Origin of the sequence: Pseudomonas sp. R4-35-07 (assembly GCF_003852235.1) — a bacterium.
Lineage (GTDB): Bacteria > Pseudomonadota > Gammaproteobacteria > Pseudomonadales > Pseudomonadaceae > Aquipseudomonas.
In genome coordinates, this window is the sequence record NZ_CP027732.1 from 4,687,627 (window position 1) to 4,745,297 (window position 57,671).

Below are 57,671 nucleotides of genomic sequence, written 5' to 3' on the forward strand. Positions count from 1 at the left end.
GCAACAGCTGGCGTCGCGTTCATATTGCTCAGGCTGCGGCCTTAGCCGAGTCCTTCAACAACTTTGCAACGCGCTCGGATGGCTGTGCACCCACGCTCAGCCAGTAGGCTACGCGCTCTTGGTTCACGGACAGACGAACTTCTTGACCACGAGCAACAGGGTTGAAGAAACCAACCTGTTCCTTGTGCGAACCGTCGCGCGGGTTGCGGCTGTCGGTTACGGTCAAGTGGTAAAACGGGCGCTTTTTGGAGCCGCCAAGGGCAAGACGGATTGTTAGCATGTGAACATCGTTCCTGTAGTCGGTGCTGCAAATCTAAATGCACAGCGGGCATAGGTGCCCGAAAGGCCGCATATTCTAAGGAATATCCGGACTTTTGCAAATGTCTTTTTCTGGCGCCTATCAGCGTGCCATTCAGATCTGCTATAGAGCCGTCGGTTAAAACGGCAAGTCAGCGCCCGCCAACGGCGGGTTTGCTGGAGATCCCACATCCCTGTGGGTCGGAGCGCAAGCGAAGGCTTGCGCTCGAATACTTTACATTTTCGGCATACCGCCGCCGGGCAACATACCGCCCATGCCGCGCATCATCTTGGCCATACCGCCCTTGGCGGAAAACTTCTTCATCATCTTCTGCATCTGCTTGTGCTGCTTGATCAAGCGACCGATGTCCTGCACCTGGGTGCCGGAACCCATGGCGATCCGACGCTTGCGCGAACCGCTGATCAGCTCAGGGTCGCGGCGCTCGGCCGGGGTCATGGAGTTGATGATGGCTTCCATCTGCTTGAACTGCTTCTCTGCCGCGCCCTGGGCGTTGCCCATTTGCGCCAGGTTCACGCCGCCGATGTTCGGCAGCTTGTCCATCAGGCCGCCGAGGCCGCCCATGTTCTTCATTTGCTGCAGCTGGTCGCGGAAGTCTTCGAGATCGAAGCCCTTGCCCTTCTTCAGCTTTTTGGCCAGTTTGTCGGCCTTGTCTTTATCGAGCGTGGCTTCGGCCTGCTCGATCAGGCTGAGCACGTCGCCCATGCCGAGGATACGCGAGGCGATACGCTCCGGGTGGAACGGTTCGAGCGCTTCGCTCTTCTCGCCCATACCGATGAACTTGATCGGCTTGCCGGTAATGGCGCGTACCGACAGCGCGGCACCGCCACGGGCGTCGCCGTCGACCTTGGTCAGGATCACGCCGGTCAGCGGCAGTGCGTCACCGAAGGCCTTGGCGGTGTTGGCGGCATCCTGGCCGGTCATGGCGTCGACCACGAACAGCGTCTCGACCGGGTTGATCGCGGCATGCAGCGCCTTGATCTCGCCCATCATCTCTTCATCGATGTGCAGGCGACCGGCGGTATCGACGATGACCACGTCGATGAATTTCAGCTTGGCTTCTTTAATAGCCGCAGTGGCGATATCAACCGGCTTCTGGCTCAGGTCCGACGGGAAGAAGGTCACGCCCACTTCGCCCGCGAGCATTTCCAGCTGCTTGATCGCGGCCGGACGGTAGACGTCGGCCGATACCACCATCACCGACTTCTTCTTGCGCTCTTTAAGGAAGCGCGCCAGCTTGCCGGCGGTGGTGGTCTTACCCGCGCCTTGCAGGCCGGCCATCAGCACGACGGCCGGTGGCACGGCGCTGAGGTTCAAATCTTCGTTGGCCGCGCCCATCAGGCTTTCGAGTTCGGCCTGGACGATCTTCACGAACGCCTGGCCCGGGGTCAGGCTGCGCGACACTTCAGTGCCGACCGCACGCTCCTTGACCGAGTTGACGAAGTCCTTCACCACCGGCAAGGCCACGTCGGCCTCCAGCAACGCCATGCGCACTTCACGCAGGGTGTCTTTAATATTGTCCTCGGTCAGCTTGGCCTTGCCGGTTACGTGGCGCAGCGTCTGCGAGAGACGGTCAGTCAAGTTTTCAAACATGCGCGATCCTTTCAGGCCCTATTCATCGAAATGCATTGGTAGACCGAGGTAATGGCGGCCCAGGCTGTGGTAAATCGCTATTAAAAACAGCGCTCGGCGAGCCTGCGGCGTGGGCAGGTCGCGGATTATAGCGAAGACTGCGTCCATGCACACCCGCTGTCTGGCCCGGGAGTCTTTCGTGCAGCGCAGGTGTGTGCCAAACTCAGCGCCTTTCGGGCTTGCCTATCAGGATTTATGCTCCCCTTGTCACCCAGTTTGCTACCCAGCCTCGCCGCCGCCATCGTGTATGCCGCTGCGACTCTCTATCAGGGCTCTCGTCTGGCCCAAGGCACCAAAGCGGACAAACGTCTGCTGGTCGGCCTTGGCGTGCTGGCCCTGCTGGCCCATGCGGCCAGTCTGTTTACCCACCTGCTGACCCCGGTCGGCCTGGGCCTGGATTTTTTCAGCGCCGCCAGCCTGATCGCCGCCGCCGTGATCGCACTGACGCTGCTGGCGTGCTACCGGATTCCGGTCGAAAACCTGCTCGTTCTTTTATTCCCGCTGGGCATGCTCACGGTGCTGCTGGCGCAGTTCGCGCCCACCGGCACCGTCCAGGTGATCGATGAAGAGCCGGGCATCCTCGCGCATATCCTGTTGTCGATCCTGGCCTACGGCATGTTCACCATCGCGGTGTTCCAGTCGCTGCTGGTGCTGTTGCAGGACCACCAGCTCAAGCACAAGCACCCGTCCGGGCTGATCAAGAACTTCCCGCCGCTGCAAACCATGGAAAGCCTGCTGTTCGGGTTTCTGTGGGCCGGCTGGACCTTGTTGTCGCTGTCGCTGATTTCCGGCTGGCTGTTCGTCGAAAACCTGTTCGCCCAGCATCTGGTGCACAAAACCTTGCTGGCCTGCCTGGCCTGGGTGGTGTTCAGCGTATTGCTGTGGGGCCGCAACCGCCTCGGCTGGCGCGGACACAAGGCCATCCGCTGGACCCTGGCCGGTTTCTGCCTGCTGATGCTGGCCTATTTCGGCAGCAAGCTGGTTCGCGAATACATCCTGCATATCTGACGGGCGGCGATCATGGACAACTTGCCCCTTGGGCCGATGCTCGCCGTAATTGCCCTGCTGATTTTATGGGCGGCACTGTTTACCGCCATCGAAGCCGCGCAACAACACCTGCTGGCCCTGCGCCCCGGCACACGCCAGGGCGACAAGGCCGCCGCGCGCCTGAGCTTCCCGCGCCACAGCCTGATCCTGTGCAACAGCCTGTGTCGTGCAGCCGTCGTGATTCTCTGCACGCTGCTGGCGATCTATGCCTGGGCCCAGAACGGGCCGTGGCTCGGCTGGTTGATCTCGTGCGCGTTGCTGCTGATCCTCGCCGACTACCTGCCCCGCGCCCTGGCTACCCGTTATCCACAGGCCATACTGGGCTTCGGTAACGCCCTGCTGGGCGTGCCGCTGAAAATCCTCTATCCCGCTGCCTGGCTGCTCAATGGCATCAGCCTGCTGTTGCTGCGCCCGTTCGCGCGCAAGCCGGGCATAGTGAAAAAGAGCGACGAACCTTCGTCCGACCACGACGACGAGCCGCAGCACGACGCCGACCAAGAGCGCATGCCCAGCATGCCGGGCATCCATGCCCTGGACAACATCACCGTTAACGACATCCTGGTGCCACGCAGCGAAGTGGACGGAATCAACCTGGATGACCCGATCGAAGACATCATCGAGCAACTGCGCACCTCCCAGCGCACGCGGCTGCCGGTGTTCCACAGCGATATCAACCAGGTCGAAGCGGTGCTCAACACCCGGCAGGTCCAGCATCTGCTGCCCGATGCCAGCCTGACCAAGGCAGCGCTGCTCGCCGCCTGTCACGAACCCTACTTCGTGCCGGAGAGCACGCCTCTGCAGCTGCAACTGCTGAATTTCCATAAGCAGCAGCGGCGCCTGGGCATGGTGGTGGACGAGTACGGCGAAGTGCTGGGCATCGTGACCCTGGAAGATATCCTCGAAGAAATCGTCGGCGAATTCGAAAGCGACCAGGCTGTGGATAACCCCCATGTCGAAGCCCAACCCGATGGCCGCTACATCATCGACGGCGCTGCCTCGATCCGCGAACTGAACAAAAGCCTGGGTTGGCACCTGCCCAGCGACGGCCCCAAGACCCTTAACGGCCTGGTGACCGAAGCGCTGGAGACCATTCCGGACTGCGCGGTGTGCCTGAAAATAGGCCGCTACCGCCTGGAAATCCTCGAAACCGAGGATAACCGGGTGAGCAAGGTGCTGATCTGGCATACCAGCCACGTGCCCGTCGCCGCATAACCTCCTGACACACAAGAACTCAATGTGGGAGGGGGCTTGCCCCCGATGGCGGTGTATCAGTCTGCTCATCTATAACTGATCTACCGCAATCGGGGGCAAGCCCCCTCCCACATTTTGATTTGCGGCGCTCCAGCTACTTGTTGTATTTCCAAACCCCTTCCTATAATCCCTGCGGCTTACCCAAGCCCCCGCCCGACCGCGTGCTACCCGCACTCAGCGCGTCCGGGCAGCGCTTTACCCTGTCCGAGCGGTGTTTGCTCCCATCCCGAGCCACCCCGCGTACAACCCTGATCCATGGGTGTTCGACCAATAATAATCCGCGTCCAAACGCGCAATGACCAATCCGGGATACTGCCATGAGCACCACGTATAACGAGGCCGCAACCGCCGCCCCGACCAACTCGACGGCCCGCGTGGCCACCGCGAGCATCGTCGGCACCGCCATTGAGTTCTACGACTTCTATATCTACGCCACGGCTGCGGCACTGGTCATCGGCCCGGTGTTCTTCCCGCAGACGTCCGGCACCGCGCAGATGCTCGCGTCGTTCCTGACATTCGGTATCGCGTTCATAGCGCGCCCACTGGGTTCGGCGCTGTTCGGTCACTTTGGCGACCGTATCGGCCGCAAGTCGACGTTGGTGGCCTCCCTGCTGCTGATGGGCGTGTGCACCACCCTGATCGGCTTGCTGCCGGGCTACGACAGCATTGGCGCCTGGGCACCGATTCTGTTGTGTGTATTGCGCTTCGGCCAAGGCCTGGGGCTGGGTGGCGAATGGGGCGGTGCGGCATTGCTGGCCACCGAGAACGCCCCCAAGGGCAAGCGCGCCTGGTTCGGCATGTTCCCGCAACTGGGCCCGTCGATCGGGTTTCTGGCGGCCAACGGCTTGTTCCTGATCCTGGCCATGAGCCTCAACGACGAGCAGTTCCGCAGCTGGGGCTGGCGCATTCCGTTCATCCTCAGCGCAGCGCTGGTGATGGTGGGCCTGTACGCGCGGCTCAAGCTGCACGAGACGCCGGTGTTCGCCAATGCCGTGGCCAAGGAAAAACCGGTGAAAGTGCCGCTGGTGGAACTGTTCAGCCAGCATTGGCTGCCGGTGCTGCTGGGCGCTGCGTCGATGGTGGTGTGCTATGCGCTGTTCTATATCACCACGGCGTTTTCCCTGAGCTACGGGGTGTCGACCCTCGGCTACAGCCGTGAAACCTTCCTCGGCCTGTTGTGCTTCGCAGTGCTGTTCATGGGCCTGGCGACGCCGCTGGCAGCGCTGGCCAGCGACCGCTATGGGCGCAAGCCGGTGCTGATTGTCGGCGCGGTCCTGGCAATCCTGTCGGGCTTTACCATGGAGCCGCTGCTGACCCACGGCTCAACCTGGGCCGTGGCGCTGTTCCTGGCGCTGGAGCTGTTCCTGATGGGCGTGACTTTCGCGCCGATGGGCGCGCTGCTGCCGGAACTGTTCCCGACCCGGGTGCGTTATACCGGCGCGTCGGCGGCGTATAACCTGGGTGGGATCGTGGGGGCGTCGGCCGCACCGTTCTTCGCGACCAAGCTGGTGGCGATGGGCGGGCTGAGTTATGTCGGTGGGTATGTGTCGGCGGCAGCGTTGCTCAGTCTGATTGCGGTGCTGTGCCTGAAAGAGACGCGGGATAATGATTTGAATCGCGTCGCCTGATGATCGTTCCCACGCTCTGCGTGGGAATGCAGCCCAGGACGCTCTGCGTCCCAAAGCATGACGCAGAGCGTCACAAGAGGCATTCCCACGCGGAGCGTGGGAATGATCAAGCTGAGGTTACAGCTCTACAACTACAGCCTTGGAAGCCCGGGTCGCCTTGGCTCGAGCCGCTTCAATCGACTCATCCCGCGCCAACGCCACGCCCATGCGGCGCTGACCATTGACCTCAGGCTTGCCGAACAGACGCAACGCCGTATCCGGCTCGCTCAAGGCCGCGCCCAGGTTGGCGAACGCCGTCTGCGTCGACTGCCCTTCCACCAGGATCACCGCCGACGCCGAAGGCCCGAACTGACGGATCAACGGGATCGGCAGGCCCAGGATGGCGCGAGCGTGCAGCGCAAATTGCGACAGGTCCTGAGAAATCAGGGTCACAAGGCCGGTGTCATGTGGGCGCGGCGACACTTCGCTGAACCACACCTGATCACCCTTGATGAACAGCTCAACGCCAAACAAACCACGGCCACCCAGGGCTTCGGTCACCGCTTTGGCAACCCGCTCGGATTCAGCCAGGGCAATCGGGCTCATGGCTTGGGGCTGCCAGGATTCCTGGTAGTCGCCCTTCTCTTGCCGGTGGCCGACGGGCGCACAGAAAGTGGTGCCACCGATGTGGCGCACGGTCAGCAGGGTGATTTCGTAGTCGAAGTCGATAAAGCCTTCGATGATCACTCGGCCCTTGCCGGCCCGCCCGCCTTCCTGGGCGTAATCCCAGGCTTTCTGTACATCGTCCGCGCTGCGCAGCAGGCTCTGGCCCTTGCCCGAGGAACTCATCACCGGCTTGACCACGCAGGGAAAGCCCAGGTCTTGCACGGCCTTGCTGTAGTCCTCGAAGGTGTCGGCGAAGTGGTATGGCGAGGTCGGCAGGTCCAGCTCTTCGGCGGCCAGGCGACGGATGCCTTCGCGGTTCATGGTCAGCGATGTGGCACGCGCGGTCGGGATCACGGTGAAGCCTTCAGCTTCCAGCTCGACCAGGGTAGCGGTGGCGATGGCTTCGATTTCCGGCACGATAAAGTGCGGCTTCTCCGCCTCGATCACGGCGCGCAATGCGGCGCCATCGAGCATGTTGATCACATGGCTACGGTGCGCAACCTGCATGGCCGGCGCATTGGCGTAGCGATCCACGGCAATCACTTCAACGCCTAGGCGTTGCAGTTCGATTACCACTTCCTTGCCCAGCTCACCGCAGCCACACAGCAAAACGCGGGTCGCGGTTGGCGACAATGGAGTTCCGATTCGGGTCATCTCAGGTCCTCAGGGGAGCGGATCAGGGGGAGAAAGGCCGGCATTTTACATGAACTGCACACATTGGCCTCAGTTAGCGACGGCGCGCCGGCGGATGCGCCAGGCCATGATCAGCCACACCACGGTGACACCGGCGAATTTCGACACCAGCGCCGTGCCCGCCACGGCCGGCGTCAGCGCACCGATCAAGCCGAAGAAGATAAACGTATCGAGGGGAATGCTCAGCGCCGAACTTATCCACAGGCGGTCGTGCAGCGGGCGCCGGGTGATGCTGAACACCAGCCAGTCGATGCACTCGGACACCGCAAAAGCCGTGGCGCTGGCCAGGGCGATGGATGGGGCGGAGGTGATATACGACAGCACCAGCGCCGCCAGCATGGCGATGATCGCGCCGTGGCCGAAGCGGGTTTGCACCATGTCACGCAGGATAAACACCAGGCCGCCCCAGGCGGACCAGATGACGTCCAGGTGCGGCGCGGTGGAAAAGGCGAAGTTGATCAGCACGACGCTGCTGATGTAGGCGACCAGGAAGAGCATGGGGGATGGACCTGTGGATAAGATTTGGAAATGTGTTGTTTGGGAGGGCCTCATCGGGGGCAAGCCCCCTCCCACATTTTGATCTGTGAATACATTCAAGTGTGGGAGGGGACTTGCCCCCGATAGCAATCGATCAGCCGCCCGAGCGCTTGGGCGTCATCCACACCACACCACTCGCCACCGCCCGCTCATGGCACAACCCCAGCACCGCCCGGCGTTCGGCATTGTCCATGCGGCTCCACCGCGTAATCTCATCCACGTTGCGCTGGCAACCGATGCAAATATCGTCATCGTCCAGCGCACAAATGCTCACACAGGGCGAGGCAACAGGCCTTTCAACTGCACTCATTATTCCTGCTCGACCAGGTCACGCGCATACCGCTGCGCGTTATGCACATAGTGCGCGGCACTGGCTTCAAGCATGCGCTTCTGCGCCTCGGTCAGCTCACGCACCACCTTGCCCGGCGAGCCCATCACCAGCGAGCCATCGGGAATTTCCTTGCCTTCGCCGATCAATGAATTGGCGCCGATGATGCAGTGTTTGCCGATCTTCGCGCCGTTGAGGATCACCGCGTTGATGCCGATCAGGCTGTAGTCGCCTACCGTGCAGCCGTGCAGCATGGCGTTATGGCCGATGGTCACGCCGGTGCCGAGGGTCAGTGGGTAGCCCATGTCGGTGTGCATCACGCTGCCGTCCTGCACGTTGCTGTTCTTGCCGATCAGGATCAGTTCGTTGTCGCCACGCAATACCGCGTTGAACCACACGCTGGCGCCCTCCTCCAGCTTGACCTTGCCCACCAGCGTGGCATTGGGCGCCACCCAGCTCTGTGGATGGGGCTCGACGCAGGCATCGCCCAGGCGGTATTTCATGGTTTTCCCTCACGGCTTTGCCATTCAAACGACGGCTTAGATATTGATGAAGCTCTTGGGTGGCTGGTGCAGGCTGATCTTGGCATCGTCATAGAGCAGGTTGATCAGCTCGACGATCATGATTGCCGTCAGGCCCCAGATTTTGTATTCGCCGAACCGATAGCTCGGCACATACCAACTGCGGCCTTGGTAATCGATGCGGTGGGTGTGCTCGCGCGGGTCCTGGCGGAAAAAATCCAGGGGCACGCTGAAGACCGCTGCGATCTCGGCGTCGTTGGCCAGGTATTCGACGTAGTCGGGGATGACGCCCACGTACGGCGTTACGCGGATGCCGTGCAGGGAGATCAACGGGCTCAACGGTCCGATGACTTCGACCAGCCCCGGCGGCAGGCCGATTTCTTCTTCGGCTTCGCGCAGGGCGGTAAAAATCAGGTCCGGGTCTTCGGGATCGCGGCGCCCGCCGGGAAAGGCCACTTCGCCACCGTGGGTCGACAGGCCGCTGGCGCGCAGGGTCAGGATCAGCTCGGGTTCGTCACTGCGGGTAATCGGTACCAGCACCGCGGCCTCGGGGAAACGCCCGTCAGTCTCCAGGGTGTGGGGAGTGTGATTGCTTACCCGGCGAAGTAGCTCGTCCAGCATGAGTCATCTCGGTCTGTTGGCTACCTTGCATCATGCACCAAAGCGGGCGGGCGCCCAACCCCAAAACCAGCGGCATGTCGCTAAACGACAACTTGCAGCGCTCTGCCTGCCAAGCCAAGATAGGCCCACTCTCCAGGAACCCCAGCATGAACTTCTGCAGCCAGTGCGGTAAACCGGTTATCCAACGCATCCCTGAAGGCGACGCACGCCTGCGCTATGTCTGCGATCACTGCGCGACCATTCATTACCAGAACCCCAATATCGTTGCCGGTACCCTGCCGGTATGGGGCGACAAAGTGCTGCTGTGCCGCCGCGCCATCGAGCCGCGCCTGGGTTACTGGACCCTGCCCGCAGGCTTTATGGAAAACGGCGAAACCGTGGCCCAGGCGGCCATGCGCGAGACGCTGGAAGAAGCCTGCGCCCGCGTGCGCAACCTGAGCCTCTATACGCTGATCGACGTGCCGCACATCAGCCAGGTGCATATTTTCTATCGCGCCGAGCTGGTCGACCTGGACTTCGCCGCAGGCCAGGAAAGCCTGGAAGTGAAGCTGTTCGCTGAAGCCGATATCCCTTGGTCCGAGCTGGCTTTCCGCACGGTCGGGCGTACCTTAGAATGCTTCTTCGCTGACCGTCGGCAACAGCTGTTCCCGGTGCGCAGCGAGTCGGTGCCACCCCTGTCCAAGCCCGCCCAATAACAAGCCGGCCACTCATCGCCAAAGGGAAACCGTTTCAATGCGTTGGTTGCTTGCTCTTCTCTGCCTGTCGTTCGCTACCCTGTCCTCGGCCTCCACGGTGGAAACACCCGGCGGCAAACCCGTCGAAAAAGTCCTGGTGCTCAAATCCGCTCACCAGTTGCAGCTGATCAACGACGGCAAGCCCCTCAAGACCTATCGCATTTCCCTGGGTAAAAACCCCAAGGGCCACAAGCTGTTCGAGGGCGATCGCCGCACGCCCGAAGGCCTCTACTGGATCGACTGGCGCAAGACCAGCGAGCGCTTCAACCTGGCCATGCACATCTCCTACCCCAACATCAGCGACGCCGCCCGCGCCCGCCGCGAAGGGGTCAAACCGGGCAGCATGATCATGATCCACGGCACCCCGGACACCGAGGATTACCCGGAACAGTGGTTCCACACCCTGGACTGGACCGACGGCTGCATCGGCATGCGCAATGTGGATATGCGTGAGGTCTGGAGCCTGGTCAAGGACGGCACCCTGATCGAGATTCGGCCCTGATCTGCGACCACTCGTAAAATAATTCGAAAATATTTCCTGCCCCGAGCAGCACCTGCCGGTGAATACCAATTCACCGTGCGGGCTGCGCCGTTGCGCGCGGCATAAAGACCTTTCTAATACCACTTGATACCAGGCACCGTTGCGGTGCCTTAATCCATTGAATGCACCGTTATGGCTGCATTGACATGGTATTTAAGTGGTATTAATTTCCGACCCATACCGGGCGACAACACTCCAATAACCGCATCGGAAACCTGACAGATGAATCCCATTCTGGCCTTGCGCCCTGACGACAAACAATCCACGCCGCTGTACCTGCAATTGGCGCGCAAGCTCGAAGCGGCGATCCATGCCGGCCAGTGGACCTCCGAGCAAGCCCTGCCGTCGGAACGCGCGCTCAGCGAGCAGTTGAGCATTTCTCGGGTCACCGCCCGCAAAGCGCTGGAAGTGCTGTTTGAGCAGGGCCTGATCCGCCGCAGCCAGGGCTCCGGCACCTTTATCACGCCACGCCTGGAACAGCCGCTGTCGCGCCTGTCGGGGTTCAGCGAGATGCTGCGCCTCAAGGGCTTTGTGCCCGGCTCCCAATGGCTTGAACGCGACATCACCCCGCCGACCCATGAAGAACTGATCCGCCTGTGCCTGTCGACCAATGACAAAGTGGCGCGCCTCAAGCGCCTGCGCAAAGCCGACGACACAGTCATGGCCATTGAAATGACCGCTGTCCCCGCTTCGGTGCTGCCACAGCCGCAGGCCTTGGGCAGCTCGCTGTACGAATACTTCGACAGTATCGGCAAGCCCATCGTCCGTGCCCTGCAGCATGTACAGGCGATCAACGCATCGGATGAATTCGCCAAGCTGGTGGGCATCGCCCCCGGCACCGCCATGCTGCTGATGACCCGGGTCGGCTACACGCTGGATAACACCCCCATAGAAATCACCGACACCTATTGCCGCAACGACTACTACGACTTTGTCGCAGAGCTGCGTAGGTAAGACTTGCCGCCGCGTCGCGGCTTTAGAGAACTGCCCATGTCCGAAGACAACATCCTTACGCCCAGCGGCTGGATCCGCGGCCGCCTGGTGCACGAGCACGGCAAGGTCGTCGCCATCGAAGGCACGCCTTGCAATCCGGCCGACAACGACCTGCCCTATCTGCTGCCCGGCTTTATCGACCTGCATGTGCACGGCGGCGGCGGCAAAGACATCATGGAAGGCGTCGAGGCCTTCGAGACCATCACCCGCACCCATGTGCGATTTGGTACCACCTCGCTGCTGGCCACGACCATGACCGCGCCGGTCGACGAAATCTCCCGCGTGCTCGGCCAGCTCGGCACCTTCTGCGCGCAGCGTCCTACCGGCAGCGCTCGCGTGCTCGGGGTACACCTGGAAGGCCCCTACATCAATCCGGGAAAACTTGGCGCCCAACCCAACTTCGCCCACACCGCCTTGATGGCCGAAGTCGAAGCCTACCTGCGCCTGGCGCCGATCCGGGTGATCACCATTGCGCCGGAAATCGCCGGCCACGACAGCCTGATCCGCGCCCTCAGCCAACGCGGCGTGCGCATGCAGATCGGCCACACCCTGGGCAGTTATGAAGAAGGCGTCGCCGCCCTCGCCGCCGGCGCCACCAGCTTTACCCATTTGTACAACGCCATGAGCCCGCTGCATCACCGCGAGCCGGGCATCGTCGGCGCCGCACTGGCCCACGCCACCTACGCCGAGTTGATTCCCGACCTGCTGCACGTACACCCCGGCGCCATGCGCGTGGCGCTGCGCTCGATCCCCTGCCTGTATTGCGTCACCGACTCCACCGCCGCCGCCGGCATGCCCGATGGCGAATACAAGCTGGGCAGCCACACCGTGACCAAGTGCCTGGGCGGCGTGCGCCTGGCGGACGGCACCCTGGCCGGCTCCACCCTGACCATGGACCAGGCGCTGCGCAACCTGGTGAAGATCGGCCTGCCAATCAGCGAAGCCTCACAACGCCTGTCGCAATTTCCTGCGGACTACCTGGGCCTGGAAGAACGCGGTCGCCTGCAACCGGGCAGCTTTGCCGACTGCGTGCGCCTGGACCGCTCCCTGACACTCACCGACGTAATGGTCGAAGGAGAAGCCATTGACTTCAAAAATGCTTGAAGAGGCGCTGGCCTCCTGTGACGCCGTCGCGGCGCAACTGCAACGCCTGGAGCCGATACTCGAAGACGTCGCCGGTCGCCTGCGCCGCCAGCCGCCGCAAGTGGCGATGACCGTTGCGCGGGGCAGCTCGGACCATGCCGCCAGTTACTTCGCCTACTTGGCCATGCAGCACGTGGGGATTCCGGTGGCGTCGCTGCCGATGTCGGTGGTGACCTTGCTGCAGGCGCCATTGAAGGTCAGCGGCCAGGTGGCGTTTGGTTTCTCGCAATCGGGGCAAAGCCCGGACCTGGTCAACAGCCTGCGCCTGCTGCGCAAACGTGGGGCCTTGAGCATCTCGATGGTCAACGCCGAAGACTCGCCGCTGCAAGCCGCCTGTGAGTTCCATGTGCCGCTGTGTGCCGGGCCGGAACTCAGCGTGGCCGCCACCAAGAGCTTTATCGCCACGCTCAGCGCCAGCGCGATGCTGGTCGGCCACTGGAACCAGGAAGCCGACCTGCTGCAAGCCTGCAAGGCGCTGCCCGACGGCCTGCGTGACGCGGCCAAACAGGATTGGCGCGCGGCCATCGAGGCGCTCAAAGGCAGCCAGCGCTTGATGGTGATCGGCCGTGGCGCCGGTTTTGCCGTCGCCCAGGAAGCCGCGCTCAAGCTCAAGGAAACCTCGGCGATCCAGGCCGAAGCCTTCAGCAGCGCCGAAGTGCGCCACGGGCCTATGGCCTTGATCGACGCAGACTACCCCTTGCTGGTGTTCGCCCCACGCGGCGCCGAGCAGGCCGGCCTGCTGACCCTGGCCGCCGATATGCGCCAGCGCGGCGCCCGTGTGTTGCTGGCGGCGCCGGACGATGTCGCCGAACGCGACCTGACCCTGAGCCGCGCCGAACACCCGAGCCTGGACCCGATCCTGGCCATCCAGAGTTTCTACGTGATGGCGGCAGGCCTGGCCCAGGCCCGGGGCATGAACCCCGACCAGCCCCGTCACCTGAGCAAAGTCACTCGCACTCACTAAGTCGATTGCCGTGTTTTCCTGATGAGTACCGTGCCCATGTCCAACAACAATAACCGACTGACCCTTAGCGCCCCCTTGAGTGGGCCGGTGCTAGCCCTGGGCAGCGTCCCCGACGAAGTGTTCGCCAGCGGCGCCATGGGCGACGGTATTGCCATCGACCCATTGAACGATTGCCTGCACGCGCCGTGTGATGGGGTGATTATCCACGTCGCCCGCACCGGACATGCGCTGACCCTGCGCGCCGACAACGGTGCCGAAGTGCTGATGCATGTCGGCATCGACACCGTGGAACTCAATGGCGAAGGTTTTGCCTTGCTGGTGAAGGAAGGCGCGCGGGTGAGCCAGGGCCAGGCGCTGGTGCAATTTGATCTGGACCGCATTGCGCGCCAGTGCAAGAGCCTGGTGAGCTTGATCATCCTGACCAACAGCGACCGCTTCGAACTGACGCCCTGCCCGCTCAGCACGGTCAAGGTCGGGGAGCCGTTGATGCAGGTGACGCTGCGCTCGGGCGCCCCCGTTCAAGCGGCTGTGGATAACTCCAGCGCCGAAGCCAGCGCCAGCGTACGCATCACCCATCGCGGCGGTTTGCATGCGCGCCCCGCGGCGCTGATCCGCAAGACCGCCCAGGGTTTCAGCAGCCAGGCGCACCTGCACTTCGCTGACAAGTCGGCGTCGTGCGACAGCCTGATTGGCTTGATGGGATTGGGCATTGGCGAAGGTGACGAAGTACGCGTGACCTGCCGTGGCAACGATGCCGATGCGGCGCTGCAAGGGTTGATCGCGGCGTTGTCCGTGGCGATCCGCGAAGATCACCACGCTCCTGCAGTGGCGGCCGTACCACGTCGCGCCAGTGTGGAAGCCGATGTGTTGCAAGGCGTGTGCGCAGCCCCCGGCCTGGTGTGCGGCCCGCTGTTTCGTCTGACCGGCATCGAGCTGCCGGAAGACACCGGTAACCATGCGGCCGACGAACAAAAGCAGCGTCTCGATACGGCACTGGAGCAGGTGCGCGGCGAAATCCGCAGCACCCTGGACCACGCCCGCCAACGCAAGAACATCGACGAAGAAGAGATCTTCGCCGCGCACCTCGCGCTGCTGGAAGACCCGGCATTGCTGCAAGCCGCTGCCGACGCCATTGCCCAGGGCAGCGCCGCCACCCATGCCTGGCGCGATGCGATCCAGGCCCAGTGCGCGGTATTGCTGGCACTGGGCAAGCCCTTGTTTGCCGAACGCGCCAACGACCTGCGCGACCTGCAACAACGCGTATTGCGTGCGCTGCTGGGTGAAGCCTGGCACTTCGAATTGCCCGCCGGAGCGATTGTCAGCGCCCATGAACTCACCCCCTCGGACCTGCTGCAACTGAGCGAACAGCACGCCGTGGGGATCTGCATGGCCGAGGGCGGCGCCACGTCCCACGTCGCGATTCTGGCGCGGGGCAAAGGCTTGCCTTGCGTGGTGGCGCTGGGTGCTGAGCTGCTTGAGGTGCCTCAGGGCCAGCGCGTGGTGCTGGACGCCGCCAATGGCCGCCTGGAACTGGCGCCCAGCGATGCTCGCCATGCTGAAGTCCACCAGATTCGTGACGCGCAGAAAGTCCGCCGCCAGCAGCAACAGGCTCAGGCCCGATTGCCGGCGCGCACCCTCGATGGCGTGAGCATTGAAATCGCCGCCAACGTCGCCTCCAGCGCCGAAGCCCAACTGGCGTTTGCAAACGGCGCCGATGGCGTCGGCCTGCTGCGCACCGAATTCCTCTTCGTCGACCGCCGCACCGCGCCGGATGAACAGGAGCAGCGCCAGGCCTATCAAGCCGTGCTGGATGCCATGGGCGACAAGTCGGTGATCATCCGCACCATCGACGTGGGCGGCGACAAGCAACTCGATTACCTGCCGCTGCCTGTCGAAGCCAACCCGGTGCTGGGCCTGCGCGGCATTCGCCTGGCCCAGGTACGCCCGGAACTGCTCGACCTGCAACTGCGCGCGCTGCTGCAAGTCAGCCCGCTGCAGCGCTGCCGCATCCTGCTGCCGATGGTCAGCGAAGTGGATGAGCTGCTGCAGATCCGCCAGCGCCTGGATCAATTGTGCGAAGAGCTGGCACTGACCCAGCGTCCCGAACTGGGCGTGATGATCGAAGTGCCCGCCGCCGCACTGATGGCTGAGCAATTGGCCGAGCATGCGGACTTCTTGTCCATCGGCACCAATGACCTGTCCCAGTACACCCTGGCCATGGACCGCGACCACGCGGGCCTCGCCGCCCGCGTTGATGCGCTGCACCCGGCCTTGCTGCGGCTGATCGCCCAGACCTGCGCCGGTGCGGCGAAACATGGGCGCTGGGTCGGCGTATGCGGCGCCCTCGCCTCTGACCCATTGGCCACGCCGGTGCTGATCGGCCTGGGCGTCAGCGAGCTGTCGGTGAGCCCACCGCAGATCGGCGAAATCAAGGACCGCGTCCGCCACCTGGACGCGGCGCAATGCCGGCAATTGAGCCAAGGATTGCTCGACCTGAGCAGCGCCAAAGCCGTTCGCCACGCCTGTCAACACCACTGGCCGCTGAGCTGAAAACAACAAGAATAGGGAGACACGCCATGTATCAACATTTCATCGAAGGCCTGCAACGCCTGGGCCGCGCACTGATGCTGCCGATTGCGATCCTGCCGATCGCCGGTCTCTTGCTGCGGCTGGGCGACACCGACTTGCTCAATATCGCGGTGATGCACGACGCCGGGCAGGCCATCTTCGCCAACCTGGCATTGATCTTCGCCATCGGCATCGCCGTCGGCTTTGCCCGCGACAATAACGGCACGGCCGGCCTGGCAGGGGCGATTGGCTATCTGGTGATGATCTCCACGCTCAAGGTGATGGACACCTCCATCAACATGGGCATGCTCGCCGGTATCGCCAGTGGCCTGATGGCCGGTGGGCTGTATAACCGCTTCAAGGACATCAAGCTGCCGGAGTACCTGGCGTTCTTCGGCGGGCGGCGATTCGTGCCGATTGTCACAGGCTTTTCGGCGGTGGGACTGGGCGTGATTTTTGGCCTGATCTGGCCGCCGATCCAGCACGGCATCAACAGCTTCGGCGTGTTGCTGATGGAAAGCGGCAGCCTCGGCGCGTTCGTGTTTGGCGTGTTCAACCGCCTGTTGATCGTCACCGGCCTGCACCACATCCTCAACAACATGGCGTGGTTCGTGTTCGGCAGCTTTACCGACCCGGTGACGGGCGCGGTGGTGACGGGCGATCTGACTCGATATTTTGCCGGCGATCCGAAGGGCGGCCAGTTCATGACCGGCATGTTCCCGGTGATGCTGTTCGGCTTGCCCGCCGCGTGCCTGGCGATGTACCGCAACGCCCTGCCGGAGCGCCGCAAGGTGATGGGCGGGATCTTCCTGTCGATGGCGCTGACCTCGTTTTTGACCGGGGTGACCGAGCCGATTGAATTTGCCTTTATGTTCCTGGCGCCGTTCCTGTATCTGATCCACGCCGTGCTCACTGGCCTGTCGATGGCCATCACCAATATGCTGAACATCCACCTGGGCTTCACCTTCTCCGGTGGGTTTATCGACATGGTGCTCGGCTGGGGTAAATCCACCAACGGCTGGCTGGTGGTGCCGGTGGGGCTGGCGTATGCGGCGATCTACTACACGGTGTTCAGTTACTGCATCCGCCGCTTCAACCTGAAGACACCGGGCCGGGAAGATATCCAGGTGGCACCGGCTGAAACGATGAGCGATAACCAACGCGCCACGGCTTACATCCGCGCATTGGGAGGTGCGGACAACCTGCTCAGCGTCGGCGCCTGCACCACGCGGCTGCGCCTGGACATGCTCGACCGCAACAAGGCGATGGATGCCGAACTCAAAGCGCTGGGCGCCATGGCCGTGGTGCGGCCGGGCAATGGTGGGAGTTTGCAGGTAGTGGTCGGCCCGATGGCGGATAGCATTGCCGATGAGATTCGGTTGGCGATGCCGTCTTTTGTTGCCAGTGCGTCGGTGACGGTTGCGCCTGTGGATAAGCCGGTGTCGGTGGATGTGCAGGAAGCCGAAAAGTGGCTGAGCGCCTTGGGTGGCCGAGAGAATGTGCGGCAGTTGGAAACCGTGGCAATGACGCGATTGCGGGTGGAGTTGGGGGATGATTCGGTGTTGTCAGAGGCTGATCTCACTGCACTGGGTTGCCAGGGCGTCAGTCGGCTGGACAGCGGCGTTTGGCACCTGTTGATTGGTGACAAGGCGCCGGGATTGGGTGATGCGTTGGAGCGGTTGGTCGGTGCTCGGCAGATCGGCGCGGGCGCTTAACGCTTCATCGCCTGATCCCGCTACTTATTTACGGCCTGCTCCCAACCACGGTTCTCCATGCTGAGGGTTCTTACCCTCGGCATGGAGCCCGTACCCGTGAGCACTTCCACTCCCCCCCCGTCCTTTGATGAAATCAAAGGCTCGCTCAACCTGATCGGCCATCACCTGCTCAAGGTCGATACACCGTTGCTGCCGGACCAGAAAGCATCCACCGAGTTGGCTTATCTGGAGCGCTTGAATGTTCAGTTGAAACAGCACCGCGAACAGTACCTGCGCAAAGGCCGTGCGCTTTACCAGGCACTGACCCGCAGCAACCTGGCCAGCCCTGAAGGGCAGACGCTGCTGAGCGTTCTCAAGACCACACTGAACACCCGGTTGCAGGCGCTTGATCTTCGTGAGCAAATCGATGGCAAGAGCCAAAAATCCTTCATGACATATGAAGCGGGTTACACGGCCCTGACCCACGAGGCCGCCCTGGGAGAGATGGACCGCCTGCTGCACCCGCAAGAGCGAGCAATGCTCGATCGCCTCCCATTGGGCCCGACGCAACGTCCCGGCCAGTACGCACTGACCATGGAGTACCAGGACCAAACCGTCGAACTGGCCGGGGCCTTTGTCCTCACCGAAAAATCCAGCCCCGTGGTGAGCGAAATGACGGCCAACGCGGCAGTGGGCAGGGTGCTGTTGTTCACACCGTCACGCGGCATCGAAACCTTCGACTCATTGACCGACTTGAATACCCGGTTGCGATCACGCCTGGATAACGCCGGTGAACGCCATGAAGTTTTGAGCCTGCTTGCGGTGCGTTACCACGCCATCACCCCAGAGGCGATCTGGCCACTGACCCTGGCCCCCATCGACGACGCGCCGCTGTTCGAACATACCTACAACGCCCTGATCACCAAACGAGGCGAGGACATCGACCGGGCCTTGAGCCTGGTCAACAATCCTCACAACGACGCGGGCCTGCTGATGGACGCGCTGGACCGTGCCATTACCGATGCCCTGCCCGACCTTACTGCTCGCTTTGAATGGCGTGCCCAGGTGCTTTTGGACAGATGGCTGCGCCACAGCGCGCCGGACTGGTACCGCAGCGCCAACGAGGCGCGCCGGACGACGTTGGCCGACCATTTGCGCCGCTATAACGAAGCGCGACAGCACCTGCTGGACTTGCTGGGGCCGGTCACCACGCCCCACGCCCTGGCTCGTTACCAATGGCTGGAACGCTTGAGCGACGACCTGGAAATCCACGACCTCGACCCGCAGCGGATAGAGGTCAACACTCGCCGTGTGCTCGACCCCATCGGCGAATATGAGCACGACCGAAGCCTGGTCGAATTGGCCCTGCGCGGCCCGCATACCGGCGATGAGAACGTCGACTCCGACTTCCTGAAAAAGACCACGCTGACCTACAACGGCGCAGCGCTGGAGCAGGAGTACAACCACCTGACGCCCGCCTGGCTGCTGGAACAGTTGGGTACGCTGCAACCACGTATCGACTTTGGCGACCTGCAAAAACAGATGCATTCCAAGCCTGAAGTCAGCCGAGCCATCGAAGCGATGCTTGATCTCAGAATCAACGCATTGGCCTATGCGGCGCTGTTGCAAGGTCACCTCAGCGAGAACGACTACAGCCTGATCCAAAGCCTGCGCCAAGGCACCGGTACCGGCCTGAGCGCCTCGACCGTGTCACTGCATGAAGCCCAGTTGCAGGACCTTTGGGTGCTGCGTCAGCGCAACGCCGAGGATGTGGTCATACGTGTGCTGCTATGCACGCCAGAAGGTGCGCGTGAGCAACAATTCCAGGCATTCAACAGTGATGCGGCCTGCCAGAGCCATGTCCTCGGCTGGGCTCTGGACAACGGCATCAAAACGCCACCCGGCACCCTGACCGATTACCTGATCAACCGCGTTGCCCTGCGTTTTCGCAACACGATGACGCAGGTACTCAGAGGCTTGAGCTTCAAGCCTCAGGACCTTGAGCACGAGGAAGTCACCTTCAGTCCGAGTCGCAGTCACGCCGATTGCCTCAAGGACATGGCGGCCCATGTACTGGCCACCCGTGTCGATGACTACGAGTTCAGTACGCCAGGCTGGTACCGCTCCGCGCCTTCCGACACTCGTCGTAAACTGCTGAAACTGGCGGAGGACGCCGAAGGTGGGCTGCGTACCTATAACGACTTTCCGCTGTCCGAAGCGAGCGTCCCAACCTTTACCGACTATTTGCATGAACAGGCCAAGATACGTCTGAACACACTGCTCGGTCACCCTCGCGACGCGGTCGACCCTGACACTGTGTGGGCCTACTCGCCGCCTTCGTTGAAAGGTACGTCCACACCCGCGCCTATCTCCTACACCCAGCTCTACCGCGATGGGTATGCGGATGGCATCGGCTTCCTCGACGAGAAATTTTCTCGCTCCGCACGCTTCAAAGGTCCGGACAAGGTAGACCTCAGCCTGCTGACGGCGGAAAATGTCGCGCGTTCGGTCACGGGTGTCTGGATCGGTCAACGCTATACCAACGAGATCAAGGCCAGGCTATTGAACGCTGGCAGCCCGGACTATGACCTGCGGCGCAATGCCACGCTGGTCCTGGCCCAAACGCAAATGCAGAACGCAGCCCTTGAATGTCAATTGCAGGGCCATATCGCCAGCGTCGACTTGCCCTGGCTGGAACGCAGCATCGCAACGATGGGCAGTACATCGGCGCAAACCCGTCTCGACTATGCCATTCACCGCCTGATGATCGACGGCGATTGGGTGATAGGCACCTACCTGTTCAGCCATGGCGACAATCCCACGCTGCTCTATACCCCCAATGCACCGGACGGTATCCGCTGGCGCGAAGCCAAGTTGTTCAACTACCTGCTGATAAAAACGCCGGGGATGATCCAGTACCTCATCGCGCGCGTCCCCACCCAATCCAGGATCAGGGTCCAGGCCTTTCTGGAAAAGGCCAAGGAGCAACTGCCCGAGCATCTGGACAGAACCACTGTCAGCCCCGCACGGTATGACTCGACTCACGCACAGGCGCCGCTGCTCGATCTACGCAAAGACCTGTACAACATGAAGCTGCAACGCATCATCGACGATGTGGCAGCCACCACCGTCAACCGCACACACATGATCACCGACATCTTATGGACCTGCGTGGAATGGGTTACGGCCATCGCCACCGCGCCATTCCCCATCCTGAGCCTGAGTGCCGGCCTGTTGCTGGCGTTCAAGGATGGCATGCTGGCACTGCACGCTTATCATCAAGGTGATAATGCTAAAGCGCTGGAACATTTCATGGGTTATCTACTCAACAGTGCCGGCGCGGTATTCACCGACCTGCGACCGGCACTGGATTCAGTGAAACGCCTGAGCCAGCCTCCCAAACGCCTTGCAAACACACCGTCGTTAAAACTGATCAGCCCGCTCGAACCCACCCCGCTCGCTCCTGCCGGTATGCAGTCCGCCTGGTTTAACGGAGAACTGCTCTGGGCCCCCAAGACTCCTGATCCGATTGGTCGCTACTTGCTGTATCGCCTGGACCCGGCCACCGGCAAACTGGTGTCGACCACTCGCCTGGCCGCACCCGATGCCCAAGGCGTATGGAAACGCACCGGCGTGACAGGTGGTGCACCGAAGTATGAAAAAGTCGCGGAGTCTCCCGACAGGCTGAAAAACTATGAGATACCGGCCAAGTACCAGGGCAAGATGCAGGCGGTTGTGAACCCCAACTCGAAGGAGATGCTCACGGCTGCCGATGATTGGTTGGATGATCCAGGGCTCATGCGGGACCTCGCCGCCATGGACCTGAAAAAAGCCCATACGGTTTACCAACAGCAAGTGAACCACTTGACCAACGATGCACAGGATTTCTTCAACGCTCTTGCGCTCGGAGCTCCTCGCGTGTAGGTTCCAGCCGTCGAAGTGACGACTGATGTGTCCGCGCTGACCGACAGCGCCCTGTTCACTGCCAACCCCAATCTGGTCATTGGCGCCGTCCCGGGTTCCATCGCCAGCAAACAGCTGTTGATCGAAAACATGGACGCCCTGATTAAAAAAGGCTTCAGACGCTTGTATGTGGAGTACCTGCCCAACGATGTCTTCCGCGAAAAACTGAAAAAGCTCAACCGTGGTGGCTCTTGGAGGAATATCAAACAGCACTTGAAAGCCATCGACAAAGCCTTGGGCTTCGCCGAAGACGCCAGGTTCTCTTACGTGGGCCTGGTTCACGAGGCGCAGAAAAAAGGCTTGAAGGTACGGGCGCTGGACGCATCAACCTCCTACCAGCTGGACGATATGCTGAGCCTGGGGGATACCCCGCCCACCACACCGCGAGACAGCGCCCTGAGAAACTTCTACTCGCACAAAGTCCTGGAAGCCGATATCGAGGACCTGCCGGACGAGCGCTGGATTGCCTTGGTCGATCCTGCGCGCATGACCACCTTCAATCAGAAGCCAGGGCTCGCCGACCTGCACAAGGCGGTAGCTATGCGGGTTGAAGATGTGGGCCTCGACCAGCCCGTGGGCATCTGGGTCGACAGTCCGGGAAACATCGCCGGTGATGCCCTCGCCAAAGGCGATTACCGCCTGACTATGCAAACTCCCTACAAGGCTGTCGAGCAGCCAGGCCCATCCGCTGCGGCGGCACTCCCCGCCGTTGGGCATTACAGCGAATACGATATCGCCCCCTCCCTGCGTGACAGCATCCGCACCCAGTCGCAACAGCCCTATGGCCTGGATACACACTATGTGCCAGGCCCAAGCCAGCGCGAGGCGTTCTTTGCCTTCAAGAGCATCCGGGAACGCCTGCACAAGGATGCCAAACAGTTTCTGAGCAGCCATGAACTACCGGCCCGCCCGGATCTTTCCGCGCTGGGTACGAAAACACAGGCCGAGCCTTTCCTTGAAACGCTCAACAAGAGCACGCTGCCCGGACTGATCATTGGTGAAGCCCACGAGGCACAGTCCAGCAAGGCGTTCCTTATAAAACACATGAAAAAACTCAAGGCACTGGAGGTCAAAACTCTCTACGTTGAGCACCTGCTCACCGACCTGCACCAGGCAGACCTGGATACGTTCTTTCGAACAGCGCACATGCCGCGCAACCTGCAAAGCTATCTAAGATCTCAGGACGTCGGTCACATGCCGCTCTACAGCGGGCCCAATACCTATTCACAGGTCATCCAGGCCGCCAATAAATACGGCATTCGGGTGCGTGCGCTCGACTGCAGCGCCAGCTACCACGTAAAAGGCGCGGGTTCCGACGCCCGCAACGAGATGTTCAATTACTTTGCCTCACGCGTCATCAACGCTGACCAGGCGGCAAATGGTCCGCACAAATGGGTGGCGTTCATCGGCAGCGGCCACACCAACACCTTCCAGCAAGTGCCTGGCCTAGCCCAACTGCAAGGTGCTGTAAGCCTGCATATCCGCGATGTCGCGCCCAGCCTGTCAAGCAACATCCGCCCCGGCCGTTGGGAGACAAACCTGGAAACCCGCTGGACGGCGTTACGCAGTGACTTTACGTTGAACGTCGGCGTGCCCGGCAAGCATGAACCGGCCGCCTTCGTGCCGCTGGACAGAACACGGCTGAAAGCTACCGGGCACTTTCTGGTCGAGCACCCGTCGATGGCAGAAACCAACCTGCTGCACAAATCCAGAAGCGGCGAAATCGTCTCGACCCCAATCCAGGTGGACGATCAGGGGATGTTCTACATTGATCGCTGGGACATGGCGCAGCAGCGCTTTGTCTACCAGACAGCCTTGATCGATGCCATTCGTGACCAGGTGAAACTGATCCCTGCGCCGTACTGAGTTGAAAGCCCTGGGCGCCATGGCGGTGAATGTGCAGGAGGCCGAGAAATGGCTGAATGCGCTGGGTGGCCGAGCGAATGTGCGCCAGCTGGAAGCGGTGGCGTCAGCGCCAGGGTTTAGAGAGGTAGTGGCTGTTTTGGCCTCATCGGGGGCAAGCTCCCTCCCACATATGACCGCATTGCCAAGTCTGGCACCGATCAAAATGTGGGAGGGGGCTTGCTCCCGATGAGGCCCTCGCAGCCAACAAAAAACCCGCCGGCCAAACGGGCCCAGCGGGTTTCTTGTTGATGCAGCCAACAGATTAAAAATTCGCCAACTGCCACACTTCATACGCCGGCGTTTCGTACGGGTGACTCAGTTTGAGCGCAGCCACAACAGCCACGATCCACTCATCCGCCACCACCAGCTCAACCTTCCATTCTTCCACTACTTCAACTTGGCCCACCTGCCCGATAAACGGCTGGCTGCCGTCCAACGCGCGAAATTGGCCCTGCCCCAGCACTTGCCAGGCGCAGTTGTCGTAGTCGCCGATGCGCCCGCCGCCGGCTGCGAAGACGGCGGTTTTCACCGTCTCCAGGTGGCTGTCAGGTACGAAGAAGGCGAGCTTGTACATGGCCTTAGTTCACCCAAACGCGGGCGTTGCGGAACATGCGCATCCACGCACCGTCTTCATCCCACTCTTCCGGGCGCCACGAGTTCTGCACTGCGCGGAATACGCGCTCCGGGTGCGGCATCATGATGGTCACGCGGCCGTCGCGGCTGGTGAGGCCGGTGATGCCGCGCGGCGAGCCGTTCGGGTTGGCCGGGTAGTTCTCGGTGACCTTGCCGTGGTTGTCGACGAAACGCAGGGCCACGGTGCCGGACAGGTCGGCTTCGAGCAGGGCTTCTTCGCTGGCGAACTCTGCATGGCCTTCACCGTGGGCGATGGCGATCGGCATGCGCGAACCGGCCATGCCTTGCAGGAAGATCGAGTTGGACTCCTGCACCTGCACCATGGCGACACGGGCTTCGAACTGCTCGGAACGGTTACGCACAAAGTGCGGCCAGAACTCGCTGCCCGGGATCAGTTCGCTGAGGTTGGACATCATCTGGCAACCGTTGCACACACCCAGGGTGAAGCTGTCGTTGCGCTCGAAGAAGCCCTGGAACGCATCGCGGGCGCGGCTGTTGAACAGGGCAGACTTGGCCCAGCCCTCACCGGCACCCAACACGTCGCCGTAGGAGAAACCGCCGCAGGCAACCAGGCCTTTGAACTCATTGAGGTCAACGCGACCGGCGAGGATGTCGCTCATGTGCACGTCGATCGCATTGAAGCCGGCACGGTCGAACGCCGCCGCCATTTCCACCTGGCCGTTGACGCCCTGCTCACGCAGTACGGCAACCTGTGGGCGAATGCCTTTCTTGATGTAGGGCGCAGCGATGTCCTGGTTGACGTCGAAGCTGAGCATGGTGCTCAGGCCCGGGTTGTCTTCTTCCAGGATCACGTCGAATTCCTGCTCGGCGCAGTCGGCGTTGTCGCGCAGGCGCTGGATCTGGTAGCTGGTCTCGGACCACTGGCGTTGCAGCAGGCGGCGCTGGCCGGTAAAGACCGTGTCACCGTTGAACGAGATATTCACTTCTCCGTTGTTGATCGGCTGACCGATCACCGCCACGCACTCAGCCAGGCCAGCGGCGCTGAACTGTGCCAGCACGTCTGGAGTCGCGTCCTGACGCACCTGAATCACCGCACCCAACTCTTCGTTGAACAGGATGCCGTTGATTTCGGCAGCGTCCTCGGCAACGCTGTCGAGCACGATGTTCAGGCCGCAGTGACCGGCAAAGGCCATCTCGACCACGCTGGTCAGCAAGCCGCCGTCGGAACGGTCGTGGTAAGCCAGCAGGTGGCCGTCGGCATTGAGGCCCTGGATCACGGCGAAGAAGGCTTTCAGGTCTTCAGCGTCGTCGACGTCCGGCGCGTGCTTGCCGAGCTTGCCGTGGGTCTGCGCCAGGATCGAGGCGCCCATGCGGTTCTGGCCACGGCCCAGGTCGATCAGGATCAGGTCGGTGGTGCCCTTGTCCATGCGCAGTTGCGGGGTCAGGGTCTGGCGAATATCGGTGACCGGTGCGAACCCGGTAACGATCAGCGACAGCGGCGAGGTGACGCTCTTGTCGGTGCCGTCTTCATTCCAGCGGGTGGCCATGGACATGGAGTCCTTGCCCACCGGAATGGTGATCCCCAACTCAGGGCACAGCTCCATGCCGACAGCCTTGACGGTGTCGTACAGGCGCGCGTCTTCGCCGGGGTGGCCGGCTGCGGACATCCAGTTGGCCGACAGCTTGATGTCGGACAGCTTGCCGATGCGCGAGGCCGCGATGTTGGTGAGGGTTTCGCCAATGGCCATGCGGCCCGACGCCGGCGCGTCCAGCAAGGCCAGCGGCGTACGCTCGCCCATAGCCATGGCTTCACCGGTGTAGACGTCGAAGCTGGTGGCGGTGACGGCAACGTCGGCCACCGGTACCTGCCACGGGCCGACCATTTGGTCACGGGCCACCAGGCCGGTGATGGTGCGGTCGCCGATGGTGATCAGGAAGCTTTTGCTCGCCACGGCCGGGTGGTGCAGCACGCGTTCGATGCTGTCGGCCAGTTCCAGGGTGCTTGGGTCGAAATCATCGCCCAGCTCGGCTTCACGTACCGCCGAACGGTGCATGCGCGGGGCTTTGCCCAACAGCACTTCCAGCGGCATGTCCACCGGGCTGTTGCCGAAGTGGCTGTCGGTCACCGTCAGCTGCGGCTCGGCAGTGGCCTCGCCGACCACGGCAAACGGGCAGCGCTCGCGCTCGCAGATGGCCTGGAAGCGCGCAAAGTCTTCAGGGCCGACCGCCAGCACGTAACGTTCCTGGGATTCGTTGCTCCAGATTTCGTGCGGGGCCATGCCCGGCTCGTCGTTTGGAATGTTGCGCAGTTCGAAACGGCCACCGCGGTCGCCATCATTGACCAGTTCCGGGAACGCGTTGGACAAGCCACCGGCACCGACGTCGTGGATGAAGCTGATCGGGTTCTTGTCACCCAATTGCCAGCAACGGTCGATGACTTCCTGGCAGCGACGCTCCATCTCCGGGTTTTCGCGCTGTACCGAGGCGAAGTCGAGGTCGGCCGAACTGGTGCCGGTGGCCATGGAGGAAGCCGCGCCGCCGCCCAGGCCGATCAACATCGCCGGGCCGCCGAGGACGATCAGCTTGGAGCCGACCAGGATCTCGCCTTTCTGAACGTGTTCTTCACGGATGTTGCCCATGCCGCCGGCCAACATGATCGGCTTGTGGTAACCGCGCACTTCATCGCCACGCGGAGTGGTGATGGATTGTTCGAAGGTACGGAAATAACCGGTCAATGCCGGGCGCCCGAATTCGTTGTTGAACGCGGCGCCGCCGAGCGGGCCTTCGATCATGATGTCCAGCGCGGTGACGATGCGCTCGGGTTTGCCGTACGGCACTTCCCACGGCTGTTCGAAGCCCGGAATCTGCAGGTTGGACACGGTGAAACCGGTGAGGCCCGCCTTGGGCTTGGCGCCACGGCCGGTCGCGCCTTCATCACGGATTTCGCCGCCGGAACCGGTGGCTGCGCCGGGGAACGGGGCAATCGCAGTCGGGTGGTTGTGGGTCTCGACCTTCATCAGGATGTGCACCGGTTCCTGCACCGCGCCGTACTGGCGGGTTTCAGGGTCCGGGAAGAAGCGGCCGGCGACGGAGCCGACGATCACCGAGGCGTTGTCCTTATAAGCCGACAGAACCCCTTCGCTGTGCATCACGTAGGTGTTCTTGATCATGCCGAACAGGCTTTTTTCCTGGCTTTCGCCGTCGATGTCCCAACTGGCGTTGAAGATCTTGTGACGGCAATGCTCGGAGTTGGCCTGCGCAAACATCATCAGCTCGATGTCGTGCGGGTTGCGCTTCAAGCCGATGAAAGCGTTGACCAGGTAGTCGATCTCGTCTTCGGCCAGGGCCAGGCCCAATTCGGTGTTGGCCTTCTCGAGGGCGGCGCGGCCACCGCCCAGTACGTCAATTGCGGTCAGCGGCTTGGGTTCGGCGTGGCTGAACAGCCCGGCAGCCTGTTCCAGCTGGCTGACGATGATCTGAGTCATGCGGTCGTGCAGGCTGCTGGCGATCAGCTCGGCCTCGGCGTCGCTGAACTGGCCGGCAACGTAGAACGCGATACCACGCTCCAGGCGCTGGATGCTCGAAAGGCCGCAGTTACGGGCGATGTCGCTGGCCTTGCTCGACCAGGGCGAGATGGTGCCGAACCGTGGCAGAACCAGGAACAAGCGGCCGGTCGGCTCTTGAACGGGAACGCTGGGGCCGTACTTCAGAAGGCGTGCGAGCACTTGCTGTTCGTCGGCGGTCAAGACGCCGGCTACGTCGGCGAAGTGAGCAAATTCAGCATACAAGCCTGTAACAGCTGGAACCTTCTGGCTCAGTTGCTTGAGGAGTTTGCTGTGGCGAAAGGCAGAAAGGGCAGGAGCGCCGCGCAGGATCAACATCTTCGGGACAGCCTCGGGAAGGGGTGTGCTTTGAGGCCGTGCATTCTAGCGTAAACCTTCGCCAACGGCACCCGAAACGCTACCGTTGGCCGCTGCCGGACGTCAGTTGGCACGGTTTGCATGGGGCCCTGGGATGTTCCCCGGCACCGGGCGCAGATATTTTAACCGTCACAATCGGGCGCCAAGCCACGTTTCTGCGGGCTGCAGCACAGTTTTGGCGGCGCTAGCAGACAAGTCTACCGCTGTCGAGATATGGCGCCGTGGGCCGTTTGCGTATACTGCGCAGATGTTCTCCCCAACTGTTTTGCGCCCGCGATGCGCCAAATGGCTCATCGCCACCGGACTCTTCCTGATGCTCAGCGCCTGTGTTGATAAACCCAGCACGCTCGAGCGAATCAAGGAGGATGGCGTATTGCGGGTGGTTACCCGGAACAGCCCGGCGACGTATTTCCAGGACCGCAACGGTGAAACCGGTTTCGAATACGAGCTGGTAAAGCGCTTCGCCGATGACCTGGGCGTTACGCTTAAAATCGAAACCGCTGACAATCTGGATGACCTGTTCGGTCAGTTGGGCAAACCCAACGGCCCGGTGCTGGCCGCCGCCGGCCTGGTCAGCAGCGAACAGCGCCAGCAGCAGGTGCGCTTCTCTCACCCGTACCTCGAAGTTACGCCGCAGATCATCTACCGCAACGGCCAATCGCGGCCCACCAATGCGGCGGACCTGGTCGGCAAGAAGATCATGGTGCTCAAGGGCAGCACCCACGCAGAGCAGTTGGCGGCGCTGAAAAAGCAGAATCCTGCCATCGAATACGAGGAGTCCGACGCCGTTGAGGTGGTCGATCTGCTGCGCATGGTCGACGAAGGGCAAATCGACCTGACCCTGGTGGACTCCAACGAAGTCGCCATGAACCAGGTGTACTTCCCCAACGTGCGCGTGGCGTTCGACCTGGGCAACGCCAGCAACCAAAGCTGGGCGGTGGCCGCCGGTGAAGACAACAGCCTGCTCAACGAAATCAATAGTTACCTGGACAAGGTCGAGAAGAACGGCACCCTCCAGCGTCTGAAAGATCGCTATTACGGGCACGTCGATGTACTCGGCTACGTCGGCGCCTATACCTTCGCTCAGCATCTGCAGCAGCGCCTGCCCAAGTACGAGAAGCACTTTCGCGCCTACGCCAAGGAAGAAAAGGTCGACTGGCGACTATTGGCGGCCATCGGCTATCAGGAATCGCTGTGGCAACCGGCAGTCACCTCCAAGACCGGCGTGCGCGGCTTGATGATGCTGACCCAGAACACCGCCCAGGCGATGGGCGTGTCGAACCGCCTGGATGCCAGGCAAAGCATCATGGGCGGCGCCAAGTACCTGGCCAAGATCAAGGACGAGCTGGACGACAAGATCGCCGAGCCCGACCGCACCTGGTTTGCCCTCGCCGCCTACAACGTCGGCACCGGCCACCTGGACGACGCGCGGCTGCTGGCGAAAAAGGAAGGCCTGAACCCGAACAAGTGGCTGGACGTGAAGAAAATGCTGCCGCGCCTGTCGCAGAAGCAGTGGTACAGCAAGACGCGCTACGGTTATGCCAGGGGCGGCGAGCCGGTGCATTTTGTGGCGAACATCCGGCGCTACTACGACATTCTGACCTGGGTGACCCAGCCGCAGTTGGAGGGGAATCAGGTGGTCGAAGGCAATTTGCATGTGCCGGGTGTGGATAAGACCAAGCCGCCGGAAGATAACCCGCAGTTGTAAACACGATTATCCAAACACCGCTCCCACATTTTTAGTCCGCGTACACCCGTCTAGTTATTTCCACCAGTATTCGACCTGCACACCAACATTCAGTCGAAAAACTCCACGGCGCGGTAACTTTTGCTGCTCTTACCCAGGAAGGTATTGCCGGTGTAAACCAGGCCAGCGCCGGGGCCTTCGCCGTACTGCAAGGCAAACACCTACGCTCAGCGCACCATCGAAGCCCTGCCCCGCGGCAAGAACGACCAGGCACACCTCGACCTCGAGGGCCAAAGCCATGTGATCGTGGTGAACAACCAGACGTTTTTGCAGGATGGGCGGCAGTACGAGTACACCGAGTCGCGGCATACGCTGGATAAGTTTACTTTTCGGATATTGCGCGGGACTGAGTATAGGTCGGGAAGATCATTGCACTGCGATGCTTTTTGCCAGCCCTGCCGTCCATGCAGCAGTCATCTTCTCTCCTACCGCCGCGAACTCTGGATGAGTGCTCCCTGGTAGCTTCCGTCGTACTTCTTCGCGGTTCCCCATCCCGATAAAACGCACATGTCCTCGAAACCGAGGTAGGCGCTTTCACTGATGTCGAACCGTTTCACCACAAGGAGCTTACCGTGCTCGCTGAGCTGGAATTCAGGCACCTCCAGGCCGCAATGGAATGCAGCCCGCATGCAGAAAAATTCGTTGGCTGCCAACTGAGGAAAGTCAGACTCGTTGAACGCCTTCACCAAATGCGTCGCGCCCCGATGGGTGAGACGTTCAATACCGGGGGCCATGTCGTCAACGTCGCGTACCAACACTTTGGGTTGAACACCCGACACCCCCGAGTAGGCTGCGTAGGTTTTCAGAAGATCATCAAACAGGTCTTTCGCCCCGTCATAAACCAATAGCTCGGACAGTTTGACCCCAGGCAGTGGCTCACCACCCGCATCATGGGCAACACTGATGCGACCTAACTGGTGTGGGCCCACGATACCCAGCAAAGCGAAGTCGTCAAAGCCGCGCACTGACTTGCTGAAACGCCGCACAAGCTCATCCTTGAGATGCCCCTCGGGAATGTGCATCTCGAACAAAGGATGGATCCCATACTCCCAGTTGTAACTCTCCAGGCGCACCGGCATCGTCAGGGATACGGCATTCTCTTCGCTGACAGTGTCGTTATACGAGAAAATCGTATCGCGCCGGTTCTCTGCACCCCGCCCGAGCGTTCCAGCAGGCACACCGCCTACGCCGATATATAGCCGTTCACTTTGACTCGTCATGGATGTTTCCCGATTTCAGCTCATCAAGGGTCATGCGCCGACGCTTGGGGATGGCGGTCAACTCATATCCCAAGCCTTCAAGAATGGCTGCAACCTTGCGAATCCCGATTTCCGGGATGGTATTGTTCTCAATCCCCGAGATGGTGGCGCGACTCATGCCATGCCGCTGCGCAAGCTGGCTTTGTGAAAGGCCAGCCGCCTTGCGGAGGTTTTTGATCAGTATTCCTAGATCGCCCATACCAAAATGCATCCAATACAATGCAAAAATAAATAATACTGCCTAAATGCACGCTATACGATGCATTTAATCTTGAACAGTCCTTTTATACACTTATGGCTCTTAGTTGAGTGTTTACACAACAGAAAAACAAACCTCCCGCCAAGCAGACTGTGCAAAAACGTAGCCTGTGAAGCAGCTTGTTACCGTTGAGATATGCCGCTACTTGGCAAACAAATACAACCTTCCGTAGGATGCGTTCGTGGCTATGGAACACCTTCCTTCTAACCTCCGATGACCTAGGGGTTTCGCTCTCCACACTGCGCCTGCTTCTTGCAGGCGTTTTTACATCAGCTGTAAAACCGTACTGCAACTCGTCCACGACGGCGGCCAAGGGAGAAAAACAAGCATGAATCAGGGTCTTTTCCTGCGTCGCCGTAGCAAAGTTCACGTCCCGATGGGAACTGGCGGTGCCACGCGCGCTCAGGTCGCGTCGGCTGTCCGGGAAGTCGCGGCATTCCGATGCGTACTATCAGAACCTCTGATTGAGCAAATCGGCATGTTGTCAGCGACAGAGCTCAAGCACTGGTTGCGCGAAATTGTCGGAGTCCTGCGGCGGCAAACTGGCGCTCATGTACACCACAAGCCATTTTATCCTGACTTTCCAGAGCAGGTTCTGACGGCCTCAGAGGCGGAGTTGTACCTTAACGCCGTCATCCACTACCTCACGCTTTGGCGTTTACCGCCGTCTGAACACTCTCGACCTGCGATGCTTGAGGGCAACTTCATATCCCGCGTGATCGAACCGGGAAGCATCTCTGAGTTCGAGTCACTGCTCGAACCACTCGTGTCATCGCGCACCTCCCTCTCCGAGGAGGACGCTGCCGATGTCGCCTGGTTTATCCGAACGTACAAAAACGATGTGTTCCGCCTGCTGCCTGAAGCCATTCCGTTCCGGGAGATCCGTGCACAGGTTGGCGGCGCACTTATCCTGCAGGTAGCCGGCGATGCAAGGGTGGACGCATTCCTTGAGAAAAACGTCGAAACGGCGACTGACGTGCTACGACTCGCGGTCGCTCTGAGTGGTGGAGACGTGTCACTGGCGACAGCTTCGACGCGTTTCACAGCGATGAAGCGCTCGATACGCCGTCTGCTTTTGCGCCTACTCGACCAAATACCCAACGCTGTAGAAGACGTGATGCGCCATGCTGAGCACTGGAAACGCCTGGCTGAAGTACTGCATCCGGGCGACTACGCGGATAAACACCCACGAGCGCTAGCCGCCATCACGGCAGCACGCCGCAACGAAGCGCCAGCCTCATTTGGATCACGTGTCGAAACATTGCTTGCCTTGCGTCACATTTCCACGCTTACGCCCCTACTACAGAGTCGTCCTGGTGAGTTCGCACGAAGGCTGGACGCGACCCTGCGGCGCGCGACGGACCCAGAATCGGTTCTCGACGCGTTCGAGTCGGTTGCGACACAAGTGTCCTCACCTGTGCTGCTGCAGTTACTGGCCCAGGTACGTGCGCCGCGCCCCCTCCCCCTGCGAGCCTTCACGCCCAAAGGTGCATTTGCCAAAGTTTATGGCATCAAGGATCAACGCGAACCTCTCGCTCCCGCCGTATTGGATCGTGCAGCCAGAATCTGCGAGGGCGCACTCATAACGCGTTTTGCGTCGCTACCGCCACTAGGCCGCTGTTTCATCGATCCAGCATTACGCGAATACAGAGTGCCGCTGGCACAGCGTGCCTCATCGAAATCGCTACGTACGCTGGTGCGGGGCAGTCGATTGCCTATGCCTGACACACGTTTCATTCGCCTGTTCCTATGGTGGAAGAACGGTCGTGGACGCACAGACATCGACTTGTCTGCCGCCTTTTTCGACGCCAACTTCGCGTTCAAACAAACGGTCGCGTACTACAACCTGAAGGATTTCGGCGGCTACCACAGCGGCGATATAGTCGATGCGCCCAAAGGGGCTTCGGAGTTCATCGACCTCGACCTCGATGTCCTCGTCGAAAAGGGTATTCGCTATGTAGTCACGTCTATCAACTCATACACCGAGCAACCGTACTGCGATCTTCCAGAATGCTTCGCCGGCTGGATGGCCCGTGTCGACGTGGCATCGGGTGAAATATTCGAACCACGCTCCGTGTTCGACCGTATCGATATCGCATCCAACACAGGGATCTGTCTGCCATTCGTAATGGACTTGCAGGAACGACGCATGATTTGGGCCGATCTGGGACTCACTGCATCTGCGCGGTGGAACAACGTCCAGAACAATCTCAGTGGGGTATCGTTGATGCTGCGAGCTTTGGTACATACACCAAGGCCGGATTTGGAGACCCTGTTCGATTTACATGTTCGAGCACGAGGGGAACGAGTGGCTTCACCGCAGCAGGCACAGGCGGTATTTGCGCCTGATCAAGGGATAACACCGTTCGATACGGATTTGATTCGATCACAGTTTCTCTAATACCTACGCCAGGCTGTGCCGTGGCGCCCAGCGCACTCAGCACATCTGCCGACAGCCCACCCGGCAGTTTCAGCAATGCTTCCAGAATCTGCCAGACCCAAAAAGCCAAAAGCCCGCAATTACGCGGGCTCCAGGGCATTTCTTGCTAGATCGTGCCGGACAATGCCGGACGTCCAATCATTCCCACTCAATCGTCGCCGGCGGCTTGCTCGACACGTCGTATGTCACGCGCGAGATGCCTTCGATTTCATTGATGATACGGCCGCTGACGGTTTCCAGCAGTTCGTACGGCAGGTGTGCCCAACGGGCGGTCATGAAGTCGATGGTTTCCACCGCACGCAGGGCCACGACCCATGCGTAACGACGGCCATCGCCTACAACGCCTACGGATTTGACCGGTTGGAACACCACGAACGCCTGGCTGACCTTGTGGTACCAGTCGGCCTTGCGCAGTTCTTCGATGAAAATGTGGTCGGCGCGACGCAGCAGGTCGGCGTATTCCTTCTTCACTTCACCCAGGATGCGCACGCCCAGGCCCGGGCCTGGGAATGGGTGGCGGTAGACCATGTCGTACGGCAGGCCGAGTTCCAGGCCCAGACGGCGGACTTCGTCCTTGAACAGTTCGCGCAGCGGTTCTACCAGCTTGAGGTTCATTTCCTCAGGCAGGCCACCGACGTTGTGGTGGGACTTGATCACGTGGGCCTTGCCGCTCTTGGCGCCGGCCGACTCGATGACGTCGGGGTAGATGGTGCCTTGGGCGAGGTACTTGATGTTGTCCAGGTGTTTGGCCTGGGCATCGAAGACGTCGATGAAGGTGCGGCCGATGATCTTGCGCTTCTTCTCCGGGTCGGACTCGCCGGCCAGGTTGTTGAGGAACTGCTCCTCGGCGTTGGCGCGGATCACCTTGACGCCCATGTTCTCGGCGAACATGGCCATCACTTGCTCGCCTTCGTGCAAGCGCAGCAGGCCGTTGTCGACGAACACGCAGGTCAGTTGGTCGCCGATGGCTTTGTGCAGCAGTGCAGCAACCACGGAGGAGTCAACACCGCCGGACAGGCCGAGCAGCACGTTGTCGGTACCGACCTGGGCACGCACCTGGGCGATGGCGTCTTCAGCGATTTTCGACGGCGTCCACAGGGCTTCACACTCACAGATGTCGAGGATGAAGCGCGACAGGATGCGCCCGCCTTGTTTGGTGTGGGTCACTTCAGGGTGGAACTGCACGCCGTAGTAGCGACGCTCATCGCTGAACATGCCGGCGATCGGGCAGCTCGGAGTGCTGGCCAGGATGTGGAAGTCTTCCGGCATCTTGGTGACCTTGTCACCGTGGCTCATCCACACGTCGAGGCCGAACAGGCCGTCGGCGTCGATGTGGTCTTCGATACCGTCCAACAGGCGGCTCTTGCCGACCACGTCAACCCGCGCATAACCGAATTCACGCAGCTCGGAGCCTTCAACCTTGCCGCCCAGTTGTTCGGCCATGGTCTGCATGCCGTAGCAAATGCCGAAGACCGGTACGCCCAGGTCGAACACCGCCTGCGGGCAGCGCGGGCTGTTGGCTTCGTGCACGGACTCGGGGCCACCGGCGAGGATGACGCCTTTGGGTGCGAATTCGCGGATCGCTTCGTCATCCATGTCGAACGGGTGCAGTTCGCAGTACACGCCGATTTCACGCACGCGGCGGGCGATCAGTTGGGTGTACTGGGAACCGAAGTCGAGGATCAGGATGCGGTGGGCGTGAATGTCGAGGGCCATGAAGTCAGTCTCGTCTAATGAATCAGAAACAACTCGGGGCTGAAAGAACAGCCCCGGTTACTTAACGTTTTGCTGGAAGGCTCAACCTACGCGGTAGTTTGGCGCTTCCTTGGTGATCTGCACGTCGTGGACATGGGATTCAGCCATGCCGGCGCCGGTGATCCGCACGAACTCTGGCTTGGTGCGCATTTCTTCGATGTCGGCGCTGCCGGTGTAGCCCATCGAGGAACGCAGGCCGCCCATCAGTTGATGGATGATCGCGCTCAGGGTGCCTTTGTACGGCACACGGCCTTCGATACCTTCCGGGACGAGCTTCTCGGCGCCTGCCGAGGAATCCTGGAAGTAGCGATCGGACGAACCTTGCGCCTGGGACATGGCGCCCAGCGAACCCATGCCACGGTAAGCCTTGTACGACCGGCCCTGGAACAGTTCGATCTCGCCCGGCGCTTCTTCGGTACCGGCGAACATCGAGCCCATCATCACGCAGGAAGCACCGGCAACGATGGCCTTGGACAGGTCACCGGAGAAACGGATGCCGCCGTCGGCGATCAACGGCACGCCGGTGCCTTCAAGGGCCGCGGCGACGTTGGCGATGGCGCTGATTTGCGGCACGCCGACACCAGCGACGATACGCGTGGTGCAGATCGAGCCAGGGCCGATACCGACCTTGACCGCGTCAGCACCCGCTTCGGCCAGCGCCTTGGCGGCAGCGCCAGTGGCGATGTTGCCGCCGATCACCTGCACGTCAGGGAAGTTCTGCTTGACCCAGCGCACACGATCGATCACGCCCTTGGAGTGACCGTGAGCCGTGTCGACCACCACCACGTCAACACCGGCGGCGACCAGGGCCGACACGCGGTCGCCGGTGTCTTTACCGGTACCAACGGCAGCGCCAACGCGCAGACGACCTTGGTCATCCTTGCTGGCCAGCGGGTAAGCCTTGGCTTTTTCGATGTCGTTGACGGTCATCATGCCCTTGAGGGCGAATTTGTCGTCGACGATCAGCACGCGCTCGATGCGGTGCTTGTGCAGCAGTTCACGCACGTCGTTCTTGTCGGCGCCTTCCTTGACCGTGACCAGACGCTCTTTAGGCGTCATCACTTCGCGGACGGTGACTTCAAGACGGTTCTCGAAACGCACGTCACGGGACGTAACGATGCCGACCAGGTCGCCATCGTGCAGTACCGGAACGCCGGAGATGTTGTGCAGGCGGGTCAGTTCGAACAGATCGCGTACGGTGGCGTCAGCTTCGATGGTGATGGGATCTTTCACCACACCGGCTTCGTAACGCTTGACCTTGCGCACTTCGGCAGCTTGCTGCTCGATAGTCATGTTCTTGTGGATGATGCCGATGCCGCCTTCCTGAGCCATGGCGATGGCCAGACGGGCTTCGGTGACGGTGTCCATGGCAGCGGAAACCAGGGGAATATTCAGCTCGATGCCACGGGTTAGGCGGGTCTTGAGACTGACTTCGTTAGGAAGCACCTCGGAATAACCGGGCACTAGGAGAATGTCGTCGAATGTCAGAGCTTCTTGGCTGATACGCAGCATCGCGGGGGCTCCCGAGCGGGAAAATGGAAGCGCGCCATTATACTCAGACACCCCTCAGGTCTCAACGTAAAACTCTGACATATTTGGGAATAGTGATAGATGGAGAAATCTGGCTTCGCCTGATCGTTCCCGCGCTCTGCGTGGGAATGCCGCCTTGGACGCTCTGCGTCCCACCGTTGAGGTGACGCGGAGCGTCACAGGATGCATTTCCACGCGGAGCGTGGGAACGATCATCGGGGGCAAACCTACAGCTCGACCTTGACCCAAGCGATCTTCTGGTCCAGCCAATCGGCAAATTCGTCGATAAAGCTTTGCTTGAACCCCGCCTCTGCCCAATTGTTGAAGATAAAGCCCAGGTTGGAAAACCCGCATTCCTGCAGGAACAGGAAGCCGTTGATGTCGTCTTCGTGCCCACACAGCGGGCAGGTAAAGTTGTCGGTGTGGCCGGGCATCCAGTCTTCCAGGCTGTCGAACAGGGCTTCACCTACTTCCTTGCGACACTCCGGGCAGCCGGCTTCTTCAAGAAAACCCTTGGCCGGCGTATAGATGCAGCGTTTGTAGATGATTTCCAGACCATTGACCGGTTCGTTGAACGGCAGCGCCTGCGGGTGCAGCACCACCGCGCGGGCGCCATCGGCGAGAGCGTAGGCCATGCGATTGCCGGTACGGCCGCAGGTGGTCAGTTCTCCCTTGATGATGTTCTTGCGCACCAGCCAGCGCACGATTGCCCGCGCGCGGGGCTCGTGGACGGGCAAGGTGGAGATTTTCGGGACAAGGATGCTTTGGGAGTTCATGGGAGTCCTGCGGTGTGGCTGCTGACGCTATCGGGGGCAAGCCCCCTCCCACATTTGAATTGGGAACACAGCTAACTGTGGGAGGGGCCCCCGATGGCGTCCTGAAGGCTGGCAGCTTAATCCCTGATCCACCCAGGTCAAGTACTCAAATACCGCCCAATCAACGCAATCCCACTGGCCAGCACCAACCACGTCACCAACCGCACAAACGCCTCACGGGACATGCGCATCGTCAACCGGCGCCCGCACCACAGCCCCAGGGCCATCGCCGGCAACAGACACACCGCCAACATCAGCAAGGGCAAATCGGCATACACGCCGGCGATCAGGAACAGGCTCAGGCGCACCACCGTGCTGCAACTGATCAACGCGCTTTGCGTGGCCCGCGCCGCGTCCTTGGGCAAACGGCTGTTCAGGTAGATCGCATATAAAAAGCCGCCGCTGCCGAACAACGCCCCGAACAAGCCGCCGACCGTGCCCATGGGAATCGACCAGCCCGTCGCCAACTGCGTGGGCCGCGCCTTCACCGCCAGGCTGTAGACCGCGTACGCGCTGATAAACAGGCCCATCAACAACAGCAGCAAGTCCGAATGCAGGTTGAGCAAAAACACCACGCCCAGTGTGCAACCCATCGCCATGCACGGCAGCAATCGCACCAGTTCCGACGTGTTCACGTCTCGCCGCGATTGCAGCAGGTTGCCAAACGCCGCGACAAAATCCAGCAGCACCAGCAGTGGGATGATTTTCGACAACGGCATGAACAGAATCAGCACAGGCCCTGCCACCAGCGCCGTACCAAATCCGGCGATACCGAAAACGATATAGGCCACGACGATACCGAGGCCGATCACCAGCCACTCAACCGCGCCGAACGACCACTGGCCCATCAGCTCAACCACATTCATGGGCAATTCCTTGAAAGAGAATGCCGACACTTTAGTCATCCGTGAGCATTGCGTCAGTACGAAGGGGTGCGCTGGTGGAGCAATTCTGCCAAACCTTGCGCGAATGCCTATAAACTGCGGTCCATGATTAAAGATCCTTTTGCCCGACTGGGCCTGGACCGCGAAGTCCTGACTGTCAGCCAGCTCAACGGCCGCGCGCGGGTGTTGCTGGAAGACGTGTTCACCAATATCTGGGTTGAAGGCGAAATCTCCAACCTCGCCCGCCCGGCCTCCGGCCATGTGTATTTCACCCTCAAGGACAGCGGCGCCCAGGTACGTTGCGCGCTGTTTCGAAACAACGCGGCGCGGGTGCGCCAGGCGCTGAAGGATGGCCTGGCGGTGAAGGTGCGTGGCAAGGTCTCGTTGTTCGAGGGGCGTGGCGACTACCAGTTGATCCTTGACACCGTGGAGCCGGCGGGCGACGGCGCGCTGCGCCTGGCCTTCGATGCCTTGAAGGAAAAGCTCAGCGCCGAAGGCCTGTTCAGTGCCGAGCGCAAGGTGCCATTGCCGGCGCACCCTCGGCGCATCGGCATTATCAGTTCGCCGACCGGCGCGGTGATTCGCGACATCATCAGCGTATTCCGCCGACGCGCGCCGATCATTGAACTGACGTTGATTCCGACCGCCGTACAGGGCCGCGAGGCGATCGCGCAGATTGTGCGTGCGCTGAAACTCGCCGACGCCCGCGGCTTCGACGCGCTGATCCTGGCCCGTGGCGGCGGCTCGCTGGAAGACCTCTGGTGCTTCAACGAAGAAGCCGTGGCCCGCGCGATAGACGCCTGCGTCACGCCCATCGTGAGTGCCGTCGGGCATGAAACCGATGTGTCGATCAGCGATTTCGTGGCAGACGTGCGCGCGCCTACCCCGTCTGCCGCCGCTGAACTGCTGGCCCCGGACGCCAGCCACCTGGTGCGCCAAGTGGAGAACCTGCATCGCCGCCTGGTGATGTTGATGCGCAACCGTCTGAGCCACAGCCGCCTGCGCCTGGAAGGCATGGCCCGCCGCCTGCGTCACCCGGGCGAACGTCTGCGCCAGCAGGCCCAGCGCCTGGACGACCTGGACATGCGCCTGCGCCGCGCCTTCGAGCGCAGCCTCAATACCCGTCGCGAACGCTTGATCCGCCTGGAAACTCGCCTCGCCGGACAGCACCCTGGCCGCCAGTTGGCCCTGCTGCGCCAGCGTCTGGACAGCCTCGCCGAACGCCTGCCCCGGGCCATGCGCGAGGGCCTCAAGGCGCGGCGCCTGCAGCTGCAAAGCCAGGTGCAGACACTGCAGGTGGTCAGCCCGCTGGCGACCCTCGGCCGTGGCTACAGCATCCTGCTCGACGAGCGCGGCCAGGCGATCCGCAACGCCGCGCAAACCCACACCGGCCAGCGCCTGACCGCGCGTCTCGGTGAGGGCCAACTGCAAGTGCGGGTGGAAGACAACCACCTGACACCCGTCACCCTTTCGTTACTGGATTGACCGATGCCACGTTTCCTCGGCCTGTTGATGCTCGTTTGCCTGACCTTCAATGCCCACGCCGACAGCTACATCACGCGCCTGTTGAACAAGCCGGTGCCCGGTGGCGTAGCGGTGGTGGACCTGGGGCCTGCGGCAACCGCGCCCAAGGCCACCTACCTGAACAGACCGGTGCTGGTGGTAAAAGAGCAAAACAATTGGCTGGCGATTGTAGGGATCCCACTGACGGTCAAGCCCGGCACCGAACGCATCGTCTACGGCGGGCAGCAACTGCCGTTCGTGGTGGGATTCAAGAAATACCCCGAGCAACGCATCACCTTGAAAAACAAAAGCCAGGTCAACCCTCAACCGGCGCAACTCAAACGAATCGAGGCCGAACTGGCCGTGCAGCTCAAGGCCTATCGCAGTTTCAGCCCGACTACGCCGAGCAACCTGCTGCTGGACAAGCCGGTCAACGGGCCGCTGTCGAGCAAGTTCGGGGTAAGACGTTTCTTTAATGGCGAGGAGCGCAATCCGCATTCGGGTCTGGATTTTGCCGTTGGCGCAGGTACGCCGATCAAGACCCCGGCGGCTGGCAAGGTGATCCTGACCGGCAACTACTTCTTCAACGGCAACACCGTGTTCGTCGACCATGGGCAGGGCTTTATCAGCATGTTCTGCCACATGTCGAATATCGATGTGAAAGTCGGCGACCAACTGACGCGTGGCGCGGTGGTGGGAAAGGTCGGCTCGACCGGTCGGGCAACCGGGCCGCATATGCATTGGAACGTCAGCCTTAACGACGCACGAGTCGACCCGGCGATCTTCATCGGCGCTTTCCAGCCCTGAATGGGCCAATTGCGCAGTCAATAAAGGCTGCGCAATTAAAGTCAGTCAACGCCGAGTTTTCAGCCATAAAATCTCTATTCCTACGCGAATAGCAGAACTTATCTCAATTTTTCGCGACTGCTTGCCATCTTTCACCCCGACGGTTAGGGTTGGGCTTATGAAAACCTCTCACACCCTCATTCAGCTTCGTCAGCACCGCAGCCTGTGCCTGGTCAGCGCACGACTGCCAAGCTGAATCGATCTGCCTCGTCTTAAGCTTTATCCCCAATAACAGTTCTACGGCAGGCCGCCTTTTCTCGGCCCCTACAACAAAGGATTTCCCGATGAGCATGCTCAAAGACCCGTCTTCGAAATACCGTGCGTTTCCGATCATCGATATCCCGGACCGCACCTGGCCGTCCAAAACCATCACCACTGCGCCGATCTGGTGCAGCTCGGACTTGCGTGATGGCAACCAGTCGCTGATCGAACCGATGGATGCCGCGAAAAAGCTGCGCTTCTGGAAGACCCTGGTCGCCGTCGGCGTGAAGGAAATCGAAGCGTCCTTCCCGGCCGCGTCGCAAACCGATTTCGATTTCGTACGCACCCTGATCGAAGACAACCACATCCCCGAGGACACCACCATCCAGGTGCTGACCCAGGGCCGTGAAGACTTGATCGCACGAACCTTCGAATCCCTGCGCGGGGCTAAGAAAGCCATCGTGCACTTGTACAACGCCACTTCGCCGTCGTTCCGCCGCATCGTGTTCAACCAGGACAAGGACGGCGTCAAGGCCATTGCAGTCAACGCCGCCAAACTGTTCGTCAAATACGCCGCGCAGCAGCCGCAAACCCAGTGGACCTTCGAATACTCGCCGGAGACCTTCAGCGCCACTGAGCTGGAGTTTGCCAAGGAAGTCTGTGACGCGGTGATCGAGGTGTGGAACCCGACGCCCGAGCACAAGATGATCCTCAACCTGCCGGCCACTGTTGAGTGCGCTACGCCGAACATCTATGCCGACCAGATCGAGTGGTTCGGTCGCCATATCAACCGCCGTGACAGCGTGATCATCAGCCTGCACACCCACAACGACCGTGGCACCGGCGTCGCCGCCACCGAGCTGGGCCTGATGGCCGGCGCCGATCGTGTCGAAGGCTGCCTGTTCGGCAACGGCGAGCGTACCGGTAACGTCGACCTGGTCACCGTGGCGCTGAACATGTACACCCAGGGCCTCGACCCGCAGCTGGATTTCTCCGATATCGACGGCGTGCGCAAAGTCGTCGAGGAGTGCAACCAGATCCAGGTGCACCCACGTCACCCCTACGTTGGCGACCTGGTGCACACCGCGTTCTCCGGCTCGCACCAGGATGCGATCCGCAAGGGCTTCTCCCAGCAGAAAGACGATGCGCTGTGGGAAGTGCCATACTTGCCGATCGACCCGGCAGACATCGGCCGCAGCTACGAGGCGGTGATCCGTGTGAACAGCCAGTCGGGCAAGGGCGGTATTGCCTACCTGCTGGAGCAGGAATACGACATCAGCCTGCCACGCCGCATGCAAATAGAATTCAGCCAGGTGGTGCAGGCTGAAACCGACCGCGTCGGCCTTGAAATGACCGCACCGCAGATCTACGCCTTGCTGCAACGCGAATACTTGCAGGCCAACACCCCGTACGCGCTGGTCAGCCATCGCCTGCAGGAAGAAAACGGCAACAGCTATGTCGAAGTGGAAGTCTCCGGCAAGGGCCAAGGCGAAACCAACCTGCACTGGAAAGGCAAAGGCAACGGCGCGCTGGAAGCGCTGGTGGCGGGCTTGCCGATTGGTGTGGAGATCATGGACTACAACGAGCACGCGATTGGGGCGGGTACCAACGCCAAAGCGGCGGCGTACATCGAACTGCGCGTAAATGGCGAGCGTCCGGTGCATGGCGTGGGGATTGATGAAAACATCACCACCGCGAGCTTCAAGGCGCTGTTCAGTGCGCTGAACCGCTCGCTGAGCCAGCAGGAAGCGAAAGCGGCGTAAGCACCAGCCCTGATCATTCCCACGCTCCGCGTGGGAATGCAGCCCTGGACGCTCTGCGTCTGCCCTTAAAGTCGTGACGCGGAGCGTCACAGGAGGCGTTCCCACGCAGAGCGTGGGGACGATCTAGCCCCCGATGGCGGTCCGTCAGACAAATTGAAAGCTATCGGCATCCAGGTTCGCCGGAAAGCGCGTGCGATACGCCGCCAACTCAGCCGCATCCAGCTTCACCTGAAACACCCCATCCGCCTCCCCCGCACTCAGCAACGTCTCGCCCTGGAAGTCCAGCACCTGGCTATCGCCGGTGTAGGCAAAACCCTTGCCGTCGGTACCCACCCGATTTACCGCAGCCACATAGCACAGGTTTTCAATAGCCCTCGCCGGCAACAGTCGATTCCAATGCTGACGCCGCGCCCCCGGCCAATTGGCGGTGTAAAGCAACAAGTCGGTGTCCTGGGCATCGCGACTCCACACCGGGAAGCGCAGGTCGTAGCAAATCAACGGCCGAATACGCCAGCCCTTCAACTCGAACTGCACCTGACGTTCGCCGGGGGTGTAGTGATCGTGCTCGCCGGCCATGCGGAACAGGTGGCGCTTGTCGTAATGCAGCACCTCACCGTCAGGCCGCGCCCAGAGCAGGCGGTTACGGTGGCTGCCGTCCGCCGCCTGAATGATCACACTGCCCGTGATCACGGCGCTGTATTTCGCGGCCTGGGCCTGAAGCCAACGGTGCGTCGGGCCGTTTTCCGGTTCGGCCAGGGAAGCCGATTCCATGGAGAAACCGGTGGTGAACATTTCCGGCAATACAATCAGGTCGACGCCGCTGGCCTGCTCCAGCAACAGCTCGAAATGCTCAAGATTGGCCTGGCGGTCGTGCCACGCCAGGGTGGTTTGGATCAGGGCAATGTTCAGGTCTGGCAAGGCGCTCAAATCACGCATAGTTTTTCCGCCGCCTGTTGCAGCGTTTCCTCGCGTTTGGCAAAGCACAGGCGCACCAGGCGCTGGCCTTGGGGTGGGTTGCGGTAGAACACAGAGATAGGAATCGACGCCACGCCGTGTTCGCGGGTCATCCATTCGGACATGGCGACATCATCCAGGTCCGGGCGAATCCGGGAATAATCCACCAGTTGAAAGTAAGTCCCTGCCGATGGGCTGAAGCTGAACCGCGACGGCGCCAGCAACCGGCAGAACAGGTCGCGCTTGGCTTGGTAGAACGCCGGCAGCGCAGCCACGTGCTCCGGGTGCTCGGCCATAAAGTCGGCTAGGGCGTACTGCAACGGCGTCACGCCACAGAAACTGACGTATTGATGCACCTTGCGCAGTTCGGCAGTGAGGGCCGGCGGTGCAACCACATAGCCGGTTTTCCAGCCCGTGACGTGATAGGTCTTGCCGAACGAGCTGACCACGAACGCACGCGGGTACAGCTCCTCGTGGGCGAGCACGCTGACGTGGGGCACGTCGTCGAACACCAGGTGTTCATACACTTCATCGCTGAGCAGATAGATATCGCGTCCGCGAATCAGCTCGGCCAGTTGGTCCAGTTCCTCACGGCTGACCAGCGCGCCGCTGGGATTGTGCGGGGTATTGAGCACAATCATGCGCGTGCGCGGCGACAGCGCGGCCTTGATGCGCTCCAAGTCCAGGCTGAAATCCTGCAGGCCCAGCTGCACATGCACGCAGCGCCCGCCGGCCAGCTCTACCGAGGGCGCGTAGCTGTCGTAGCAAGGGTCGAAGATGATCACTTCGTCACCGTTGCGAATAACCGCCTGGATAGCGCAGAAAATGCCTTGGGTGGCGCCCGGCGTAATGGTTACTTCACGGTCGGCATCGACGCTGACACCGTAGCTGCGGGCAATCTTCGCCACCACCTGCTGGCGCAGCGCGGGCAAACCGCTCATCGGTGCGTATTGGTTATGGCCGTTGGCGACGTGCCGACCCACGGCGTCGAGCAAGTCTTGAGGGCCATTGAAGTCAGGAAAACCCTGGGACAGGTTGATTGCGCCGGTTTCGGCCGCCAACTGCGACATGCTGGTGAAAATGGTCGTGCCGACATTCGGCAGCTTGCTGGTGATCATGGGAGCGCCCCTCGGGTGAGCTGCAAGTTTTAAGCTTCAAGCTACAAGCTGGTCAACCGTCGCGCACAAAAAAGGGCTCGAACGGAGCCCTTTCTTGCAGCTTGTAGCTTACAACTTGGCGCTGCCGCTATTTCTTATCACGGCGCTTTTTATCGGCTTTCTTGTGATGCGTCATCATCCGACGCTTCTTGTTGACCTGGCGGTCGGTAAGGCTGTTCTTGTTGCCTTCGTATGGGTTCTCGCCGCCCTTGAACTCGATACGGATCGGCGTACCGACCAGTTTCAAGACACGGCGGTAGGTGTTTTCCAGGTAACGCACATAGGACTTGGGCACCTTCTCGATCTGGTTACCGTGGATCACGATAATCGGCGGGTTGGCACCACCCAAGTGGGCGTAACGCAGTTTGATGCGGCGGTTGTTGACCATCGGCGGCGCGTGCTCGCCCACCGCGTCTTCCAGGATCTGGGTGAGACGGTTGGTCGGCCAGCGGGTGACCGCGGACTTGAACGAGTTCTGTACGGACGCGTAGAGGTTGCCCACGCCAGTGCCGTGCAGTGCCGAGATGAAGTGGATATCGGCGAACTCAACGAAGAACAGGCGACGCTGCAGCTCGATCTTGACGAAATCGCGCTCGCTCGGCGTCATGCCGTCCCACTTGTTGATCGCGATCACCAGCGCACGACCGGCTTCCAGGGCGAAGCCCAGCAGGTTCAGGTCGTGGTCCACTACGCCTTCGCGGGCGTCCATCACGAAGATCACCACGTTGGCGTCTTTGATCGCCTGCAGGGTTTTGACCACGGAGAATTTTTCAACTTCTTCGTGGATCTTGCCGCGCTTGCGCACACCGGCGGTGTCGATCAGCGTGTACTTCTCGTCGTTACGCTCGAACGGGATGTAGATGCTGTCGCGGGTGGTGCCGGGTTCGTCATAGACGATTACCCGGTCTTCACCGAGCATACGGTTGACCAGGGTAGACTTGCCGACGTTAGGGCGGCCGATGATGGCGATCTTGATACCGTCTTTTTCGCTCGGGCCAGGAATGCGCTTGGCTTCCTCGCCTTCGGCGACGATCTCCTCCTCACCCTCCTCTTCCTCATCGTCATCCTTGGGAAAGGTGCTGAGGGCAATTTCCAGCATCTGCGTGATGCCGCGACCGTGGGCACCGGCAACCGGGATCGCATCGCCCAGGCCCATCGGGCTGAATTCGGCACGGGCCGCCTCAGGATCGATGTTATCGATCTTGTTCGCGACCAGGTAGGAACGCTTGTTGCGCTTGCGCAGGTGCTCGCCAATCATCTGGTCGGCAGCGGTGTAGCCCGCACGGGCGTCCACCAGGAACAACACGACATCGGCTTCTTCAATGGCCAGCAGCGACTGCTCGGCCATTTTTTCGTCCATGCCATGTTCGTCACCGGAGATACCACCGGTGTCGACAATAATGTAGGAGCGCCCTTGCCACTTTGCCTCACCGTATTGGCGATCACGGGTAAGACCGGACAAGTCGCCGACGATGGCGTCGCGAGTCCTGGTCAGGCGGTTGAACAAGGTGGACTTGCCGACGTTAGGTCGGCCCACCAGGGCAATTACGGGAACCATGCGGCTCTCCACTTCGTTATTTCAGAAAATACAAAAGCCGCTGCAGGGCAGCGGCTGGTGCTCGACTGTAGGAGCGAACTTGCTCGCGAAAAACGCAAAGGCTCCGCGTTTGTTCAGACAGCACGCGTCATCGTTGACGATTTTCGCGAGCAAGCTCGCTCCTACAGGTGAAGCTGCCAGAGGGCTAAGCCCCCAAGCATAGTTCTTACTTGATGGTCAGGGCTTCCAGCTTGCCGCTGTTGCCATACACATAAAGCATGTTACCCACCACCAGCGGACGCGCACGCAAGCCGTCGCTGTCGATACGCTCGCGACCTACAAAGCGACCGTCCACCTGGCTCAGCAGGTGCAGGTAGCCTTCGAAGTCACCGACCGCTACGTAGCTGGAAAAGACTTCCGGGGCCGACAGTTGACGGCGAGCCAGGGAGTCGTTGCTCCACAGTGCCGTGGTGGAACGCTCGTCGACACTTTCAACGGTGCCGGACGCCAGGCTCACATAGACGCTGCCGAACCCTTGGGCGACACCGGCGTAGCTGGAAGCATCACGCTGCCAGTTGACCCGGCCGCTCTGCAGGTCCAGTGCCGCGACACGGCCCTGATAAGTGGCAACGTAGAGGGTCTCGCCGGACAGCAACAGGCCGCCGTCGATGTCCACCACGCGATCCAGCTCGGAGCGACCTTGCGGGATAGCTACGCGGGTTTCCCAGGCAGGCACGCCGTTCTGGGTATTCAGGGCGACCACTTTACCGGTCGACAGGCCCGCAACGGCCAGATTGTTGGTCACAATCGGACCGCTGGTACCGCGCAAGGTCAACACGGCCGGGGTGCTGTCGTACAACCAGCGCTGGTTGCCGGTAGTCGCATCCAGACCGATCACACGGTCATCCTGGGTTTGCACCACGACGACATCGCCGTTGGTGGCAGGCGGTGCGAGGACTTCACTGGTCACGCGAGCGCGCCATTTCTCTTCACCGGTGCTGGAATCCAGGGCCACGACCTCACCCTTGAGCGTGCCGAGCATGACCATGCCGTAGCCCACGCCTACGGCGCCGGAAACAGGCAACTCAAGGTCTTTCTTCCACTTCACGTCACCGGTCATGCGGTCCAGGGAGGTCACGATGCCAGTGACGTCAGCGGCCACAATGTTGTCACCGTCAATTGCCGGTACCAGCATGTTGTAGGTTTCACCCTGACCGTCACCGATGGAGCGGCTCCACTGCTTTTGCAGGACCACTTCTTCCTTGAAGCTGGTCAGCTCCGCAGGCGGCAGTTCTTTTTTACTGTTGCTGCTGCAACCCGCGGCCAGAACGGCCAGAGCCAGCAATGCTGCATGTTTCCAACGGATCACGTCACGCATCCCCTTTGGCCAAGTCGTCCAGCTTGATTTGTAAGCCACCGACCGCCGCTTCATCAGACAGCGCCGCCTTGGCTTTTTGGTACGCAGCATTGGCTTCGTCGGTACGGCCCAATTGGACCAACAGGTCGCCCTTGAGCTCTTCGCGAGTGGCTACAAATGCCTTGTCAGCATCGCCGTCGAGCAGTTTGAGTGCTTCGTCAGCCTTGTTCTGTGCCGCCAACACCTGTGCCAGGCGCTGACGTGCGATTTCACCCAGGGTCGGGTTGGTCGGTTTGTCGGCGATGGCCTTGAGCTCAGTGGCTGCATCATCGAGCTTGCCGGTGTCGACCGCGACTTTCGCGACGAACAGGCTGCCGTACTGCGCGTAGGCAGTACCGCCAAATTCGTTCTTCAGCTTGCCGGCCAGGTCTGCCACTTGGGCAGGGTCGGGCTTGCCGTCCGGCGTCAGGGTAGTTTCCAGCAACTGCTGATAAACGATCGAGGCGCCCTGGGACTGGTTGGCCTGATACTTGGTCCAGGCCTGCCAGCCGAACACCACCACTAAAGCCAGCAGACCGCCAGTAACCAGGGGCTTGCCGTTACGCTGCCACCAGTCCTTGAACTCGGCCAGTTGCTCATCATCAGTACTCGACACCCCAATACTCCTTAATCGCTAAATTCGGCTGTTCGACAGCTTCAACCCTGCACGACGCAGGTGGCCAGGTGCGCAGCGAGCGCATCAAAGGCAATGTTCTGTTGTTCGCCCTGACCACGCAGGGGTTTGAAACCTATCACTTGCTGGGCCAATTCGTCATCGCCGAGGATCAGCGCATACAACGCGCCGCTCTTGTCGGCTTTCTTGAACTGGCTCTTGAAGCTACCCGCACCGGCATTGATCTGCAGACGCAGGTTCGGCAGCTGGTCGCGCACTTTTTCGCTCAGGGCCAACGCAGCCAGTTCGGCGGCCTCGCCAAAAGCACAAAGATACACGTCCACCTGACGGGAAATCTCTTCGGGCACTTGCTCCAGGGTCTCCAGCAGCAGGATCAGCCGCTCGATGCCCATAGCGAAACCCACGCCTGCGGTCGGCTTGCCGCCCATTTGCTCGACCAGGCCGTCGTAACGACCACCGGCACACACGGTGCCTTGGGCGCCGAGTTTGTCGGTGACCCATTCGAACACGGTCTTGCTGTAGTAATCGAGGCCGCGCACCAGCTTCGGGTTGATCACATACGGGATACCCGCCGCATCCAGGCGAGCCTTGAGGCCCTCGAAGTGCGTGCGGGATTCTTCGTCCAGGTAATCGGCCATTTTCGGCGCATCGACCAGCACGGCCTGGGTGTCGGCGTTCTTGGTATCAAGCACGCGCAACGGGTTGGTCTTCAGGCGGCGCTGGCTGTCTTCGTCCAATTTATCCAGGTGGGCAGACAGGTACTCCACCAGGGCGACCCGGTAGCGGCCACGGGACTCACTGGTGCCCAGGCTGTTGAGTTCGAGCTTGACCGCGTCGCGGATGCCCAACTGGCCCCACAGGCGCCAGGTCAGCACGATCAGTTCGGCGTCAATGTCCGGACCGTCCAGGTTGAAGACTTCACAACCGATCTGGTGGAACTGGCGATAACGGCCTTTCTGCGGACGCTCGTGGCGGAACATCGGGCCGATGTACCACAGTTTCTGGGTCTGGCCGCCACCAGTGATGCCATGCTCCAGCACAGCGCGAACGCACGCGGCGGTGCCTTCCGGACGCAGGGTCAGGGAGTCGCCGTTACGGTCTTCAAAGGTGTACATCTCTTTTTCGACGATGTCGGTCACTTCACCGATGGAGCGCTTGAACAGCTCGGTGAATTCAACGATCGGCATACGAATCTGCTTGTAACCGTAGTTATCCAGCAGGCGCGCGACCGTGCTCTCGAAATAGCGCCACAGTGGCGTCTGCTCCGGCAGGATGTCGTTCATGCCACGAATGGCTTGCAGAGACTTGCTCACATCAAATCCTTAAATTCGTTCAATCAGCCGCGAGCGATCAGCGCTGCATCAGCGGCGACCTTTTCGGCCGCTTTCTGGCGGATCAGCTTTTCCAGCTCATCCACCAGATTGTCATTCGTCAATTTCTGCGACGGCTTGCCGTCGATATAAATCAGGTTCGGGGTACCGCCGGTCAAGCCCACATGTGCCTCTTTGGCTTCGCCCGGTCCGTTGACCACGCAACCGATCACCGCCACATCCAGCGGCACCAGCAGGTCTTCGAGACGCAACTCCAGGTCGTTCATGGTTTTCACCACGTCGAAGTTCTGCCGCGAGCAGCTCGGACAGGCAATGAAGTTGATGCCACGGGAACGCAAACGCAGGGATTTGAGAATGTCGTAACCGACCTTCACTTCCTCTACGGGGTCTGCCGCCAGAGAGATGCGGATAGTATCGCCAATCCCTTCGGCGAGCAGCATACCGAGACCCACCGCAGATTTCACTGTGCCTGAGCGTAAACCGCCCGCTTCAGTAATGCCCAGGTGCAGCGGCTGTACGATTTCCTTGGCCAGCAGGCGGTAGGCTTCTACGGCCATGAACACGTCGGAAGCCTTTACGCTGACCTTGAAGTCCTGGAAATTCAGGCGTTCGAGGTGTTCAACGTGGCGCAGGGCCGACTCGACCAGCGCCGCAGGGGTCGGCTCGCCGTATTTCTTTTGCAGGTCTTTTTCCAGCGACCCGGCGTTAACGCCGATGCGGATGGGAATGCCGCGATCACGGGCCGCATCGACCACAGCGCGCACACGGTCTTCACGACCGATGTTGCCCGGGTTGATGCGCAGGCAGTCCACGCCCAGTTCGGCTACGCGCAACGCAATCCTGTAGTCGAAGTGAATGTCGGCAACCAGTGGCACCTTGACCAATTGCTTGATACGGCCGAACGCTTCAGCAGCGTCCATGTCCGGTACGGAAACCCGCACGATGTCCACGCCAGCCGCTTCCAGACGATTGATCTGGGCGACGGTGGCGGCCACGTCATTGGTGTCGCTGTTGGTCATGCTCTGCACCGCGATGGGGGCATCGCCGCCCACCGGCACCGAGCCGACCCAGATCTTGCGCGATACGCGACGTTTGATTGGAGATTCGCCGTGCATGACTATTGTCCCAACTTGAGGCGAGCTGTCTCGCCACTGGTGAACGGCGCCACGTCCACAGGCTGGCCGTTGTAGGCCACTTGCGCGCCACGGGCGAAGCCCAGACGCAGCGTCAGAGGAGGCTTGCCGCCCTGGTCAAGCGTATCTCCCTTACGCTTGAGACCGCTGAACAGCACTTTGCCGTTGCCATCGGTGACTTGCGTCCAGCAGTCGGCAACGAAGGTGATCTGTACGCGCCCGTCACCGGCGATCAATGCGGGCGTGGTGGGCGGCGAAATGGCGGGCGCAGCCGGTGCGGCCGGCGCTGGCGCCTGTGCCGGAGCGGCTGCTGCAGGGGCCTGGGTAACCGGCGCTGCTGGAGCCGGAGCGGGTACGGCCGCAGTCGCAGCAGGTGCGCTGCCGGCGTCTGGAGCCGGCTGTTCGACGGGGGCAGGCGCTTGCGGCGCAGCTTGTGATTCGGCAACCGCCTGGTCTTCCGGCTCATCCAGCGGATGAATCTGGGTGGTGCCGTCGGCGCTTTCGACTTCGACGTGTTCCAGGGCGTTGCTGGTCAGGTCTTTATTGCGCTGGGAGGCCTGGTCTTGCCACCAGACGAAACCACCGCCGATCACCGCAACCAACAGCAACAGGCTGACGATGCGCAAAATCGTGTGGGAAACCCGAGTGGGCTCTTCGATACGCCCAAGGCCATGGACGTTACTGCCCTGGGAGTCGGTGCCGGTGTACTGGTCGAACGCCTGGACCAACGCGGTCTGGTCGATGCCCAGCAATTTGGCATAGGCGCGGATATAGCCGCGGGCAAACGTGTGCCCAGGCAGTTTGTCGAACGCGCCAGCCTCGAGGTTGGCCAGGGAGGTGCTGGTCAAATTGAGCTTGAGGGCCACTTCCGCCAGCGACCAACCATTGCTTTCGCGGGCCTGACGCAAGGTCTCGCCTGGGTTGACGCGATTAGCTGCTACAACTTCCGGGTGCGCGGCTTTCATCATTGCTCCGACAGGTATTGCTGATATTCCGGCGTACCGGGATAGAGTCGTTCGAGTTGCTGGCCAAAACGTGCGGCCGTGTCGCGTTCTTCATGAACCGTCGCCAGGCGCACACCGAGCAACAGACTACGTGCATTGTGCCCGCTGAGCCGGCTGAAACGCTCGTAATAGTCGCGTGCCGGCACATAATGCCTGTCTTCGTAAGACAACTCAGCCATTTCAAGCAAAGCGCGTGGCTGGCGAGCGTTCAGGAGCAGGGCTTTTTCCAGTTGCTGGCGCGCAAGCTCGCGCTGGCCGAGGTGTACCGACGTCACCCCAAGGTTCTCGAAGACGCGCGAACGCTCAGGATAAAGGGTATCGGTACTGGCCTGCCGGAAATAAACGGCGGCCTGCTCATAACGCTTCTGCTCGAACAGGAAGCTGCCGTAGTTGTTCAGCAACCGGGCGTCGCCAGGACGGGAAGCCAGCGCCTTGGTGAAATACTGATCTGCCAACTCGGGCTCGGCCTGCGCCTTGAACACCAGCGCCAGCGCGGCATTGGCATCAGCATCATCGGCCTCCAGCTCGAGGGCCTTTTTCAAGGGCACCTTGGCCTGCTCGTTCATGCCTTGTTGCACATAGCCCAAGCCCAGTTGCACATAGGCCGCTCGCGCCGCGTCACGACCCTTGCCGGTTTGCAAAGGGCTGTCATGGCCCGATGAAACACAACCGGTCGCAAGACCGGTAACAAGCAACAGCAGCGCAAGGCGCAAGGGCATAGAGGTCCTCTCTCAGTTTCGATTTGCAGCGCTTTGCGGTGCATCGTCGGCGGCGCTCAACTCACGCACGGCGATGTAACGCTCACTGCGACGGGTGCGATCCAGCACCTGCCCTACCAATTGGCCACAGGCGGCGTCGATGTCTTCACCGCGGGTGGTGCGGACGGTGACGTTGTAGCCGGCCTGGTGCAGTTGATCCTGGAAACGGCGGATGGCGTTGTTGCTCGGCCGCTCGTAGCCAGAATGGGGAAACGGGTTGAACGGAATCAGGTTGATCTTGCACGGGGTGTTCTTGAGCAGCTCGATCATCTCAACCGCGTGCTCGACCTTGTCGTTGATGTCCTTGAGCATGGTGTACTCAATGGTCAGCACACGCTTCTCGCCCAAAGTCGCCATGTAGCGCTGGCAAGATTCGAGCAGCATCTTAAGCGGATACTTCTTGTTGATCGGCACCAATTGGTTACGCAATGCGTCATTCGGTGCGTGCAGCGACAACGCCAGGGAAACGTCGATGTGCTTGGCCAGCTCATCGATCATCGGTACCACGCCGGAGGTCGACAGGGTCACACGGCGCTTGGAGATGCCGTAGCCCAGGTCGTCCATCATCAGGTGCATGGCCGCAATCACGTTGTCGAAGTTCAGCAGCGGCTCACCCATGCCCATCATCACCACGTTGGTGATGGCACGGTCGACGGTCGCCGGGACGCTGCCAAAGGATTTGTTGGCAATCCACACCTGGCCGATGACTTCGGCGGCGGTGAGGTTGCTATTGAAGCCTTGCTTGCCGGTGGAGCAGAAACTGCAGTCCAGGGCACAGCCTGCCTGGGACGAAACGCATAAGGTGCCGCGCTTGCCCTGGGGAATGTACACGGTCTCGACGCAGCTGCCGGACGCCACGCGCACCACCCACTTACGGGTGCCATCGGTGGAGATGTCTTCGCTGACTACTTCAGGACCACGCACCTCAGCAATAGCCTTTAGCTTATCGCGCAAGGCCTTGCTGACGTTCGTCATGGCGTCGAAATCGTCGACGCCAAAGTGGTGAATCCACTTCATTACCTGACCGGCACGGAAACGCTTCTCCCCGATTGAGTCGAAGAATTTCTCCATTTCCGGCTGAGTCAGACCCAGCAGGTTGGTTTTAACAGTCGATGTTGTCATGGATTCACCCTCACTCTTTAAGCCGATGCTTAGCGAGCGGTTACTTCGGTAGCTGCGAAGAAGTACGAGATTTCGCGAGCAGCAGCGGCTTCGGAGTCCGAACCGTGTACAGCGTTAGCGTCGATGGATTCAGCGAAGTCAGCACGGATGGTGCCGGCAGCAGCTTCTTTAGGGTTGGTAGCGCCCATCAGCTCACGGTTCAGAGCGATAGCGTTTTCGCCTTCCAGAACCTGAACAACAACAGGACCGGAGATCATGAAGGCAACCAGGTCGCCGAAAAAGCCACGAGCGCTGTGCTCAGCGTAGAAGCCTTCAGCTTCAGCCTTGGACAGTTGCTTGAGTTTCGAAGCTACAACCTTCAGGCCGGCTTTTTCGAAACGAGTGGTGATCTCGCCGATGACGTTTTTTGCAACAGCGTCAGGCTTGATGATGGAGAAAGTACGTTGAACAGCCATGGTGTAACTCCAGAAACGATAATTTACGAAAAATTAAACCCGCGAATTATACGCGGGTTATTGGGTATTGCCTAACTGCGTAAAAAGGCGGCTCAGTCGTCTGCTTCTTCGATCCACAGACGTTGAATCGCCTCCAGAACCTTTTCGCCACCCCGGTCCGGGATGTCATCGAATTCCGGCAGCGCCATCACGAGGTTGCGCAGCTTGACGAAGTTCACTGTCAGAGGATTGACCTCAGGATGAGCTTCAGCAAGTTGTATAGCGATTTCTTGTACATCAACCCATTTCAGGCTCATGACATTTCCTTGAATCAATGCGGCGCTTCGGCCGCATGGTTGAGCGAATATTTCGGGATTTCGACCGTAATGTCTTCAGTGCCGACCTTGGCCTGACAGCTTAGGCGAGAAGTCGCTTCCAGGCCCCAGGCGCGGTCAAGAAAGTCTTCTTCCAGCTCATCGGCCTCTTCCAGGCTATTGAAGCCTTCACGGATGATGCAGTGGCAGGTGGTGCAGGCACACACACCGCCGCAGGCGCTCTCGATCTCGATGTGGTTGTCGTGGGCGACTTCAAGGATGGACTTGCCGGTCTCAGCCTCCACGACCATACCGTCCGGGCAATGCTCGGCGTGTGGCAGAAAAATGATCTGCGGCATCAGTTAATCCTCAAGTTCATTCAGGTTGCGGCCCGCCAGGGCGGCTTTTACCGACTGGTCCATACGACGGGCGGCAAAGGCATCGGTCACTTGCGACAGACGCTTGGTCTGCTGCTCGATGGCGTAACCATCGGTGCCTTTCATGAGTTCGGCCAGCTCCTGCATCTGCAGGTCGATGACCATGCGCTCCTCGCTATCCAACAGGCGCTCGCCGTCAGCCTCAAGGGCGCCCTGCACCGCTTCGAGCAGGCGCTGGGCGTCGACTTGCTGCTCACGCAACACACGGGCGACCTTGTCGTCGCTGGCATATTGGAACGAGTCCTTGAGCATCTTGGCGATTTCGCCGTCAGTCAGCCCGTAGGACGGCTTGACCTGGATGCTGGCTTCAACGCCTGAGGCCAACTCGCGCGCAGCCACGCTGAGCAGGCCGTCGGCGTCCACTTGGTAAGTCACGCGAATCTTCGCCGCGCCCGCCACCATGGCCGGGATACCGCGCAATTCAAAGCGCGCCAGGGAGCGGCAGTCGCTGATCAGCTCGCGCTCGCCTTGCAGCACATGGATCATCATGGCCGTCTGGCCATCTTTGTAGGTGGTGAAGTCCTGGGCGCGGGCGACGGGAATGGTGGTGTTGCGTGGAATCACCTTTTCCATCAGGCCGCCCATGGTTTCCAGGCCCAGGGACAACGGAATCACATCAAGCAGCAGCAATTCGCCACCATCGCGCTTGTTGCCGGCCAGGGTATCGGCCTGGATCGCAGCACCAATTGCGACGACTTGGTCCGGGTCGATTTCAGTCAACGGCTGGCGGCCAAAGGCTTGGGCGACGGCTTCACGCACACGCGGAACACGGGTGGAGCCGCCCACCATGACCACGGCACCGACGTCTTCCAGTTCGATACCGGAGTCTCGCACCGCGCGGCGGCAGGCTTTCAGACTGCGGGCGACCATGGGCTCGATCAACGCATCGAAGGCTTCGCGCGTCAGTTGGGCCGACCAGGTGCCGTAGGAAACTTCAACAGTTGCAGCATCCGTCAGCGCTTCCTTGGCGGCGCAGGCGGTTTGCAGCAGGCTGCGCTGTGCACCTGGGTCCAGGTCGGCAGACAAGCCCGCACTGCTGATAATCCAGCTCGCGATGGCGTGATCAAAGTCGTCACCGCCGAGGGCGCTGTCGCCGCCGGTGGCCAGCACTTCAAAGACGCCGCCGGTCAGGCGCAGGATTGAAATATCAAAGGTGCCGCCGCCCAGGTCGTAAATCGCGACCAGGCCTTCAGCATGCTGATCCAGGCCGTAAGCCACAGCAGCCGCAGTCGGCTCGTTGAGTAGGCGCAGCACGTTCAGACCGGCGAGTTTCGCCGCGTCCTTGGTGGCTTGGCGCTGCGCGTCATCGAAATACGCCGGAACGGTGATCACCGCACCGACCAGTTCGCCGCCCAAGGTGGTTTCCGCACGTTGGCGCAGCACCTTGAGGATATCGGCTGACACTTCCACCGGGCTTTTCGGGCCTTGGACGGTGTCGATGAACGGCATATGGGATTCGCCGCCGACAAAGCGGTACGGCAGCTGGTCGCCCAATTGCTTGACGTCGGACAACCCACGGCCCATCAAGCGCTTGACCGACAGCACGGTGTTCAAGGGGTCGGTAGACGCTGCCAGCTTGGCCGACTCGCCCACTTCGATGCGGTCGGCGTGATAACGCACGGCGGATGGCAGGATCACCTGGCCATCGGCATCGGGCAGTGGCTCGGACAGGCCGCTGCGCAAGGCAGCGACCAGGGAATTGGTGGTGCCCAGGTCAATCCCGACCGCCAGGCGACGCTGGTGCGGTTGAGGGCTTTGGCCGGGTTCGGCGATTTGCAGTAGAGCCATGGTAATCAGGTCTTATCTGTCTATCAGGCGTGCATCACGGGCAGCACTGGGTTAATCGTCGAGGCGCTCTTCTAGCTGGCGCACTTCGTAGGTGAGCTTGTCGAGAAACTGCATGCGCCGCATCAGGCGCTCGGCCTGCTCGCGTTGCGCCGCATCATCCCAACAGGCTGCAAAGCTTTCGTTGAGCTCATCCTGGGCGGTTTTCAGACGCCGCTTGAAGACCACGACGCCAGCCACATCGGCTTCGTCCTGCAACTCTTCAAGTTCTTCGCGCCACTGCATCTGTTGCATCAGGAAGTCCGGGTCATGCACGGTGACTTCCATCGGCAACTCACCGCCCTTCATCGCAAGCAAATAACGCGCGCGCTTGGGGGGGCTTTTCAGCGTCTGATAGGCTTCGTTGAGGCTGGCCGATTGCTCCAGCGCCAGGCG

At 61.0% G+C, this 57,671-nt stretch carries 47 protein-coding genes and 2 pseudogenes (2 of these 49 only partly in view); 18 read left to right on the plus strand and 31 right to left on the minus strand.

Annotated elements, in window-relative coordinates:
• The 3 genes from rimM to ffh form a co-directional block, all read right to left on the minus strand.
• Positions 1-23, minus strand: partial view of a ribosome maturation factor RimM gene (rimM, locus tag C4J89_RS21385; RefSeq protein ID WP_124364258.1) — the beginning only. 514 nt of this gene lie to the left of the window's left edge; the window shows 23 of its 537 coding nt (coding positions 1-23); its start codon is at positions 21-23; its stop codon lies off the left edge, out of view.
• A gap of 5 nt (positions 24-28) precedes the next feature.
• Positions 29-280: a 30S ribosomal protein S16 gene (gene rpsP, locus C4J89_RS21390; RefSeq protein ID WP_003175899.1), complete on the minus strand. Its 252-nt coding sequence runs from the start codon at positions 278-280 to the stop codon at positions 29-31.
• 252 nt (positions 281-532) lie between these two features.
• Positions 533-1,909 (minus strand): signal recognition particle protein, encoded by a 1,377-nt coding sequence (ffh, locus tag C4J89_RS21395; protein WP_124364259.1) that lies wholly within the window; start codon positions 1,907-1,909, stop codon positions 533-535.
• Between the two features lie 234 nt (positions 1,910-2,143).
• Here ffh and C4J89_RS21400 point away from each other — a divergent pair, with 234 nt between their 5' ends.
• The 3 genes from C4J89_RS21400 (at position 2,144) to C4J89_RS21410 (ending at position 5,874) form a co-directional block, all read left to right on the plus strand.
• Positions 2,144-2,956 carry an inner membrane protein YpjD gene (locus tag C4J89_RS21400; RefSeq protein WP_124364260.1) on the plus strand — a complete coding sequence of 271 codons (813 nt, stop codon included), beginning with the start codon at positions 2,144-2,146 and terminating at the stop codon, positions 2,954-2,956.
• A 12-nt stretch (positions 2,957-2,968) separates the two neighbouring features.
• Complete coding sequence (locus tag C4J89_RS21405; RefSeq protein WP_124415515.1) at positions 2,969-4,207, plus strand: transporter associated domain-containing protein; 1,239 nt, start codon at positions 2,969-2,971, stop codon at positions 4,205-4,207.
• Between the two features lie 356 nt (positions 4,208-4,563).
• Positions 4,564-5,874, plus strand: a complete 1,311-nt coding sequence (locus C4J89_RS21410) for an MFS transporter (protein ID WP_124364262.1) — start codon at positions 4,564-4,566, stop codon at positions 5,872-5,874.
• Between the two features lie 117 nt (positions 5,875-5,991).
• Here C4J89_RS21410 and purT read toward each other — a convergent pair whose 3' ends face one another.
• The 5 genes from purT to C4J89_RS21440 form a co-directional block, all read right to left on the minus strand.
• Positions 5,992-7,173: a formate-dependent phosphoribosylglycinamide formyltransferase gene (purT, locus tag C4J89_RS21420; protein WP_017139720.1), complete on the minus strand. Its 1,182-nt coding sequence runs from the start codon at positions 7,171-7,173 to the stop codon at positions 5,992-5,994.
• Positions 7,174-7,242: 69 nt separating this feature from the next.
• Positions 7,243-7,710, minus strand: coding sequence for a VUT family protein (locus tag C4J89_RS21425; RefSeq protein ID WP_124415517.1), 468 nt, complete (start codon positions 7,708-7,710; stop codon positions 7,243-7,245).
• A 133-nt stretch (positions 7,711-7,843) separates the two neighbouring features.
• Entirely contained in the window at positions 7,844-8,059 is a 216-nt protein-coding gene (locus C4J89_RS21430; protein WP_124415518.1) for a DUF1289 domain-containing protein, read from the minus strand.
• Entirely contained in the window at positions 8,059-8,580 is a 522-nt protein-coding gene (locus tag C4J89_RS21435) for a gamma carbonic anhydrase family protein (protein WP_124415519.1), read from the minus strand. Before C4J89_RS21435 ends, C4J89_RS21430 begins: the two co-directional genes overlap by 1 nt.
• A 36-nt stretch (positions 8,581-8,616) precedes the next feature.
• Positions 8,617-9,219: a CoA pyrophosphatase gene (locus C4J89_RS21440; protein WP_016971944.1), complete on the minus strand. Its 603-nt coding sequence runs from the start codon at positions 9,217-9,219 to the stop codon at positions 8,617-8,619.
• 146 nt (positions 9,220-9,365) lie between these two features.
• Between C4J89_RS21440 and C4J89_RS21445 the strand changes: the two genes are divergently transcribed.
• The 9 genes from C4J89_RS21445 to C4J89_RS21485 all read left to right on the plus strand — a co-directional run bounded on the left by C4J89_RS21445 (position 9,366) and on the right by C4J89_RS21485 (position 23,685).
• Entirely contained in the window at positions 9,366-9,914 is a 549-nt protein-coding gene (locus tag C4J89_RS21445; RefSeq protein WP_124408080.1) for an NUDIX hydrolase, read from the plus strand.
• 37 nt (positions 9,915-9,951) lie between these two features.
• Entirely contained in the window at positions 9,952-10,455 is a 504-nt protein-coding gene (locus C4J89_RS21450) for a murein L,D-transpeptidase family protein (protein ID WP_124415520.1), read from the plus strand.
• A gap of 261 nt (positions 10,456-10,716) precedes the next feature.
• A complete protein-coding gene (locus tag C4J89_RS21455; RefSeq protein WP_124364270.1) occupies positions 10,717-11,448 on the plus strand; it encodes a GntR family transcriptional regulator in 732 nt (243 codons plus the stop codon).
• A 36-nt stretch (positions 11,449-11,484) separates the two neighbouring features.
• A complete protein-coding gene (nagA, locus tag C4J89_RS21460) occupies positions 11,485-12,591 on the plus strand; it encodes an N-acetylglucosamine-6-phosphate deacetylase (protein WP_124415521.1) in 1,107 nt (368 codons plus the stop codon).
• The gene (locus C4J89_RS21465; RefSeq protein WP_124416058.1) at positions 12,584-13,594 is read left to right on the plus strand and encodes an SIS domain-containing protein; all 1,011 of its coding nucleotides are present in this window, start codon (positions 12,584-12,586) and stop codon (positions 13,592-13,594) included. Before nagA ends, C4J89_RS21465 begins: the two co-directional genes overlap by 8 nt.
• Before the next feature lie 36 nt (positions 13,595-13,630).
• Positions 13,631-16,144: a phosphoenolpyruvate--protein phosphotransferase gene (ptsP, locus tag C4J89_RS21470; protein ID WP_124415522.1), complete on the plus strand. Its 2,514-nt coding sequence runs from the start codon at positions 13,631-13,633 to the stop codon at positions 16,142-16,144.
• Between the two features lie 26 nt (positions 16,145-16,170).
• Positions 16,171-17,877 (plus strand): N-acetylglucosamine-specific PTS transporter subunit IIBC, encoded by a 1,707-nt coding sequence (gene nagE / locus C4J89_RS21475; RefSeq protein ID WP_124415523.1) that lies wholly within the window; start codon positions 16,171-16,173, stop codon positions 17,875-17,877.
• 96 nt (positions 17,878-17,973) lie between these two features.
• Positions 17,974-21,780 carry a dermonecrotic toxin domain-containing protein gene (locus C4J89_RS21480; protein WP_124415524.1) on the plus strand — a complete coding sequence of 1,269 codons (3,807 nt, stop codon included), beginning with the start codon at positions 17,974-17,976 and terminating at the stop codon, positions 21,778-21,780.
• Between the two features lie 27 nt (positions 21,781-21,807).
• A complete protein-coding gene (locus C4J89_RS21485) occupies positions 21,808-23,685 on the plus strand; it encodes a membrane-targeted effector domain-containing toxin (protein WP_124415525.1) in 1,878 nt (625 codons plus the stop codon).
• 301 nt (positions 23,686-23,986) lie between these two features.
• On the opposite strand, the gene C4J89_RS21490 is transcribed toward C4J89_RS21485, so the two are convergent.
• Complete coding sequence (locus C4J89_RS21490) at positions 23,987-24,298, minus strand: NGG1p interacting factor NIF3 (RefSeq protein WP_124415526.1); 312 nt, start codon at positions 24,296-24,298, stop codon at positions 23,987-23,989.
• Between the two features lie 4 nt (positions 24,299-24,302).
• Positions 24,303-28,199: a phosphoribosylformylglycinamidine synthase gene (gene purL, locus C4J89_RS21495; RefSeq protein WP_124415527.1), complete on the minus strand. Its 3,897-nt coding sequence runs from the start codon at positions 28,197-28,199 to the stop codon at positions 24,303-24,305.
• 286 nt (positions 28,200-28,485) lie between these two features.
• Between purL and mltF the strand changes: the two genes are divergently transcribed.
• Positions 28,486-29,946 carry a membrane-bound lytic murein transglycosylase MltF gene (gene mltF, locus C4J89_RS21500; RefSeq protein WP_124364278.1) on the plus strand — a complete coding sequence of 487 codons (1,461 nt, stop codon included), beginning with the start codon at positions 28,486-28,488 and terminating at the stop codon, positions 29,944-29,946.
• A gap of 198 nt (positions 29,947-30,144) precedes the next feature.
• A pseudogene (locus C4J89_RS27240) lies at positions 30,145-30,335 on the plus strand (UTRA domain-containing protein); the annotation flags it as partial.
• Positions 30,336-30,437: 102 nt separating this feature from the next.
• Here C4J89_RS27240 and C4J89_RS21510 read toward each other — a convergent pair.
• Both C4J89_RS21510 and C4J89_RS21515 read right to left on the minus strand, forming a co-directional pair.
• Positions 30,438-31,205: pseudogene (locus C4J89_RS21510) on the minus strand (type II toxin-antitoxin system HipA family toxin); the annotation flags it as partial.
• The gene (locus tag C4J89_RS21515; protein WP_124364279.1) at positions 31,189-31,443 is read right to left on the minus strand and encodes a helix-turn-helix transcriptional regulator; all 255 of its coding nucleotides are present in this window, start codon (positions 31,441-31,443) and stop codon (positions 31,189-31,191) included. The pseudogene C4J89_RS21510 and the gene C4J89_RS21515, both read right to left, overlap by 17 nt.
• Positions 31,444-31,831: 388 nt before the next feature.
• Here C4J89_RS21515 and C4J89_RS21520 point away from each other — a divergent pair, with 388 nt between their 5' ends.
• Complete coding sequence (locus tag C4J89_RS21520; protein ID WP_124415528.1) at positions 31,832-33,904, plus strand: TerD family protein; 2,073 nt, start codon at positions 31,832-31,834, stop codon at positions 33,902-33,904.
• A 177-nt stretch (positions 33,905-34,081) separates the two neighbouring features.
• Here the strand turns inward: C4J89_RS21520 and guaA are convergent, their stop codons facing one another.
• The 4 genes from guaA to C4J89_RS21540 all read right to left on the minus strand — a co-directional run bounded on the left by guaA (position 34,082) and on the right by C4J89_RS21540 (position 38,909).
• On the minus strand, positions 34,082-35,659 hold the full coding sequence (gene guaA, locus C4J89_RS21525) for a glutamine-hydrolyzing GMP synthase (RefSeq protein ID WP_124408096.1): 1,578 nt from the start codon (positions 35,657-35,659) through the stop codon (positions 34,082-34,084).
• A gap of 81 nt (positions 35,660-35,740) precedes the next feature.
• Positions 35,741-37,210, minus strand: coding sequence for an IMP dehydrogenase (gene guaB / locus C4J89_RS21530; RefSeq protein ID WP_015885726.1), 1,470 nt, complete (start codon positions 37,208-37,210; stop codon positions 35,741-35,743).
• Positions 37,211-37,455: 245 nt separating this feature from the next.
• The gene (locus tag C4J89_RS21535) at positions 37,456-38,004 is read right to left on the minus strand and encodes a sugar ABC transporter ATPase (protein ID WP_124415529.1); all 549 of its coding nucleotides are present in this window, start codon (positions 38,002-38,004) and stop codon (positions 37,456-37,458) included.
• Positions 38,005-38,141: 137 nt separating this feature from the next.
• Positions 38,142-38,909 (minus strand): sulfite exporter TauE/SafE family protein, encoded by a 768-nt coding sequence (locus C4J89_RS21540; protein WP_124415530.1) that lies wholly within the window; start codon positions 38,907-38,909, stop codon positions 38,142-38,144.
• Positions 38,910-39,032: 123 nt separating this feature from the next.
• On the opposite strand from C4J89_RS21540, the gene xseA reads away from it, so the two are divergent.
• The 3 genes from xseA (at position 39,033) to leuA (ending at position 43,240) form a co-directional block, all read left to right on the plus strand.
• Entirely contained in the window at positions 39,033-40,412 is a 1,380-nt protein-coding gene (gene xseA, locus C4J89_RS21545) for an exodeoxyribonuclease VII large subunit (RefSeq protein WP_124415531.1), read from the plus strand.
• Between the two features lie 3 nt (positions 40,413-40,415).
• Positions 40,416-41,237 carry a peptidoglycan DD-metalloendopeptidase family protein gene (locus tag C4J89_RS21550; protein ID WP_124415532.1) on the plus strand — a complete coding sequence of 274 codons (822 nt, stop codon included), beginning with the start codon at positions 40,416-40,418 and terminating at the stop codon, positions 41,235-41,237.
• A 323-nt stretch (positions 41,238-41,560) separates the two neighbouring features.
• On the plus strand, positions 41,561-43,240 hold the full coding sequence (gene leuA, locus C4J89_RS21560) for a 2-isopropylmalate synthase (protein WP_124364287.1): 1,680 nt from the start codon (positions 41,561-41,563) through the stop codon (positions 43,238-43,240).
• A 144-nt stretch (positions 43,241-43,384) separates the two neighbouring features.
• Here the strand turns inward: leuA and C4J89_RS21565 are convergent, their stop codons facing one another.
• The 15 genes from C4J89_RS21565 to hscB form a co-directional block, all read right to left on the minus strand.
• Entirely contained in the window at positions 43,385-44,176 is a 792-nt protein-coding gene (locus tag C4J89_RS21565) for an amidohydrolase (RefSeq protein ID WP_124415533.1), read from the minus strand.
• The gene (locus C4J89_RS21570) at positions 44,164-45,312 is read right to left on the minus strand and encodes a pyridoxal phosphate-dependent aminotransferase (RefSeq protein WP_124364289.1); all 1,149 of its coding nucleotides are present in this window, start codon (positions 45,310-45,312) and stop codon (positions 44,164-44,166) included. Before C4J89_RS21570 ends, C4J89_RS21565 begins: the two co-directional genes overlap by 13 nt.
• Before the next feature lie 127 nt (positions 45,313-45,439).
• Positions 45,440-46,909, minus strand: coding sequence for a ribosome biogenesis GTPase Der (der, locus tag C4J89_RS21575; protein WP_124364290.1), 1,470 nt, complete (start codon positions 46,907-46,909; stop codon positions 45,440-45,442).
• A gap of 205 nt (positions 46,910-47,114) precedes the next feature.
• Positions 47,115-48,266, minus strand: a complete 1,152-nt coding sequence (gene bamB, locus C4J89_RS21580) for an outer membrane protein assembly factor BamB (RefSeq protein ID WP_124415534.1) — start codon at positions 48,264-48,266, stop codon at positions 47,115-47,117.
• Entirely contained in the window at positions 48,259-48,900 is a 642-nt protein-coding gene (locus C4J89_RS21585) for a YfgM family protein (RefSeq protein ID WP_124364292.1), read from the minus strand. Before C4J89_RS21585 ends, bamB begins: the two co-directional genes overlap by 8 nt.
• Positions 48,901-48,941: 41 nt before the next feature.
• A complete protein-coding gene (gene hisS, locus C4J89_RS21590) occupies positions 48,942-50,231 on the minus strand; it encodes a histidine--tRNA ligase (RefSeq protein WP_124364293.1) in 1,290 nt (429 codons plus the stop codon).
• 23 nt (positions 50,232-50,254) lie between these two features.
• Positions 50,255-51,364, minus strand: a complete 1,110-nt coding sequence (ispG, locus tag C4J89_RS21595) for a flavodoxin-dependent (E)-4-hydroxy-3-methylbut-2-enyl-diphosphate synthase (protein ID WP_124368256.1) — start codon at positions 51,362-51,364, stop codon at positions 50,255-50,257.
• 2 nt (positions 51,365-51,366) lie between these two features.
• A complete protein-coding gene (locus C4J89_RS21600; RefSeq protein WP_124415535.1) occupies positions 51,367-52,347 on the minus strand; it encodes a RodZ family helix-turn-helix domain-containing protein in 981 nt (326 codons plus the stop codon).
• Positions 52,347-53,105 carry a type IV pilus biogenesis/stability protein PilW gene (gene pilW / locus C4J89_RS21605; protein WP_124364295.1) on the minus strand — a complete coding sequence of 253 codons (759 nt, stop codon included), beginning with the start codon at positions 53,103-53,105 and terminating at the stop codon, positions 52,347-52,349. Before pilW ends, C4J89_RS21600 begins: the two co-directional genes overlap by 1 nt.
• A 12-nt stretch (positions 53,106-53,117) precedes the next feature.
• The gene (rlmN, locus tag C4J89_RS21610) at positions 53,118-54,266 is read right to left on the minus strand and encodes a 23S rRNA (adenine(2503)-C(2))-methyltransferase RlmN (protein ID WP_124371765.1); all 1,149 of its coding nucleotides are present in this window, start codon (positions 54,264-54,266) and stop codon (positions 53,118-53,120) included.
• Positions 54,267-54,295: 29 nt separating this feature from the next.
• Complete coding sequence (gene ndk, locus C4J89_RS21615; RefSeq protein ID WP_003175956.1) at positions 54,296-54,721, minus strand: nucleoside-diphosphate kinase; 426 nt, start codon at positions 54,719-54,721, stop codon at positions 54,296-54,298.
• 92 nt (positions 54,722-54,813) lie between these two features.
• The gene (gene iscX / locus C4J89_RS21620; RefSeq protein WP_124415536.1) at positions 54,814-55,017 is read right to left on the minus strand and encodes a Fe-S cluster assembly protein IscX; all 204 of its coding nucleotides are present in this window, start codon (positions 55,015-55,017) and stop codon (positions 54,814-54,816) included.
• Between the two features lie 14 nt (positions 55,018-55,031).
• Entirely contained in the window at positions 55,032-55,373 is a 342-nt protein-coding gene (fdx, locus tag C4J89_RS21625; RefSeq protein ID WP_057723961.1) for an ISC system 2Fe-2S type ferredoxin, read from the minus strand.
• A 3-nt stretch (positions 55,374-55,376) separates the two neighbouring features.
• Positions 55,377-57,239 carry a Fe-S protein assembly chaperone HscA gene (hscA, locus tag C4J89_RS21630; RefSeq protein ID WP_124415537.1) on the minus strand — a complete coding sequence of 621 codons (1,863 nt, stop codon included), beginning with the start codon at positions 57,237-57,239 and terminating at the stop codon, positions 55,377-55,379.
• 51 nt (positions 57,240-57,290) lie between these two features.
• Positions 57,291-57,671, minus strand: the 3' portion of a protein-coding gene (gene hscB / locus C4J89_RS21635) for a co-chaperone HscB (RefSeq protein WP_124415538.1). Its footprint extends 141 nt past the window's final position; only the last 381 of its 522 coding nucleotides appear in the window; its start codon lies off the right edge, out of view — the gene reads right to left on this strand; its stop codon occupies positions 57,291-57,293.

Excerpts from the sequence above, each read along its gene's own strand:
- C4J89_RS21400 (WP_124364260.1), top strand. The coding sequence starts at position 2,144 with ATGCTCCCCTTGTCACCCAGTTTGCTACCCAGCCTCGCCGCCGCCATC.
- C4J89_RS21410 (WP_124364262.1), top strand. The coding sequence starts at position 4,564 with ATGAGCACCACGTATAACGAGGCCGCAACCGCCGCCCCGACCAACTCG.
- leuA (WP_124364287.1), top strand. The coding sequence starts at position 41,561 with ATGAGCATGCTCAAAGACCCGTCTTCGAAATACCGTGCGTTTCCGATC.
- der (WP_124364290.1), bottom strand. The coding sequence starts at position 46,909 with ATGGTTCCCGTAATTGCCCTGGTGGGCCGACCTAACGTCGGCAAGTCC.
- C4J89_RS21570 (WP_124364289.1), bottom strand. The coding sequence starts at position 45,312 with ATGATCACCAGCAAGCTGCCGAATGTCGGCACGACCATTTTCACCAGC.
- purT (WP_017139720.1), bottom strand. The coding sequence starts at position 7,173 with ATGACCCGAATCGGAACTCCATTGTCGCCAACCGCGACCCGCGTTTTG.
- C4J89_RS21440 (WP_016971944.1), bottom strand. The coding sequence starts at position 9,219 with ATGCTGGACGAGCTACTTCGCCGGGTAAGCAATCACACTCCCCACACC.
- iscX (WP_124415536.1), bottom strand. The coding sequence starts at position 55,017 with ATGAGCCTGAAATGGGTTGATGTACAAGAAATCGCTATACAACTTGCT.
- nagE (WP_124415523.1), top strand. The coding sequence starts at position 16,171 with ATGTATCAACATTTCATCGAAGGCCTGCAACGCCTGGGCCGCGCACTG.
- C4J89_RS21600 (WP_124415535.1), bottom strand. The coding sequence starts at position 52,347 with ATGAAAGCCGCGCACCCGGAAGTTGTAGCAGCTAATCGCGTCAACCCA.
- mltF (WP_124364278.1), top strand. The coding sequence starts at position 28,486 with ATGTTCTCCCCAACTGTTTTGCGCCCGCGATGCGCCAAATGGCTCATC.
- C4J89_RS21450 (WP_124415520.1), top strand. The coding sequence starts at position 9,952 with ATGCGTTGGTTGCTTGCTCTTCTCTGCCTGTCGTTCGCTACCCTGTCC.
- C4J89_RS21535 (WP_124415529.1), bottom strand. The coding sequence starts at position 38,004 with ATGAACTCCCAAAGCATCCTTGTCCCGAAAATCTCCACCTTGCCCGTC.
- ffh (WP_124364259.1), bottom strand. The coding sequence starts at position 1,909 with ATGTTTGAAAACTTGACTGACCGTCTCTCGCAGACGCTGCGCCACGTA.
- nagA (WP_124415521.1), top strand. The coding sequence starts at position 11,485 with ATGTCCGAAGACAACATCCTTACGCCCAGCGGCTGGATCCGCGGCCGC.
- ndk (WP_003175956.1), bottom strand. The coding sequence starts at position 54,721 with ATGGCTGTTCAACGTACTTTCTCCATCATCAAGCCTGACGCTGTTGCA.
- C4J89_RS21430 (WP_124415518.1), bottom strand. The coding sequence starts at position 8,059 with ATGAGTGCAGTTGAAAGGCCTGTTGCCTCGCCCTGTGTGAGCATTTGT.
- ispG (WP_124368256.1), bottom strand. The coding sequence starts at position 51,364 with ATGCACGGCGAATCTCCAATCAAACGTCGCGTATCGCGCAAGATCTGG.
- C4J89_RS21490 (WP_124415526.1), bottom strand. The coding sequence starts at position 24,298 with ATGTACAAGCTCGCCTTCTTCGTACCTGACAGCCACCTGGAGACGGTG.
- C4J89_RS21445 (WP_124408080.1), top strand. The coding sequence starts at position 9,366 with ATGAACTTCTGCAGCCAGTGCGGTAAACCGGTTATCCAACGCATCCCT.
- rlmN (WP_124371765.1), bottom strand. The coding sequence starts at position 54,266 with ATGACAACATCGACTGTTAAAACCAACCTGCTGGGTCTGACTCAGCCG.
- C4J89_RS21565 (WP_124415533.1), bottom strand. The coding sequence starts at position 44,176 with ATGCGTGATTTGAGCGCCTTGCCAGACCTGAACATTGCCCTGATCCAA.
- C4J89_RS21465 (WP_124416058.1), top strand. The coding sequence starts at position 12,584 with ATGCTTGAAGAGGCGCTGGCCTCCTGTGACGCCGTCGCGGCGCAACTG.
- pilW (WP_124364295.1), bottom strand. The coding sequence starts at position 53,105 with ATGCCCTTGCGCCTTGCGCTGCTGTTGCTTGTTACCGGTCTTGCGACC.
- C4J89_RS21515 (WP_124364279.1), bottom strand. The coding sequence starts at position 31,443 with ATGGGCGATCTAGGAATACTGATCAAAAACCTCCGCAAGGCGGCTGGC.
- C4J89_RS21540 (WP_124415530.1), bottom strand. The coding sequence starts at position 38,909 with ATGAATGTGGTTGAGCTGATGGGCCAGTGGTCGTTCGGCGCGGTTGAG.
- guaA (WP_124408096.1), bottom strand. The coding sequence starts at position 35,659 with ATGGCCCTCGACATTCACGCCCACCGCATCCTGATCCTCGACTTCGGT.
- fdx (WP_057723961.1), bottom strand. The coding sequence starts at position 55,373 with ATGCCGCAGATCATTTTTCTGCCACACGCCGAGCATTGCCCGGACGGT.
- C4J89_RS21405 (WP_124415515.1), top strand. The coding sequence starts at position 2,969 with ATGGACAACTTGCCCCTTGGGCCGATGCTCGCCGTAATTGCCCTGCTG.
- C4J89_RS21425 (WP_124415517.1), bottom strand. The coding sequence starts at position 7,710 with ATGCTCTTCCTGGTCGCCTACATCAGCAGCGTCGTGCTGATCAACTTC.
- purL (WP_124415527.1), bottom strand. The coding sequence starts at position 28,199 with ATGTTGATCCTGCGCGGCGCTCCTGCCCTTTCTGCCTTTCGCCACAGC.
- C4J89_RS21455 (WP_124364270.1), top strand. The coding sequence starts at position 10,717 with ATGAATCCCATTCTGGCCTTGCGCCCTGACGACAAACAATCCACGCCG.
- rpsP (WP_003175899.1), bottom strand. The coding sequence starts at position 280 with ATGCTAACAATCCGTCTTGCCCTTGGCGGCTCCAAAAAGCGCCCGTTT.
- hscA (WP_124415537.1), bottom strand. The coding sequence starts at position 57,239 with ATGGCTCTACTGCAAATCGCCGAACCCGGCCAAAGCCCTCAACCGCAC.
- bamB (WP_124415534.1), bottom strand. The coding sequence starts at position 48,266 with ATGCGTGACGTGATCCGTTGGAAACATGCAGCATTGCTGGCTCTGGCC.
- C4J89_RS21435 (WP_124415519.1), bottom strand. The coding sequence starts at position 8,580 with ATGAAATACCGCCTGGGCGATGCCTGCGTCGAGCCCCATCCACAGAGC.
- C4J89_RS21520 (WP_124415528.1), top strand. The coding sequence starts at position 31,832 with ATGAATCAGGGTCTTTTCCTGCGTCGCCGTAGCAAAGTTCACGTCCCG.
- C4J89_RS21550 (WP_124415532.1), top strand. The coding sequence starts at position 40,416 with ATGCCACGTTTCCTCGGCCTGTTGATGCTCGTTTGCCTGACCTTCAAT.
- ptsP (WP_124415522.1), top strand. The coding sequence starts at position 13,631 with ATGTCCAACAACAATAACCGACTGACCCTTAGCGCCCCCTTGAGTGGG.
- guaB (WP_015885726.1), bottom strand. The coding sequence starts at position 37,210 with ATGCTGCGTATCAGCCAAGAAGCTCTGACATTCGACGACATTCTCCTA.
- xseA (WP_124415531.1), top strand. The coding sequence starts at position 39,033 with ATGATTAAAGATCCTTTTGCCCGACTGGGCCTGGACCGCGAAGTCCTG.